The sequence below is a fragment of the Streptomyces sp. NPDC048291 genome (assembly GCF_043201715.1).
Lineage (GTDB): Bacteria > Actinomycetota > Actinomycetes > Streptomycetales > Streptomycetaceae > Streptomyces.
The window spans coordinates 346,467-404,137 of sequence record NZ_JBICZC010000005.1; the positions used below are offsets into that span (position 1 = coordinate 346,467).

A 57,671-nucleotide genomic window follows, 5' to 3' on the forward strand; every position below is an offset into this window, starting at 1 on the left:
CCGACACGGGCGTCGAGTTCGACGCGGTCGTCCGGATCGACACCCCCGGTGAGGCCGACTACTACCGCAACGGCGGCATCATGCAGTACGTGCTGCGCAGCCTGATCCGCAAGTAAGCGGTACGGAACGGCAGTCGAGGGCCGCGTCTCCGGTTCGCCGGGGGTGCGGCCCTTCGCCGTACCCGGACCGGGACGGCTACACCCAGCCCCGCTGGGCGGCCCGTATCCCCAGCTGGAACCGGCTCGCCGCCCCCAGCCGTTCCTGCAGCTCGCTCACCCGCCGCCGCAGCGTCCTGAGGCTCACGCCCAGATGGCGGGCGACCGCCTCGTCCTTCATCCCGGCCGACAGCAGACTGATCAACGCCTGTTCGCCCTCGGAGAGTCCACCGTGGCCCACCGGCTGGCCGAGCGGTGTCGCCTGCTGCCAGGCCAGTTCGAAGAGTTTCTGCAGAGCCTCCGTCACCGCCGACTGCCACACCACGACGGCGCAGTACCCGCCCGCCTCGGAGGCGGTCAGCGGGAGCATCGCCCGGCATCCGTCGACGACCAGCAGTTTGAGCGGTACGGACGGCAACACCCGTGCCTGTTCGCCGAGTTCCGCCATGGTCCAGGCGCGCGAGAGGACCTTCGGATCCTCCAGGGCGGTCGCCGCGTAGATCCCGCGAGAGACGATCCCGCGCCTGAGCAGATCGGCCTGGAGATCCACCTGGGGGGCGGGCGGAGCGAGGTACGGGGGAGTGTCGAAGAGGCACACCTCGTACTCGGCGCGCGCGTACAGCTCCTCCAGACGGGCCGCGATGGCGCCTTCGCCGGACGCGACCTCGACAAGCCGGGACGGCTCCTCGCGCAGCAGCCCCGCCTCGTACGCGGTCGCCATCTCCTCGGCGGTGGCGGCGAGCAGTTCGGACTCCGTCTCGCGCCGCCGGAGCAGCCCGCGGATCGCCACCCGCGGGTCGACCGCCCGTAACCCGCCCATCGAGTCGGGCTCCTGGAGCAGACCGAGCCCGAGCAGCCGGTTGCAGGACTCGCGCACCTGGGCCGGCGAGCCCCCGGTCAGCAGCGCCCAGCCGCCCGCGCCGATATCGGGCTGCTGAAGGATCGTCTGGTACACCCGCTCGTCGAAGGCGGAGACCCCCACCACGGCCCAGGGGCTCGTGGCAGGGGTCTGTCCTGTGTGGTCGTGTGCCGTGTTCACCATGGCCCGGTACGGTAGACGATCATTGTTAAGGCTCGTCGCGCCGCTGCGGACCGTCGCTCACTTCAAGCCGCGCCGCTCACTTCAGGCCGAACGCCCGCAGCACGGTCTGGTCGATCCGGTCGCCGTCCTTGTCGGTGGCCCGCACCCGCAGTGACACGGACTTCGCGCCCTTCGCGGGCTCGAACCGCGCCTTGCCGTGCTTGACCGGCACCTCCTTCCAGGACGTGCCGTCGTCGTACGAGACCCAGGCCTTCAGCTCGCGTGCCTTGACGTTGCCCGACTGGTCGGTGACCGAGAGGCCGACCACCGACTCCCGTCCGCCGTCGACACGGTTGAGGAGGTCGAGCCCCTTCGGGGTGATACCGAGGCTGAGCAGCGGCAGCGCCGTCGCGGTGTCGGTGTGCGCCGAGGCGAAGGACCACTCGGTGTGCGTGCTCGTGGAGTACACGGCCCAGTCGGCTTTGCGCTGCGCGTCCAGGACGAAGCGGTAGGAGGCCTTGTCCGCCGGTACGTCGAAGGTGCCGTACCCGCCGAGGGCCGAGTTGCCGACCGCCTCCCCGTTCGCGTACAGCGTGCCGGTCGCGGTGTTCTGGGTGCCGTCCACGGATCCGTAGTGGCCCGGTGTGGAGTCCGTCAACTCCGGTATCCGCAAGGTGAGTCTGTCGCCGGTGCGCTGGGAGGTGCCGTACTCCTTGCTGGACGCCGGGCGGACGACCTGGCGGAACCAGTCCTCCGAGGGCTCGGTGACCGCCTTGTCGTAGGTCTTCAGCGGGCTCCACTCGCCCAGGAGCGCCGTCGAGTCGGGGTAGACGGTGTGCCGGGTACGGGTGTCGGGGTCGGCGTAGTAGTACTCGGTGCGCTTGGTACCGAGTTGCAGGTACTTGGCGGTCTCGATGCTGAACTGCTGCCAGGGGCGGAACGTGTACAGACTGTCCATGCCCATCGCGCCGTCCGTCGCCCCGTAGTAACGGGCTGTCAGCTTCGCCGTGTCGGAGCTGTCCAGGTCGTACGTCTGGTCCGCCGAGACGGAACCGCTCTGCGCCGCGAGCAGGTTGTAGACGTACGGGCTGACCGGTGTGCCGGTCAGCTTCAGCTTGACCTTCTTGCCGGTCTGCAGCAGGCGGGTGAGCTCCGCGCCCTCCTCACCGGTGGCGATCATCGCCGGGACGGTGGTGGCCTTGTCCACGGCCTCGATCCAGAAACCGGGGGTCTTGCGGTACACGATGAGATAACCCGCGCCGGCCCTGGTCGCGTTGTCCAGGGCGCTCTGCGCGCGGTCCGTGGAGCCGACCCCGACCACCGCGACCTTGCCCCTGACGTCGAGCCCCGCGAAGTCGGCCTCGGTGCCGCCGCCCGCGTCCACCGCCTGCACCGTGTGCTTCCCGCTGATCTTCAGCGGGAAGCCGCTGTAGGTCTGTGCGTAGTAGAGCGACGACAACGCCGTCTTCTCCGGTCTGGTGACGCTCGCCGTCAGCTCCTTGGCGTACAGCCGGAACTTGGCGGAGAACTCCAGGGTTCCCTCGGTGACCTTCGGGGTCGGCGCCACGTAGACGTGGTCGGTCCACCAGCCCTGGCTGTACGTCAGCCCCCAGGCGCCGCCCGGCCCTTCGCGGTGCCAGGAGGTGGTGAAGCCCTGGAACTCGGAGTCCTCCCTGGTCTTCGGCTTGATCTCCACCGCCTTGCGGGCGTCGAGGACGACAGCGGTGTCCCCGTCGACCCTGATCTCCGGACTGCCGACGACCGACGTACCGACGGCCGTCCTGCTCCCGTCGAGGTCCGGGATCCAGGTCGCGATGGAGTAGGTGCCGGCCGGCACCTGCCAGGTCCAGCCCGAGCCGATGAAGCCGTACTCGTTGGGGTAGGCGCCGTTGATCTCCTGCAACGTGTAGATCGAGGCGCCGGTGGACGGGTTGCCCTGCCGGTTCACGAGGGACACCTTCAGGTCGTATGTCTTCGGCGCCTTCTCGAAGCCGACGCCCGTGGTGACCTGGACGCCGTCGGCGGTCGCGGTGACATAACCGGTGTAGCGGCCCTGGGCCTCACCCGCCGGGTCGACGCCGACCGGGACCGTGGCGGTGCCGTTCGCGGGCACCGTCACCGTACCTGCTCCCAGCGCGAGGTCCGCGAGGCTCGACGCGACCTTCAACTCCACCGCTTTGGCCGTGGTGTTGGTGTACGTGATGTCCTTGGTGACGACATCGCTGTCGCCGTCGTCGAACTTGCCGAAGCTCAACGTCGGGGTCGCGAAGACGCCCTGCTCCACGGCCCGTACGGCGTCGACCCGGCCGTCGCCCTGCTCGAAGGCGGTGGCGTCGGTCATGGTCTTCGCGGTGCTCGCCAGGTCCGCCTTGATCTGCCGGCCCGTCCAGTCCGGATGAGCCTCGGCGACCAGTGCCGCCGCGCCCGCGACGTGCGGGGTCGCCATCGACGTACCGCTGGCCGTCGTGTAGTAGTCGTCCACCGGGGTTCCCATGCTGGTCCCGGCCGCGCGGGCCGCGGTGATGTCCACGCCCGGCGCGGTGATCTCCGGCTTGACCGCGGAGTCGCCGATGCGCGGGCCGCGGCTGGAGAACGGGGCCAGGTTGTCGGACTTGTCGACCGCGCCGACCGTCAGCGCCGAGTCGGCGATGCCGGGGGTACCGACGGTCTCGTCGGCCGGGCCCGCGTTGCCCGCCGCGATCACGAAGAGGGTGCCCGTGTCGGCGGACAGTTCGTCGACGGTCTCGCTCAACGCGTCCGAGGAGCCCGAGGCGGTGCCGCCCAGGGACATGGAGACGATCTTCGCGCCCGAGTTCGCCGCCCACTCCATGCCGGAGATGATCCAGGACTCCTGGCCGGAGCCGGTGTTGTCCAGCACCTTGCCGACCAGCAGCTGGGCGCCCGGCGCCACGCCCTTGTACCTTCCGCCCGAGGCGGCGCCCGACCCGACGATCGTGTCGGCCACATGGGTACCGTGGCCGAAGCCGTCCTGCACCGTCTCGTCCGGTACGAAGCTCTCCGAACCGGCGATCTTCCCGGCCAGGTCCGGGTGGCCGGTGTCCACGCCCGTGTCCAGGACCGCGACCTTGACGCCCGTTCCGTCGTAGCCCGACTTCCACACCTCGGGCGCGCCGATCTGCGGCACGCTCTGGTCGAGCGACACCTTCACCTTGGCGTCGAGCCAGATCTTGTCGATGCCGTCGCCGAGTTGCCTGGCGGCCTTCGTGGTGGGCTCGGTGCCGACGGCCGGGGCGACGTCCGCCCAGAAGGCGGTCGACTTCTGCGCGGTCAGCGCGGCGGCGTCGATCCCGGGCAGGGCGGACATGCGGCGTGCGCCGTCGGGGGTCTCGCCGCCCTTCCTGTACCGCGCGATCACCGGGGTGGTGGCGGTCCTCGCGTCCGCGTACCCCTGCTTCACCAGCTGGGTGACATTGAACAGGGCCGGGTCGAGTCGGCCTGCCTGGAGCAACGGGATCGCGTCCGACGGTATGACGCTGATCTCGCCGTTCTTCTCACTGGACAGGAACGTGACGGCCGCACGGCCCTTCCCCTGCCGGACGTCGACGCCGTACTTGCCGTCTGCTCCGGGGGTGAGGGTGACGGTGTCGCCGGTGATGAGGGTGACGGTCTGTACGCGCGCGGCGCTCGCCGTGGTGACGGTCCGTGTGCTCGTGGCGGCCGGTCCGTCGACCGAGGACGCGGCACCGGCTGCGGCGGGCACGACGGCCCCCGCGAGCAGCCCGGCCGCTCCTGCCACGGCCCAGAGGGCGTGGAGTCTTCGCATGGGTGGACTTCCTCCCCTGAACGCTGAGACGCCTCCGGCCCGGTGGGCGGAAGCCAGTGATCAGAGTGGGCGCTGCCCGGAAAGCGACTCAAGGGATTCCTGTGGCCGGGGCGTGCCAATGCCCGCTTCGGCCACGGCGGCCGGCGGTGTACCCCGCTTCCCGGGGCGGGGCGAGGGCCGTTCCCACGGCTGCGACTTAGCGGGAGCACAGGATTCCCTCAGCGGACCGGGACAGTATCGAGACATGTCTGGCACCTCCGCGTCCCGAACCGGCCGCGTCCGCGTCCTGATCGTCGACGACGAGCCCGGTCTCACCGAGCTGCTCGCCGCCGCCGTCGCCGACGCGGGCTGGCGCCCCTACCCCGCGCTCGACGGGCAGACGGCACTTCGGCTGGCCCGCGGCTGCGCCCCGCACGCGGTGGTGCTCGACGGGATGCTGCCCGACCTCGACGGCCTCCAGGTGCTGCGCAGACTCCGCTACGAGATGCCACGGCTGCCCGTCCTGATGCTCACCGCCCGCGACGCCGTCGAACACCGTATCGACGGCCTGGAGGCGGGGGCCGACGACTACGTCACCAAGCCCTTCTCCCTGGAGGAGGTCGTGCTGCGGCTGCGCGGGCTGCTGCGCCGGGCCGGCAGCGAACAGCCCCCCGCCGACGACGCGGTACGCGTCCTCGGCGACCTGGTGCTGAGCGGCGAGTCCCGCGAGGTGCAGCGGGCCGGCACCCCGATCAGGCTCACCGCCAAGGAGTTCGACCTGCTCAGCCTGCTCCTCGACCATCCGCGCCAGGTGCTCAGCAAGGCCCAGATCCTCGACCACGTGTGGAGCACCTCCTTCGACGGCGGCGGCAACCTCGTCGAGGTCTACATCTCCAGCCTGCGCCGCAAGATCGACCGGGGCCGGGCCCCGATGATCCACACCGTGCGCGGCATGGGCTACGTCGTACGGCCCGTGGAGGACGGCAGATGACCGCCCGGCTGCGGAGCCGGTCGCTGCGCACGCGACTGCTCGTCTTCATCACCGCCGTCCTGGTCTGCGTGTGCGCCGCGATCGCCCTGACCACCGTGTTCGCCCAACGCGCCTATCTGATGGGCAGTCTGGACAACCAGGTCGGCGACGCGGCCGAGCGCGGCGTCGGCGGTGCCGCCCTGCACCCGGACCTCACCCGCGACCTGACCTTCCTCAACGAGAGCGGCCACCCGGCCGGCATGCTCGCCGCCCGCCTGGACGCCGAGGGCGACATCATCAACGCGGCCGTCGTCAGCCAGGACGCGCCCCCGCGCTCCCTCACCACGGCCCAGACCGGCGCCCTGAAGGGCCTCGCACAGGACGGTTCCACCCACACCCGCCAGGTCCCCGGCCTCGGCACCTACCGGGTCACCGCCCTGAACGCCGACGGTGTGCGGGTCCTGGCCGGCCTCCCCATGGACGACGTACTGGACACCATCAGCGGCCTGGTCGAGGTCGAGATCGCGGTCGCCGTCGTCGGCCTCACGGCCGCCGGCTGCGTCTGCGCGGTGGTGATACGACGCCAGCTGCGCCCCCTCGGCCGGGTCGCCGCCACCGCCGTCGAGGTCTCCCACGCGCCGCTCGGCCGGGGCCAGGTGACCGGCCTGACCCGGGTGCCCGAGCGGGACACCGACCCCGGCAGCGAGGCCGGCCAGGTCGGCGCAGCCCTCAACCGGATGATCGACCACGTCGAGGCGTCCCTGGCGGAACGCCAGCACAGCGAGGAACAGGTGCGCCGGAGCGAGGAGCGCATGCGCCGCTTCCTGGCCGACGCCAGCCACGAACTGCGCACCCCGCTCGCCTCGATCGCCGGGTACGCCGAGCTCATGAACCGCGGCACGGGCCGCATCGAGCCCGGCCTGGCCTGGCGCCGGGTCAACGCCGAGTCGGCCCGGATGCGCAGCCTGGTGGAGGACCTGCTGCTCCTGGCCCGCCTCGACGAGGGCCGCCCGCTCCAGTCCGCCGAGGTGGACATGGCCGCGCTGGTCGCGGAGGCGGTGTGGGACGCACGGGCGGCCGGTGCCGACCACGTCTGGCAGCTGGAACTCGACCTCGACCTCGACGACGGCTCGGCACTGGTGCTGGGCGACGAGGCCCGCCTGCACCAGGTGGTGGCCAACCTGATGGCCAACGCACGGGTGCACACCCCCGCCGGCACGACCGTGACCGCGTCCGTCGAAGCCACCCGCACCACCTGCGTGATCCGGGTCCGCGACGACGGCCCCGGCATTCCGCCCGCCCTCCTGCCGACCGTCTTCGAACGCTTCACCCGGGCCGACACCTCCCGTACCCGCGCCGGCGTCCTGGAAGGCGGCTCGGGCCTGGGCCTGGCGATCGTCGACGCGATCACGACGGCCCACGGCGGCCGTATCGACGTACAGAGCGCGCCGGGCCGTACAGAGTTCACCGTCGAGCTGCCGACAGCCGAACTCCTGCCCACGGACGCGGCGGTACGGACCCGCCCGGCGTCGGTCTAGGAAGCACCGTGCCGGAAGGGGGGATCAGAATCCGACGAGAGCGTCGAGGTCGATCTGGACAGGGAACGGTACTTCGGTGACGAGCTTGCCGCGGTGTACCGGATGCAGGGGAGCCGGGAAGTACGACCGCGTGTCGGCATTGAGCCAGTACTCGTGCACCGTCAGCTTGTGGTCCCGGTCGAGCTCGACGCGCCAGTAGCAGGGGACCTTGGCAACGGCGAACTGTGCAGGTTTGCTCACGCGGTCATCTCGGCGGGAGCCGGGGGAAACGACCTCGACGGCGAGGATGAGGTGTGACGTCGGGATGCACTCCACCTCGAAGTAGTCAAGGTTCCGAGGGTCGAAGACGATCACGTCGGGCTTGACGACGTTCTGCTCGTCCACCATCACACACTGCTCGCTCAGAACCCGATAGGGCTTTGGGCGAGCTGCCTTGAGGGCGTCGGCGACGCCGTCCCGTACGTCGTTGTGCCAGAACCTGGGCTGCCCTTTGACCACGATCCATCCGTCCACGAGTTCCCAGTCGAAAGGCAGCTCCAGGTTCTTCACCTGGTCGAACGTCCAGCCGTCAGCAGGCGGGAACATCCAGTTGTCCTCGTTGGCCGGTCCCTGCTGGCGTGTCGTCATCACTGCTCCCATGGGCGAGAGTGTGGACGCGGTGACGCGTCGTGATCCTCTGTACGAAGGTATCGCCACTCGAACCAGTGGAGCCATGCCGAGCCGTTTACACCCGCCCCCGTCCGCGCTAGCTTCACAGGAGAGTGGGGTGGGAGCGCTCCCATCAGGCGTCGCGGCGGACCGGAACCCGCCCGGCGTGCCGGGTCCGCTCCCGCCCCGCGCCCGTCCCTCCCCGACCCGCGCACGACCGTTCACCCCACACAGAGGCAGATCTGTCATGCATATGACAATCAGGCGGGCTCCGTCCCGTCTTCCCCGATTACCCCTCCCCACCCGAGGCCGAGCCCTCTTCCTCACCCTGCTCGCCCTCCTGACCACCGTCCCCGCCCTCGCCCTGATCCTGGCCGCGGGCGCCCCGGCCCAGGCGCACGGCACCCCCATGAAACCCGGCAGCCGTACCTTCCTGTGCTGGCAGGACGGGCTCACCGACACCGGTGAGATCAAGCCCGTCAACCCGGCCTGCAAGGCGGCTCAGCAGGTCAGCGGGACCACGCCGTTCTACAACTGGTTCTCGGTGCTGCGTTCGGACGGCGCCGGCCGCACCCGCGGCTTCGTGCCGGACGGCTCGCTGTGCAGCGGCGGCAACCCCAACTTCACCGGCTTCGACCTGCCCCGCGACGACTGGCCGGTCACCCACCTCACCTCCGGTGCGACCGTCGACTTCTCCTACAACGCCTGGGCGGCGCACCCGGGTTGGTTCTACGTCTACGTCACCAAGGACGGCTACGACCCGACGAAGCCGCTCACCTGGGACGAGATGGAGGACACCCCGTTCCTGACCGTCGACCACCCGCCGCTCAACGGCACCCCGGGCACGGTCGAGGCCAACTACTCCTGGACCGGGCAGCTTCCGGCGAACAAGACCGGGCGGCACATCATCTACATGGTGTGGCAGCGTTCGGACAGCACGGAGACCTTCTACTCCTGCTCGGACGTCGTCTTCGACGGCGGCAACGGCGAGGTCACCGGCATCCACGACCCGGGCAACCCCACCGAACCCCCGCCCGGCACCTGCACCGCCACCCGGACCACGACCAACAGCTGGCCCGGCGGCTACCAGTCCGAGGTCACCGTCACCAACAGCGGTGACGTCCCGATGCTCGGCTGGATGGTCGACTGGACACTCCCCGGCGGCCAGTCGGTGGCCAGCCTCTGGAACGGCAACGCCACCTACAGCGGGCAGGACGTGATGGTCCACAACGCCGACTGGAACGGCTCGCTCAGTCCCGGACAGAGCACGACGTTCGGATACGTCGTCCAGGGCGACGGCGGGGACAGCGCGACCGGCCTGCCGTGCCAGGTCGGTTGACGGGCGCGATCCGCTCTGGGCGGACCCGGTGCCGGTGCACACCGGGTCCGCGAGCCGGGCAGGCGAGGGGGGTGGGCGGCCTGTCCGGGGAGGAGTTGCTCGTGGTGCCTCTTGCGCGTCTGCTGTGCGGCTTGTGTCGACGCCGTGACGGGCGACAACGTTGTCTCATGGTCTGTACATGACTCTACCGTTCCAACCGACAACGATGTCAACCCACTTCAGGTCACCCGACCGGGTGAAACGGGGCCGCGCCGCCGCAGCATACGCGGTCTTCCGTGTTACCGGTGGCGCACGTTACTGTCCCTGCGGCTTGTGCGACCTGTGGTGCGCGACCCGTCCGAAGGAGGAAGGGCCGCGTCATGCGTTTCCGACCCCTGTCCCTGCTGCTGGCCGCGGTACTCGCCGCCGGCGGTGCCACCCCCGCCCTCGCGGCGACGACCACCAGCGCACCACCCGAACTGGTCAAGGACCCCACGGCGTACGTCGACCCGCTGATCGGCAGCAGGAACGGCGGCAACACCTTCCCGGGCGCCGTCATGCCCTTCGGCATGCTCTCCTGGAGCCCGGAGAACACCAGAGGCGACGCGACGAGAACGGCCGCGCCCGGCGGCTACCAGTACGACGCCACCCGCATCCGCGGCTTCAGCCTGACCCACATGTCCGGCACCGGCTGCGCGGGCGGCAGCGGCGACATCCCGTTCTTCCCGTACGCGGGCGAGGTCACCTCGTCCCCGGCGAGCGACACCAAGGACGCCGTCTACGCCTCGGACTTCAGCCACGCCGACGAGACCGCCGAGCCCGGCCACTACAAGGTCGGCCTCGCCTCCGGCGTCACCGCCGACCTCACCGCGACCACCCGCACCGGCTCGGCCCGCTTCACCTACCCGGCCGGCAAGCCCGCCTCGCTCCTGGTCCGCACCGCCAACTCCGAGGTCGGCTCGGCCGATTCGGCCGTCACCATCGACCCGGACACCCGCACCGTCTCCGGCTCGGTCACCTCCGGCGACTTCTGCGGCTACCTCGACCCCGAGGGCCAACGCTCCTACTACACGCTCTACTTCACCGCCCGCTTCGACCGCGCCTTCACCGCCACCGGCACCTGGCAGGACGACCGGCTGAGCCCGGGCTCGACCACCGCGTCCGGCGGCACCGGCGGCTTCTCGGCGAACGGCGGACGGCCGGTCGCCGGCAAGGGTGCCGGTGGATACGTCCGGTTCGCGCCCGGCTCGGGCCCGGTGAACGTCAAGGTCGGCATCTCCTACGTCAGTCAGGCCGCCGCCGCGGCGAACCTGCGGGCGGAGAACCCGCCGCGGCGCTCCTTCGACGCCGTCCGCGACGCGGCCCACCGCGCCTGGCGCGACCGCCTCGACGCGATCCGGGTCGGCGGCGGCACGGACGCCGACCGCACCACCTTCTACACGGCGCTCTACCACTCGCTCTTCCACCCGAACGTCATCAGCGACGCCGACGGCCGCTACCGGGGCAGCGACGGCAAGGTGCACCGCGTCGCCCGCGGCCACCGCGCGCAGTACGGCACCTTCTCCGGCTGGGACGTGTACCGCGACCAGGTCCAGCTGCTCACCCTCCTGGACCCGCGCACGGGCTCGGACATCGCCCAGTCGCTCTACGAACTCGCCCGGCAGAACGGCGGGGTCTGGGACCGCTGGCTGCACGGCGCGAGCGGCACCCACGTGATGAACGGCGACCCGGCACCGACCGCGCTCGCCGGCATCCGCGCCTTCGGCGGCACCGACTTCGACCTGAAGGGGGCGCTGGACTCGTTGGTGAAGGCGGCGACCGTCCCGACGGCCCAGGACCTGTCCGCGGCCGGCAAGCCGGTGCTGTCGGCCGGGCAGCGACCCTCGCTCGACAAGTACCTGTCCCACCACTACATGCCGTCCGTGTCCAACGCCTGGGGCGGCGCCGCCGAGACCCTGGAGATGTCCACGGCCGACTTCTCCCTCTCCCAGCTCGCCGCGGCGGCCGGGGAGAAGGAGACGGCGGCCGCCTTCGCCGACCGCTCCCAGTGGTGGCAGAACAACTTCGACATCGCCGCCGACGCGACCGGCGGCTACATCGCCAACCGCAAGGCCGACGGCAGCTGGGTCACCGGCTTCACCCCGGCCACCGGCAACGGGTTCGTGGAGGGCACCGCCGCCCAGTACACGTGGATGGTCCAGCACAACCCGGCGGGGCTCTTCGCCGCGATGGGCGGCACCGACAAGGCCCTCGCCCGCCTCGACGCCTTCTTCCACGACAGCGACGGCAGCTGGGCCTTCACCGGCAGCGGCGGCGACAAGTCCGAGCTGGACAACGAACCCTCGCTCAACGTGCCCTACCTGTACGACTACGCCGGCGCCCCCTACCGGACCCAGGAGACCGTCCGCGCGGCGATGACACAGCTCTGGTCGACGCAGCCCGGCGGCATCCCCGGCAACGACGACCTCGGCGCGATGTCCTCCTGGTACGTCTTCTCGGCGCTCGGCATGTACCCGCAGGTCCCGTCCCGCGCCGAACTCGTGCTGGCCTCACCCCTGTTCGCACGCGTGGAGATCGACCGCCCGGGCGGCAACGACATCTCGATCCACGCCCCGGGAGCGGCCGCCGACGCCCCGTACGTCCAGTCGCTGAAGGTCAACGGCCGTACCGGTGAACGCCCTTGGCTCGACAGCTCGTTCGTCCGCGACGGTGGCCGCCTGGACTACACCCTCTCGGCCACCCCGAACCGCACCTGGGGCACGGCCGCCGCGCCGCCGTCCTTCCGGACGGGCGAGCAGCCGTACCAGATCGGCGTCGGCCCGACGGCCGCGACGATCGCCCCCGGCGACAGCACGACGGTCACCGTCCGCGCCCTGTCCCTGTCCGGCGGCAGCGGCCCCGAGGTGCGCTTCCGCGTCGAGACACCGGACGGCGTATCGGCCACCCCCGCGGCGGGGGCGGTCACCGGCGGTTCCCAGCGGATCACTCTCGCCACCACCGCGGGCACCCCGCAGGGCTACTACGACGCGAAGGTCACCGTCACCTCGGCCGACTCCTCCTACGTCCAGCCGGTCGCCCTCACCGTCGCGGCCCCCGGCACCCTCCTCGCGGCCTACTCCAACACCGGCATCTCGGACGACTCCGGCGACCACGACGAGGCCGACTTCGACGGCGGCGGCTGGAGCTACTCCCGCCAGGCCCTCGCGGCGGCCGGCCTCACCCCGGGCACCCAGGGCACGGTCGACGGCCTCGCCTACACCTGGCCGAACGCCCCCGCAGGCCGCCCCGACAACGCGACGGCCACCGCCCAGACCATCGAACTCCCCACCCCCGCAGCCGCGTTGTCCTTCCTGGGCAGCGCCACCAACGGCAACCAGGCCGCCCAGGCGACCGTCACCTACACCGACGGCACCACCGCCACCGTCGACCTCTCCTTCACCGACTGGACCATCGGCGGCGGAGGCGGCACCGTCCAGTACGGCAACCAGATCGTGGCGAGGAGCGCGTACCGCAACGTCGCGGGCGCGGACAAGGACCCGGTGGCGACCTACATCTTCGCGACCAGGCCCTTCACGGCCCCGGACGGCAGGACCGTCAAGAGCGTCCGGCTGCCCGAGAACAGCGACCTGCACGTGTTCACCCTCGCGGTGGGCTGAGCGGCGTCCCGCGTGCCCCGGCCAGTTTCCGACTGGCCGGGGCACCACCTCGCCTGGGACCATCACCGGATGGGCGAGCGACCCGACCTGCCGAAGGAGTTCCGGTCGGAAGTGCGCACGGCCTTCGCCTACCTCACCGAGAGCGAGGGCTTCTCGGAGCCGGAGGACGACGGCCTCGGGCTGGTGTTCCGGCGCGGCGGCCTGGCGGTGCGGCTCTGGTACCACGACGGTCGTGAGCCCACGGTGAGCACCGGCCTGCTGTCGGTCGATCCGGACGGCACGCCGGGGAGGAAGCACGTCTGGCTCGACGACCTGTACACCGCCCTCGGCTGCGGTCCTCCGCAGGACGTCCTCTCCTCGGCGTTCACCAGACGGGCCATGCTGAAGCGGGTTCATGCCCACGCGGCGGCGCTGCGGCGCGTCCTGCCGCTGCTCGACGGGGAGATCCCGGAGGTCTGAACAACGGGAGGGGGCGGGCCCGAACGGGCCCGCCCCCTCTGTCGTGTCGCTGCCTCAGGCCAGCAACTCCACCTCTGCCAGCGTGGATTCGGTGTCCAGGACGAGCCGGTAGTGGGTGTACGTCCCGGGCTTCTGGACGGTGAACGCCCGGGTCTGGAGGTTCCAGGCGAAGGACTCACCGGAACGCTTGTCCACGGTCCGCCAGTTCGTGCCGTCCGTCGACGCCTGGAGGATCCAGCCCGTCGGGGCCTTGGTGTGGTCGGACGGTGAGGTGAGGGTGTACTGGATGCCCTTGGCCGACCTGGTCACCGGCAGGTCCACCGACGTCACCGTCTGCTCGGTGGCCGAGGTGTTGTCGAACAGGGAGCCGTCGGCCTTCAGGACGTCCGCGCGCGGGGCGGGGACCTTGTCGTCCTTGGTGATGGAGACCGGGGCGGCGTCCTTGCCGGTGCCCCAGTTCGACGGCTTCGGGCCCATCGCGAAGTCGATGACCCCGCCCTTGGAGAGAAGGGAGTGGGGGAGCGAGGTCGACGTCCAGTTCTGGCCGTTGACGCGGACGCCCTGGACGTAGACGTTCTTCGCGCTGTTCCGCGGGGCCTTGATCACCAGGTCGTGGCCGTTCTCCAGGTGGACCGTCGCCTTCTTGAACAGCGGGGAGCCGATCGTGTAGTCGCCGCTGCCCATCACCAGCGGGTAGAAGCCGAGGGCCGAGAAGAGGTACCAGGCCGACTGCTCGCCGTTGTCCTCGTCGCCGTGGTAGCCCTGGCCGATCTCGCTGCCCAGGTAGAGCCGGGAGAGCGCCTCACGGGCATAGGCCTGCGCCTTCCAGGGCTCGCCGGCCGCGTCGTACATGTAGATGACGTGGTGGGCGACCTGGTTGGAGTGGCCGTACATGCCCATCCGGACGTCCCGGGCCTCGGTCATCTCGTGGATGACCCCGCCGTAGGAGCCGACGAAGTCGGGGGAGGCCGTCTCGGGCGTCGCGAAGAACTCGTCGAGCTTGTCGGCGAGGCCGGACCGGCCGCCGTACAGGTTGGCGAGGCCCCGGCTGTCCTGCGGGGCGGTGAAGGCGTAGCCCCAGCCGTTGGTCTCGGTGTAGTCGTAGCCCCACACGCGCGGGTCGTACGTCGCCGAGTCCACCCGCCAGTCGCCCTGGGCGTCCTTGCCCTGGAAGAAACCGGCCTTGGAGTCGAAGAGGTCCACGTAGTCCTGGGCGCGGTTGAGGAAGTAGTCGGACTCCTCCTTGTAGCGCTTCTCGCCCGTCTTCCTGTAGAGCGCCTTGCCCATCTCGGCGATGCCGAAGTCGTTGACGTATCCCTCCATCGCCCAGGACAGGCCCTCGCGGGTGTCGTCGCTGGTGTAGCCGAGGAAGGGGGAGGTGGACATGCCCTTGCGGCCGACGCCCGAGGAGGGCGGCACGACGGTCGCGTTCTTCAGGGCCGCGTCGTAGGCCGCCTTCGCGTCGAACTTCACGCCCTTGACGTAGGCGTCCGCGAACGCCACGTCCGAGGAGGTGCCGGTCATCAGGTCGGCGTACCCGGGGGAGGACCAGCGCGAGGTCCAGCCGCCGTCCTTGTACTGCTGCACGAACCCATCGACCATCTCGCCCGCCTGACCGGGTGTCAGGAGCGAGTACGCCGGCCACGTCGTGCGGTACGTGTCCCAGAAGCCGTTGTTGACGTACACCTTGCCGTCCACGATCTTCGCGCCGGTGTGCGTCGGGGTGTCCTGGCTCGTCATCGGGGAGAAGGGCGAGGCGTACTGGTACGTCGAACCGACCTTCTCGAAGCCCGAGTTGGGGTACAGGTACAGCCGGTACATGCTGGAGTAGAGGGTGGTCAGCTGGTCGGCCGTGGCGCCCTCCACCTCCACCTTGCCGAACAGCCTGTCCCAGACCTTCTGCGCCCCCGCCTTGACCGTGTCGAAGGAGGTGCCGTCCGGGATCTCCTGGCGCAGGTTGTCCTTGGCCTGGTCGACGCTGATCAGGGAGGTGGCCAGGCGGAGCGTGACGGTGTGGTCGGCGCCCGCGTCGAAGCGCAGGTAGCCCTTGACCCCGGCGGAGTCGCCGCCGGTCACCGGCTTGTCGAAGACGCCGTAGACGAAGAGCCGGGTCGCGCCGGTCGACAGGCCCGACTTCACGTCGGAGTAGCCGGTGACGGTCCCGTGCTCCTTGTCGAGGGTCAGGCCCGCCTGCTCGGTCACGTTGTCGAAGATCACGCTCGCGTCCGCGCCCGGGTAGGTGAAGCGCAGCGCCGCCGCGTGGTCGGTCGGCGTTATCTCGGCCTTCAGTCCGTTCTCGAACGTGACCCCGTAGTAGTACGGCCGTGCGGTCTCGTTCTCGTGCCGGAAGGCCAGCTCGCGGGCCTCCCGGCCGGTGTCCGGGGTGCCCGGGGCGGCGGACGGCATCATCTGGAAGGTCTGCCGGTCGCCCATCCAGGGGCTCGGCTCGTGGCTCGCGCTGAACGCCTGGATCGTCGGCAGGTTGTCGTCGTCGTTCGCGCGGGCGTATTCGTACAGCCAGCTCTCCGAGGACGCGTTGGTCACCGGCGTCCAGAAGTTGAAGCCGTGCGGCAGGGCCGTCGCCGGGAAGTTGTTGCCGCGCGAGAAGCTGCCGCTGGAGTTGGTGCCGCGGGTGGTCAGCGCGTAGTCGGACAGATGCGCCTTCGGCTTCTCGGGGGCCACCGGCTTCAGCGACACGTCGTCGAGCCAGCCGCGGAACTTGGCCGGCCCCGCGGGGGAGTCGTAGCCCACCAGGATCCGGTCGACCGTCTTGCCGGCCGCGACCGAACCGATCACCGACGAGATGTCGTTCCACTGGTTGACGTACAGCGCCTTCGACGCGCCCTGTGCGCGCGGTGACAGCCCGAACCCGTGCTGGTCGACCGCTCCGAGGTCGCTCAGGTAGGTGCCGTCCGTGAAGGCCAGGTCCACCGCCACGTACGTGGCGTCGTAGTCGAGGTCGCCGTCGGCCATCGACGGGAAGATCCGGTACCCGAGCCGGGTGTCCCGGCCGACCTTCACGTTCACGTCGAAGACCTTGTTGTACGAGTACGCCCGGCCGGTCGCCGTGTGCCGTCCGGCGTAGCGCAGCGCGTGCGTGCCGGTGAACCCGGCCCGCGCCTTCGCGGTCGGCGAGCCGCTCGGGCCCCTGTCGACCAGCGAGAGCATGTCCTGCGGCACCGGACCGCCGCTGCCGCCCGTGGAGAACTGGACGTCGGCGATCTGGAGGATGTCCGGGGCGCCGTTGTTCTTCGTGACGTCGAGCCGGAAGTGCTGGTACTCGGCGGGTGCGGCGAGGTCGTACGACTTGGTCTGGAACCGCTCCGTGAAGGCCTCGCCGCCGCGGGTGTCGACGGTCTTCCAGTCCTTGCCGTCCGTCGAGCCCTGGAGGGTCCAGTCCTTCGGGTCGCGCTCGTCGTAGTCGTTGGCCGAGGTGAGGGCGTAGGTCACCAGCTTGATCGGCTTGTCGAAGTCGAACTCGACCCAGCCGGTGGGCTCGAAGGTGAGCCACTTGGTGCCCGACTCGCCGTCGACGAGGTTCTCCTTGACCTCGCCCGCGCCGGTGTTCTCGCCGCTCGCCCGCACGTCGGTCACGTGGTCGGTGACGTTGCCGGGGATGCCGGTGCTGTAGCCGCCGTCCACCCCGGCGGCGCGCGGGGCGCCGCTCGGGTCGGTGTCCACGGTGTCGGTCCAGTCCGGTGACGGATCGCCAGACTCGAACGAGGATGCGAACTGCGTCGCGGCGGCCGGTGCCTTCGCCGGCAGCGCCACCGCGGCTCCCTGGGAGCCCAGGGTCATGACTACGGCGGCCGCGATCACGACCGCCGTACCAGATCCGTGTCCTGTTCTTCGCTGCGTTCTCCGCTGCATCACAACGGGTACCCTCCCTGCCACATGAGACAACGTTGTCAGATGCGTGGCGCAGGAACCAGTAGGTGGTCAAGTGACCCGTGATGTCAAGGGTGTTGGCTGCGGCATTCAGGGGTGTATGTCGGCTCTTTTTCCGGCAAGGCGTACAGAGATCGCTCATATTTCCGACAGGTCTCAACTAGGAAAAGACCCGTGGCCAACCTTGCATTCGATCTTGCCCCGCTGGCGGGAAGTGGACTATACCTGTCGGCGTTTCCCGCACGACTTCCTGCACGACCCAGCACTACCCGACCGCGGTGCCGGGGAGGATCCGGTTCACCGCCTGAGTCCTGGAGAGGGCGAGGACTTGAGCATGGGATCCACCTCCGCAGCGAACCCCGGTTCCGAGGGTGTCGGCCGTCGCGATCTGATCAGGCGTTCGGCCGCACTCGGCCTGATTTCCGTCCCCACCGTCGGATTCCTCTCCGCCTGCGCCAGCAGCGGTGGCGGCGGCCAGTCCAAGGACAAGGCCGGCAAGAAGACGGCCAAGAACCCGCTGGGCGTCAACGACACCGCGCAGATGGAATTCGTCCTCTTCGACGGCGGTTTCGGCAAGGAGTACGCCGAGGACGCGGTCAAGATCTACGAGAAGAACTTCCCGAAGGCCAAGGTCAAGTTCTCCGCCACCCAGAAGATCCAGTCCACGCTCCAGCCCCGCTTCAACCAGGGCACCCCGCCGGACCTCATCGACAACTCCGGCGCCGAGCAGATGGACATGGGTGTGCTCGTCGGCAAGAACCAGCTGGCCGACCTCACCCCGCTGCTCGACGCCCCGTCGTACGACGACCCGAACAAGAAGGTCCGTGACACGCTGCGCCCCGGCATCGTCGAGATGGGCCAGTTCGACGGCGACCCGGTCTGGATCATGTACTACGCCTACACGGTCTACGGCGTCTGGTACTCGCAGAAGGCCCTGGACTCGCTCGACGCGGAGTACCCGCAGACCTGGGACCAGATGATCGCCGTCTGCGAGAAGGCGAAGAAGAAGGGCATGGCCGGCTGGACCTACGCCGGCAAGTACCCCTACTACATCCCCTTCTCGCTCTACCCGATGATCGGCAAGGTCGGCGGCGTCGAGGTCCTGAACGCGATCGACAACCTGGAGCCGAACGCCTGGAAGCACCCGGCCGTCAAGGCGTGTTTCGAGGCCTACTACGAGCTCTACAAGAAGGGCTACATCCTCAAGGGCACCCCCGGCCTCGACCACATCCAGTCGCAGACCGCCTGGGCGCAGGGCAAGGCCCTGTTCATCCCGAACGGCTCCTGGGTGGAGAACGAGTCGGCGAACGTCATCCCCTCCGACTTCAACCTCGCCGTCTCCGCGCCCACCGGCATCGACAAGAACGACAAGATGCCGTTCGGCACCATCTGGGCCTCCGGCGGCGAGCCCTTCATCGTCCCGGCCAAGGCCGCGAACGCCCAGGGCGGCATGGAGCAGCTGCGCATCATGCTCAGCGAGGCGTCGTCGAAGAACTTCACGGCGAAGGTGAAGTCGCTGACCGCGTACAACGGCGGCACCGAGGGCATCACCCTCACCCCGGGCCTCAGCTCCGGCGTGGCGGCGCTCAAGCTGGCCGGGTCGAACGTGGTCAATCCGCGGCTCCAGGACTGGTACGTGCAGCTCCAGAAGGAGAAGATCGGAGTCGCCGGTCTCGGCGAGATGATGGCCGGCCGGCTCACCCCGGCGGAGGCCGTCAAGAAGATCCAGGGCTTCGCCGACGAGGCCGCCAAGGACACCACGATCAAGCACTACAAGCACCAGTAACCAGAAAACCCTCTCGGCACCGGAGTGGCGATGCAGCACGGCAAGTACCGGTTCATCGTGGGGTTTCTGGCGTTGCCCCTCGGACTGTACGCGCTCTTCGTGGTGTGGCCGTTCATCCAGTCCATCTACTACTCGTTCACGGACTGGACCGGCCTGAGCCCCGAATTCAAGATGGTGGGCCTGGACAATTACCGGAGGATGCTGCACGACGACGTCTTCTGGAAGTCCTTGCAGCACAGCTTGATGTTCGCGGTCGTGCTGCCGCTGGTGACGATCAGCCTGGCGCTGTTCTTCGCCTTCATGATCAACGTGGGCGGCCGGAGGAGGAGGGGCGGCCCGGTCGTCTCCGGGGTCCGGGGCTCCTCCTTCTACAAGATCGTCTATTTCTTCCCGCAGGTGCTGTCGATCGCGATCGTCTCGCTGCTGTTCGCCTTCGCCTACAACCCCGACAGCGGCGCCATCAACTCACTGCTCCGCGGAATCGGTCTGGACAATATCCAGCCACTCTGGCTCGGCGACCCGAGCCTCGCCCTGTGGTGCGTGATGGCCGTCCTGGTCTGGTCCACGGTCGGCTTCTTCGTGGTCCTCTTCTCGGCGGGCATGGCGTCCATCCCCATGGACCTCTACGAGGCCGCCCTGCTCGACGGCGCCGGCCGCGCCACCACCTTCTTCCGCATCACCCTGCCGCTGCTGTGGGACACCGTGCAGTCCGGCTGGGTCTACATGGGCATCCTCGCGCTCGGCGCCGAGTCGTTCGCAGTCGTACAGATCATGACGACAGGACCGGGCGGCCCGGACTACTCGACGACCGTGATGGTCCTGTACGTGTACCAGAAGGCGTTCCGGGACGGTCAGGCCGCCTACGCCACCACCATCGGCGTCGCCCTGCTCGTCGTCACGCTCGCCTTCGCGGCGGTCGTGATGCGGCTGGGCCGTCGCGAGCGGCTGGAGTACTGAAGCGATGACGACGACCGAGACCGACACCACCGTCACGAAGATCGACGTCCCCGCGCCGAAGCCGCCCCGGCAGAAGCGCGAGGGCGGGGTCCTCAACGTCTTCTCCCACGGCATCCTGGTCCTCTGGGCGGTCATGGTGGTCACGCCGCTGCTGTGGGCGGTGATGACGTCCTTCAAGGACGACCGGTCCATCTTCACCTCGCCCTGGGCGCTCCCCGACCGGCTGCACTTCGAGAACTGGGCGCGGGCCTGGACCGACGCGAACATGAGCGACTACTTCCTGAACACCGTCCTGGTGGTCGGCGGTTCGCTCATCGGCACCCTGGTCCTCGGCTCGATGGCCGCCTACGTCCTGGCCCGCTTCGACTTCCCGGGCAACCGCTTCATCTACTACCTCTTCATCGGCGGCATGAGCTTCCCGATCATGCTCGCGCTGGTCCCGCTGTTCTACGTCGTCAACAACCTGGGCCTGCTGAACACGATCCACGGCCTGATCCTGGTCTACATCGCGTACTCGCTGCCGTTCACGGTCTTCTTCCTCACGGCGTTCTTCCGCACGCTGCCCACGTCCGTGGCCGAGGCGGCCTTCGTCGACGGTGCCTCGCACACCCGCACGTTCTTCCAGATCATGCTGCCGATGGCGAAGCCCGGCCTGATCAGCGTGGGGATCTTCAACTTCCTCGGCCAGTGGAACCAGTACATGCTCCCCACGGTCCTCAACACCGACCCCGACAAGCACGTCCTCACCCAGGGCCTCGTCCAGCTCGCCGTCAGCCAGGGCTACAAGGGCGACTGGTCCGGTCTCTTCGCCGGCCTGGTGATGGCGATGCTCCCGGTCCTGGCGGCCTACATCATCTTCCAGCGCCAGGTGGTGGCGGGCCTGACGGCCGGCGCTTTGAAGTAACGAAGCGTTTGCGTCCCCAAAGGGGCGCGGGGAACTGCGCGACCAGCCACGACGCACCCGCACCCGGCCGCGGCCCCCGTCGGCACCCCCCAGACCAGTGGCCTAGACATGTCCATCGCGTGTCCCTCAGGCGACCCCCGAACCGCCAACGATTTCTGTCAAGGACTTGACGGCGGTAACCCGTTCAGCAGAGCTTGGAGTTCATAACTTGTAAGTGGCCCGGTCTCAGTGAGGTGATCTGGGTCACGTTGGCGGCACCGTGGCCGCCTCCGATGGCGGGAGTGGATGGGTCGATGGAGACTCCGGGGTCGCAGTCGTCGCTGCACCGAGCCAATCTGGAACGTGTCGTACGGGCCGTACGCCTGGCCGGATCGCTCACGCAGGCGGAGATCGCGCGCACGACCGGCCTCTCGGCCGCAACGGTCTCCAACATCGTGCGCGAGCTCAAGGACGGCGGAACCGTCGAGGTCACGCCCACGTCGGCCGGCGGCCGCAGGGCCCGCAGCGTGAGTCTGAGCGGTGACGCAGGCATCGTGATCGGTGTCGACTTCGGCCACACCCACCTGCGCGTCGCGATCGGGAACCTCGCCCACCAGGTGCTGGCCGAGGAGTCCGAGCCCCTCGACGTGGACGCGTCGTCCAGCCAGGGCTTCGACCGGGCGGAAGAGCTGGTCAACCGCCTGATCGCGGCGACCGGCGTGGACCGCTCGAAGATCGCCGGCGTGGGCGTCGGCGTCCCCGGCCCGATCGACGTCGAGTCCGGCACCCTCGGCTCCAGCGCCATCCTGCCCGGCTGGATCGGGGCGAGACCCGCCGAGGAGCTCCGGCTCCGCCTCGGCGTCCCCGTGCACGTCGACAACGACGCCAACCTCGGCGCCCTCGGCGAACTGGTCTGGGGCAGCGGCAAGGGCGTCCGCGATCTCGCGTACATCAAGGTCGCGAGCGGTGTAGGCGCCGGTCTGGTGATCAACGGGAAGATCTACCGGGGCCCGGGCGGCACGGCCGGTGAAATAGGACATATTACACTCGACGAGTCCGGCCCGGTCTGCCGCTGCGGCAACCGCGGCTGCCTGGAGACCTTCGCGGCGGCCCGCTACGTGCTGCCGCTGCTCCAGCCCGGCCACGGCCCCGACCTGACCATGGAAGGCGTCGTACGGCTGGCCCGGGACGGCGACCCGGGCTGCCGTCGTGTGATCGGCGACGTCGGCCGTCACATCGGCAGTGGAGTGGCCAATCTCTGTAACCTGCTGAACCCGAGCCGGGTGGTCCTCGGCGGCGACCTGGCCGAGGCCGGAGAGCTGGTCCTGGGGCCCATCAGGGAGTCTGTGGGGCGCTACGCGATCCCCAGCGCCGCGCGCCAGCTCTCGGTGCTTCCAGGGGCCCTCGGCGGCCGCGCCGAGGTGCTCGGGGCGCTCGCTCTCGCGCTCAGCGAGATGGGCGATTCGACCCTTCTGGACGGCTCTGTTCCGGCTGTTGCACCTGTCTTCACTTAGAGAACGCATGGCGCCGTTGCCATCTCGTTAAGTATTTACTTCTTGACGTCGAACTTGCGGCCGAGTTGACTTCGAGCCACCTCGGCCGCAGCGTTGCGGCCCTGTCAGGGAGGCACCCCCAAATGAACGCAACGATGCGTAGAGTCGTGATCGGCACCGCCGCGGTTTCCATGGCGCTGTCCGTCGCCGCCTGTGGCAAGGCCGGCGACGACAAGAAGAGCGACTCGAGCAGCAGCAGCTCCTCCGGTGGCAAGACCATCGGCCTGCTGCTCCCCGACAGCGTGACCGCGCGCTACGAGAAGTTCGACCACCCGTACTTCGAGGCCCAGGTCAAGAAGCTGTGTGCCGACTGCACGGTCGACTACGCGAACGCTGCCGGTGACGCCGCCAAGCAGGCCCAGCAGGTCAGCACCATGGTCACCAAGGGCGTCAAGGTCATCGTGATCTCCGCCCAGGACTCCGCGGCCATCAAGTCCTCCATCGACGCCGCCGTGGCCAAGGGTGTCAAGGTCGTCGCGTACGACCGCCTGGCCCAGGGCAAGGTCTCGGCCTACGTCTCCTTCGACAACGTCAAGGTCGGCGAGCTCCAGGGCCAGGCCCTGCTCGACGCCCTCGGCTCCAAGGCGACCACCAAGTCGAAGGTCGTCATGATCAACGGTGACGACGCCGACCCGAACGCCGCGCAGTTCAAGTCGGGTGCCCACAAGGCCCTGGACGGCAAGGTCGACATCGCCTACGAGCAGTCCGGCCTGTGGAAGGACACCGTCGCCGCGCAGAAGGTGAAGGCGGCCATCACGCAGCTCGGCGCCAAGAACATCGCGGGCGTCTACTCCGCCAACGACGGCATGGCCGGTGGTATCGCCACCACCCTCAAGGGCGCCGGCATCAGCGGCATCCCGCTGACCGGTCAGGACGCGGAGCTCGCGGGCATCCAGCGCATCGTCGCCGGCACCCAGTCCTCCACCGTCTACAAGGCGTTCAAGCCGGAGGCCGACGCCGCCGCCACGATCGCCGTGGACCTGCTGCAGGGCAAGAGCATCGACTCGCTCGCCACCGGCACGCAGACCAGCGGCTCCGGCGACAAGGTGCCCTCGCAGCTGCTGACCCCGGTGTCGGTCACCAAGGCCAACATCAAGGACACGGTGATCAAGGACGGTCTGTACACCGTCTCCGACATCTGCACCAGCGAGTTCGCCAAGGCCTGCAAGGCCGCCGGCCTCCAGTAGCCCCGCCCCGGAGCCGCGAGGCTCCGGTCGCCAGCGCCCGGGTGGTCGCAGTACGACACCCGGGCCCCGGCCGCCCGACGCGCAGGCCCTTCCGCAAGGTGCCCCGGCCGTCCGGCGGTCTCGCGAGACCCCTCCGACGCCCGCTCCGGCCTTCATACCCCGCTGCCGGAGCGGGCGTCGGACGGACCCGTTGCCAAGCGCAGCGGATTCGCGCATGTTCATCTTGTAAACCGCGTGCGTACCCCGACAACAGTCCGAGGTACCGCACGACCCTCCGCGCCTGATCACCAAGCGCGGCATCCCCGCCGGTCAGGCGGCGAAGGAGATGGTTCACGTGTCCGCTACGCCCGTGCTGGCGTTGCGCGGAGTCTCCAAGCGATTCGGTGCGGTCCAGGCCCTCACCGATGTCGAACTGGAGGTTCACGCCGGAGAAGTGGTCGCCCTGGTGGGCGACAACGGCGCAGGAAAGTCGACCCTGGTCAAGACGATCGCGGGTGTGCACCCCATCGATGAGGGCGTCATCGAGTGGGAGGGCAACTCCGTCAGCATCAACAAGCCGCACGACGCCCAGGGACTGGGTGTCGCGACGGTCTACCAGGACCTCGCGCTCTGCGACAACCTCGACGTGGTGGGGAACCTCTTCCTCGGCCGTGAGCTGCTGCACCGCGGCGTCATCGACGAGGTGACGATGGAGAAGCAGGCCCGCGAGCTGCTGAGCACGCTCTCCATCCGGATCCCGAGCGTGCGCATCCCGATCGCCAGCCTCTCCGGCGGTCAGCGTCAGGTCGTGGCCATCGCCCGCGCCCTGATCGGCGACCCCAAGGTCGTCATCCTCGACGAGCCCACCGCCGCCCTCGGTGTCGAGCAGACCGCGCAGGTCCTCGACCTGGTCGAGCGGCTGCGCGAGCGCAACCTCGCCGTCATCCTCATCAGCCACAACATGGCGGACGTCAAGGCGGTCGCGGACACCGTCGCCGTGCTGCGTCTGGGCAAGAACAACGGTTTCTTCCCCGTGAAGAGCACCAGCCAGGAAGAGATCATCGCCGCGATCACGGGTGCCACGGACAACGCCGTGACCCGTCGTTCCGAGCGACGCACCACGGAGGCGGCAAAGTGAGCGAGACGTCGAACAAGACCGTGCAGGGCGACGAGTCGCCCCAGCTCGACAAGACCGAGGCGGCCGCCGAGGCCCCGACCACGGTCGCTCCGGCCGACGACCCCACGGCCGCGCCGGTCACCGTCGTCGACCCGCGGCTGCTGGTCCGTGAGGAGGGCTTCAAGGGCTACCTCACGGAGTTCAAGCGCCGGGTGAAGGGCGGCGAGCTGGGCTCGCTGCCGGTGGTGGTCGGCCTGATCATCATCTGGACGATCTTCCAGGTGAAGAACAGCCTGTTCCTCAGCGCGGACAACCTCTCCAACATCAGCTACTTCCTCGCGGCCACCGGCATGCTCGCCATCGGCCTGGTGTTCGTGCTGCTGCTCGGCGAGATCGACCTGTCCGTCGGCTCGGTGAGCGGTCTGGCCTCCACGGTGTTCGCCGTCCTGGCGGTCAACCACGGCATGAACCAGTGGCTGGCCCTGGTCCTCACGATCATCACGGGCATCGGCATCGGCGCCCTGCACGGCTGGTTCTTCGCCAAGATCGGCGTACCCGCGTTCGTGGTCACCCTGGCCGGCTTCCTCGGCTGGAACGGTCTGATGCTGTGGCTGCTGGGCTCCAGCGGCACGATCAACATCCCGGCCGACAGCGGCCCGGTGAAGCTCCTCGGCCAGTCCTCCTTCTTCATGGACCAGGCCATCATCGGCGCCTACCTGCTGGCCGGCCTCGGTGTCGTCCTCTCGGCCCTGGGCCAGTTCAACGAGCAGCGCCGGCGCCGTGCGGCGGGCGTGCCGTTCCGGCCCACCAGCGAGATCCTGATCCGCGTCGCCCTGCTCGCCATCGCGTCCTTCGTCGCGGCGGCCGTGCTGAACAACGCGTCCGGTGTCTCCAACGCGCTGGTGATCTTCCTCGCGTCGCTGGTCGTCGTCGACTTCGTGCTGCGCCGCACGACGTACGGCCGCAAGGTCTTCGCGGTCGGCGGCGGCATCGAGGCGGCCCGCCGTGCGGGTATCAGCGTGCCGATGGTCCGGATCACCGTGTTCGCGATCTCCGGCGGCTTCGCGGCCATCGGCGGCATGTTCTTCGCCGGCCAGACCGCGAGCGCCACGCTCAACGCCGGTGGCGGCAACACGCTGATGCTCGCCATCGCGGCGGCCGTCATCGGTGGTACGTCGCTGTTCGGTGGCCGGGGTACCGTCTGGTCCGCGCTGCTGGGCATGCTGGTCATCCAGTCCATCCAGACCGGTCTCGACCTGCTGAACATGAACACCTCGATCCAGTACATGATCACCGGTGGTGTTCTGCTGGGTGCGGTCGTCATCGACTCGGTCTCCCGCAAGAGCCAGAAGGCCGCGGGGCGCGGCTGACGCCGAGCGCCGTAGTGGGTGCGGTGCGTCGGCCGCTGACCCGCCGTCGTGGCTGGTCGCGCAGTTCCCCGCGCCCCTGAGTTTCCGACTGTGCCCGGCACTGGACAGTGCCGGGCACAGTCGTGTCATAGGTGGGGCTCATGATGGGTACAGCCGATCGCGTGACCCATGACCCAAGGGCCGGAGTCGTTCCGCCCGAGCGGAACATTAGACTCGACGAGCCCGGCAACAGCTCGATCAGCTCTACTGCAAGGAGGCACGGGTGCCGCTGCTGACCCGTATCAGGGGACCGCGCGATCTGGACCGGCTCAGCCCCGAGGAGCTGGTCCAGCTGGCAGAGGAGATCCGGAGCTTCCTCGTCGAGGCGGTCTCCAAGACCGGCGGACACCTCGGTCCCAACCTGGGCGTGGTCGAGCTCACCATCGCCCTGCACCGCGTCTTCGACTCCCCGAAGGACAAGGTGCTCTGGGACACCGGCCACCAGTCCTACGTGCACAAGCTGCTCACCGGCCGCCAGGACTTCTCGAAGCTGAAGCAGAAGGGCGGCCTGTCCGGCTACCCCTCGCAGGCCGAGTCCGAGCACGACGTCATCGAGAACAGCCACGCCTCCACCGTGCTCGGCTGGGCCGACGGCATCGCCAAGGGCAACCAGCTGCTCGAACGCGACGCCCACGTCGTCGCCGTGATCGGTGACGGCGCCCTCACCGGCGGCATGGCCTGGGAGGCGCTGAACAACATCGCCGACGCCAAGGACCGCCCGCTCGTCATCGTCGTCAACGACAACGAGCGCTCCTACGCCCCGACCATCGGCGGCCTCGCCAACCACCTGGCGACCCTGCGCACCACCGACGGGTACGAGCGGTTCCTGGCCCGCGGCAAGGATCTCCTTGAGCGCACGCCGGTCGTCGGCAGGCCGCTCTACGACACCCTGCACGGCGCCAAGAAGGGGCTGAAGGACTTCATCGCCCCGCAGGGCATGTTCGAGGACCTGGGCCTGAAGTACGTCGGCCCGATCGACGGCCACGACATGGAGGCCCTGGAGTCGGCCCTGGCCCGGGCCAAACGGTTCGGCGGCCCGGTCATCGTGCACTGCCTCACCGAGAAGGGCCGCGGCTACCAGCCCGCCCTCCAGGACGAGGCCGACCGCTTCCACGGCATCGGCCCCATCCACCCCGACACCGGCCTGCCGGTCAAGGCCTCCGGCGCCGACTGGACCTCCGTCTTCGGCGACGAGATGGTCGAGCTCGGCAGGGAGCGCGAGGACATCGTCGCCATCACCGCGGCCATGCTCCAGCCGGTCGGCCTGAAGAAGTTCGCGGACACCTTCCCGGACCGCATCTACGACGTCGGCATCGCCGAGCAGCACGGCGCCGTCTCCGCGGCGGGTCTCGCCACCGCCGGCCTGCACCCCGTCTTCGCCGTGTACGCCACCTTCCTCAACCGCGCCTTCGACCAGGTGCTGATGGACGTGGCCCTGCACAGGTGCGGGGTCACCTTCGTCCTGGACCGGGCCGGCGTCACCGGCACCGACGGCGCCTCCCACAACGGCATGTGGGACATGTCGATCCTCCAGGTCGTCCCCGGCCTCAGGCTCGCCGCCCCGCGCGACGCCGACCAGGTCCGCGCCCAGCTCCGCGAGGCCGTCCAGGTCGACGACGCCCCGACGGTCGTCCGCTTCTCCAAGGGCGCGGTCGGCCCCGCCGTGGCCGCCGTCGGCCGGGTCGGCGGCATGGACGTCCTGCGCGAGCCGGGCACCGACACCCCCGACGTGCTCCTCGTGTCGGTGGGCGCGCTGGCCCCGATGTGCCTGGAGATCGCCGGCCTGCTCGACAAGCAGGGCATCTCCACCACCGTGGTCGACCCGCGCTGGGTCAAGCCGGTCGACGAGGCGATGGCCCCGCTGGCCGAACGCCACCGCGTGGTCGTCACCGTCGAGGACAACAGCCGCGTCGGCGGCGTCGGCTCCACCGTCGCCCAGTCCCTGCGCGACGCGGGCGTCGACGTCCCCCTCCGCGACTTCGGCATCCCACCCCGCTTCCTCGACCACGCGTCGAGGGCCGAGGTCATGGCGGAGATCGGCCTGACCGCCCCCGACATCGCCCGCCAGGTCACCGGCCTGGTGGCGAAGCTGGACGGTCAGCCCGCGGATGTCAGCTCGGTCGAGCCTGCAAGAGACTGAGCTGAAGCGCCCCTGAAAGGGGCGCGGGGAACTGCGCGACCAGCCCCCGCCGGTCGGCAGTCCCCGACGAAACACAAACCACCCCAATGGGTCGGTCTCTCCCACCCCTCCGGTGGCGAGACCGACCCATCTGCGTGAACCTGCCCTTGCCGGGGCATACGCACCCCCGGCCCTCTCGATCATGTCGAGGACGACAAACGTGGGAGGTAGGCACGTGAGCAGCACCCTCTTCAGGACCAAGAACGTCGAGCAGTCCATCAAGGACACCGAGGAACCGGAGCACGCGCTCAAGAAGTCGCTGTCGGCCCTGGACCTCACGGTCTTCGGCGTGGGTGTCATCATCGGCACCGGCATCTTCGTCCTGACCGGCACCGCCGCCAAGAACACGGCCGGCCCCGCCGTCGCGCTCTCCTTCGTCGTCGCCGGCATCGTCTGCGGCCTCGCCGCACTCTGCTACGCCGAGTTCGCCTCCACCGTCCCGGTCGCCGGTTCGGCGTACACCTTCTCGTACGCCTCGCTCGGCGAGTTCCCCGCGTGGATCATCGGCTGGGACCTGGTGCTGGAGCTGGCGCTGGGCACGGCGGTGGTCGCCGTCGGCTGGTCGGGGTACATCCACTCGCTGCTCGACAACGCCGGCTGGCACCTGCCCGCGTACCTCAGCAGCCGGGACGGCGCCCACGGCTTCGGCTTCGACATCCTCGCCGCCGCCCTGGTCCTCGTCCTCACCGCGATCCTCGTCGTCGGCATGAAGCTCTCCGCGCGGGTCACCTCGGTCGTCGTCGCCATCAAGGTGGCCGTCGTCCTGGTCGTCATCATCGCGGGCGCCTTCTTCATCCACAGCGGCAACTACAGCCCCTTCGTCCCGCCGAAGGAGGCCGTGCCGGCCGGCGGCAACCTCAAGGCGCCGCTGATCCAGCTGATGTTCGGCTGGGCCCCCTCCAACTTCGGCGTGATGGGCATCTTCACCGCCGCCTCCGTCGTCTTCTTCGCCTTCATCGGCTTCGACGTCGTCGCCACCGCCGCCGAGGAGACCCGCAACCCCCAGCGGGACGTACCGCGCGGCATCATGGGCTCCCTGATCATCTGCACCCTGCTGTACGTCGCCGTGGCCATCGTGGTGACCGGCATGCAGAAGTACAGCGAGCTGTCCGTGGACGCTCCGCTCGCGGACGCCTTCAAGGCCACCGGACACCCCTGGTTCGCCGGCCTGATCAGCTTCGGCGCCGCCGTCGGCCTGACCACCGTGTGCATGATCCTGCTGCTCGGCCAGTCCCGGGTGTTCTTCGCGATGAGCCGGGACGGCCTGCTGCCCCGCTTCTTCTCGCACACCCACCCGAGGTTCCGCACCCCGTACCGGCCGACCATCCTGCTCGGCGTCGTCATCGCGATCGTCGCCGGCTTCACCAGTCTCAGCGAACTCGCCGAACTCGTGAACATCGGCACGCTCTTCGCCTTCATCGTCGTCGCGATCAGCGTCGTCATCCTGCGCAACACCCGGCCGGACCTGGAGCGGTCCTTCCGCACCCCCTGGGTGCCGGTACTGCCGGTCGTGTCCGTGCTGGCCTCGCTGTGGCTGATGCTCAACCTGCCTGCCGAGACCTGGCTGCGGTTCGCCATCTGGATGGTCATCGGCTTCGTCGTCTACTTCCTCTACGGCCGCACCCACAGCCGCCTCGCCCAGGCCGAACGGGCCCCCGCCGACGCTCCGTGACCGGCAGGCTCGCCGCTCCGGCCCCGTATGTCCCGTCCGGGTGGGACTGCGGGGCCGGATAGCGTGCCTCCATGCTTCTCGCGCCCCTCGCCCCACCACGGTCCGTAGTCGCAGGGAAGGGGTACTGGACGCGGCTGCTGCCGCTGCTCGCCGTGCTGGCCTGCGTGACCAGGGTGCCCTCCTTCCTCCGGCCGCTGTGGAACCCGGACGAGGGCTATCTCGCCGTACAGGCCCGCATACTGGCGGGCGGCGGGCAGCTGTACGAGACGGTCGTGGACCGCAAGCCGCCGCTGCTGCCGTGGCTGTACGAGGGGACGTTCGCGGTCTTCGGGTCCGGGTCGCTCACCCCGGTCCGGATCCTCGCCGTACTGGCCCAGCTGGCCACCGCCGCGCTGCTCGCGTCGATCGCCCGGCGGCGCTGGGGCGACCGCGCGGGCCGTACCGCCGGGGCGCTGTACCTGCTGGTCTCGGTCGGGCTCAACCCCGAGGACGCGCAGGCGGCCACCTTCGAGGTGTTCATGCTGCCCTGCACGGCCGCCGCGATGTGGTGTGCCGACCGCCGCCGCTGGGGAGCGGCCGGCGCCGCCGTCGCCTGCGCCTTCCTCACCAAGCAGACCGGCGGGGCGGTCCTGCTGCCGGTGCTCTACCTCCTCAACCGGTACGGCGGCCCGCGCGCCGGCCTGCTCCGGCTGGCGGTCGGCGCCGCCCTGCCGGTGCTGGGCGCGGCCCTGGCCACCGACCCGGCCGGCTTCGCCTTCTGGACGGTCACCGGGTCCGGCGCCTACGCCTCCTTCACCGGTTCCGAACTCCACGTCCTGGTAAGGGCGTTGACCAACACCGCGATCCTCGGCGCGGCCTCGGCCGGCCTGCTCCCGCCCATCGTGCGAGCCCTGCGCATCGCCCGCACCGGCGCCCCCGACCTGTGGCTGTGGCTGGCCGCGTCGGCGGCGGCGGTCACCCTCGGCTTCCACTTCTTCGGCCACTACTTCCTGCAACTCACCCCGCCCCTCGCGCTGTTGGCCACGGCCGCGCTGCAGATCCTGCCGTGGGAACGGACCTCGGCCGCAGTCCTCGCCTCGGCCTGCGCCTGCACCCTCTTCCTGGCCTGGGGCGTGCTGGCCCCCCGCCCCGAACTCGCGCACGCGCAGCGGCTGGCGCTCACCCTCGACCGCCGTACCGCGCCCGGCGACCGGGTCCTGGTCTGGGGCATACACCCGGAGACGTACTGGCTCGCCGACCGCGCCCCCGCCACCCGCTACCTCACCGCCGGTCTCCTCACCAACTTCAGCGGTGGCCGGGACGGCCCGCAGGTCGGCGAGAAGTACGCCGTCGCGGGCACCTGGCCGGTCTTCCGCGCCGAACTCGCCGACCGGGCCCCGGCCCTGGTGATCGACGACTCCCGCGGCAAGCCGTACGGCCCCGACCGCGTCCCGAGCCTGCGCAGACTCCTCGCGGCCGACTACGAGCAGGTGGGCGAGGTGGACGGGGCGGTGCTGTACATAAGGGCGCCGAGCGCCCCGTAAGGGGCGCGGGGCCGTATTGCATGTGCGGCTACCGCCGCGCGGGCGCGACCAGCCCCCACCGGCCCGCGGTGAACGAACCGCGCAACCCGCGGCTCAATGCAGCAGAGCGCTCGGCCCGATCACCTCGGCGCCCAACTCCGTGACCCGGCCCCGCAGTTCACGGTCGGCCGTGACGACGAGCCGGGGCCGGCCGCGGTCCTCGGCGGCCAGCTCCACGATCCGGTCGTCGCCGCTGCCGGGCGCCGACTCCACCCGTACCCCCGGCACCGACGCCACCCCGCGGGCCGCGCCCTCGACGACGAGCACCAGCTCCACCGGCGTCGGCCGGCCGGGCAGCCCCCGCTCGGCCAGCCGGTCGCGCAGCCGCTCCGCGGCTCCCTTGCGGTCCCGCCACCAGCCGTCCGGCCGCGACCCGACGACGTTCGCGCCGTCGACGATCACCAGCAGGGGAGCTTCGTCTTCCATGCCCCAAGCCTCGCACGCCAGGGGCCGCCCCACTGCCCCGAACGGCCCCGCTTAGAGTGATGCGGTGAACGGCGACTGGCTCCTCCGCGGCCGTGACGGCCGGCTCAGTGTCTATCTGCCGTCGGGCGAGGCCGTGCTGTGCCGGGCGGAACGCGGACCCGGCGCACCCTGGGGCACGCCCCGGAAGGTGGGCGGCGAGCAGCGGCTGCACCCCGGCTTCGCGGTGGGCGCCGGCGTCGACGGGTACGCCCATCTGGTCGCCTGGCGGCCCACCGTGAAGGGCGAGGCGGGGCTCGTCCACTCCACCCACTACCGGCCGCATCTGGCCGCCATGGACTGGCAGTCGATCGGCCACCCGAGCAAGAAGGGCGACGTCACCGGCGCCCCGGCGGTGGCGGTGGACGCGCGGGGCCGCGCCCATGTCTTCGTGCGCAACCGGGGGCGCGGGGTGAGCATGGTCGCCCAGAAGGAGAAGGGCGGCTGGGAGCCCTGGCGGGACCTGAAGGGGCGGCTGGTGGAGGACGGACTCGCGGCGGTGACCGGCGAGTCGGGGCGCGTCGAGGTGTACGCCGCCGTGCCGGGCGGGATCGTGTACTGGCGTCAGGAGGAGTCCGGCAAGCCGCCCGTGCAGCTGGAGGAGTTGGAGGCCCCGGTCCGGCCGGGCACCCTCACCGCCCTCGCCACCTCGGCCGAGAGCACGACCCTCTTCTACACCGACGAGTCCGGCGACCTGTGCGCCTGGCGCCCGGGCGGCGCGCCGTACGCCCTGCTGCCGTCCGCGGGGCCCGGCCAGGTCGCCGCGGTCCGCTGTGAACTCGACGGGTACGACTGCACCCTGCTCGCCCAGCGTTCGGCGAGCGGCCGGGTGGCCTTCGCCGCCTATCCGACCCAGGACGAGCGGGCCGGCGCCTGGTGGACCGAGTCGGGACCGCAGCTCCCGGCCGACGCCCAGGTCGCCCTGACCACGGACGCGGAGGGCCTGGTGACCGCGGCGAGCCAGTCCCCGTCCACCGGCCAGCTCCTGCTGACCCGCCGCAAGGACGAGCCGGGGCTGGCACTGCGGGCCTGGCAGGAGGTCTGAGGCGGGCTCCGGACCGTCACGAACGGGGCGCGTGCGCCATGATGGCCACCGTGGAAAACCAGACACTCATCGACGCCTGGCGGCGTCTGCTCACCGGCTCCGGCAAGTCGTGGGTGGTATTCGAGCACGGCACCTGCGTGGTGGTCGAACACCCCGTCGGAGACCTCGCCGAGCAGGCCGTCGGTATTCTCCGCGAGTTCGGCCCCATGCACGTCGCCACCACGGCGGGTGATTTCCGGGTGCTCGAACTCCAGCAGGGCGACGGCTGGCTGGTGACGAGCCACCATCCGGACGTCGTCACCTTCGTGCCGCGCGACGACCCCGAGGAACCCTCCCACCTGGCCGTCGGCATCCTGGGCCGCTCCCGCCGCGACCGCGACGGCACCGAACTGAGAGTCGTCCACGCGGAGCCGGCCCCGCCCGCCTGAAGCGGGCACGGCCAGGCACGCCGATGCCCGGCGCACCAGTCGGTGTGCCGGGCATCGGTTCCGTGCGGAGGAGGCTACGCCGGGACGCTCGCCACGCCCGGGGCCAGGAACTTCTTGCCGTTGACGCGCTCCGAGACGCCCTCGCGGTCCAGGTACGGCGTGATGCCGCCCAGGTGGAAGGGCCAGCCGGCGCCCGTGATCAGGCAGAGGTCGACGTCCTGCGCCTCGGCGACGACACCCTCGTCGAGCATGAGCCCGATCTCCTGGGCGACGGCGTCCAGGACGCGGTCACGGACCTGCTCCTCGGAGAGGACCGAGTCGCCCTGCTTGAGCAGCGCGGCGACCTCGGGGTCCAGCTCCGGCTTCCCGCTGTCGTACACGTAGAAGCCGCGCTTGCCCGCCTTGACGACGGCCGCGAGGTTCGGGGAGACCGTGAAGCGGTCCGGGAAGGCCCGGTTGAGGGTCTCCGAGACGTGCAGACCGATGGCGGGACCGACCAGCTCAAGGAGGACCAGCGGGGACATCGGCAGGCCCAGGGGCTCCACCGCCTTCTCCGCGACCTCGACCGGGGTGCCCTCGTCGATGACGTTCTGGATCTCGCCCATGAAGCGGGTGAGGATGCGGTTCACGACGAACGCCGGGGCGTCCTTCACCAGAACCGCGGTCTTCTTCAGCTTCTTGGCGACGGCGAAGGCGGTGGCCAGCGACGCGTCGTCGGTCTGCTCGCCGCGCACGATCTCCAGGAGCGGGAGGATCGCGACCGGGTTGAAGAAGTGGAAGCCCACGACCCGCTCGGGGTTCTTGAGCTTCGACGCCATCTCCGTCACCGACAGCGAGGAGGTGTTGGTGGCGAGGATCGCGTGCGCCGGGGCGACCGCCTCGACCTCCGCGAACACCTGCTGCTTGACGCCGATCTCCTCGAACACGGCCTCGATGACGAAGTCCGCGTCGGAGAAGCCCTCCGCCTTGTCCAGCACACCGGTGACCAGGGCCTTGAGGCGGTTGGCCTTGTCCTGGTTGATCCGGCCCTTGCCGAGCAGCTTCTCGATCTCGGCGTGGACGTAGCCCACACCCTTGTCGACGCGCTCCTGGTCGATGTCGGTCAGCACGACCGGCACCTCCAGACGGCGCAGGAAGAGCAGCGCGAGCTGGGAGGCCATCAGACCGGCGCCGACGACACCGACCTTGGTGACCGGGCGCGCCAGGTTCTTGTCCGGGGCGCCCGCGGGGCGCTTGCCGCGCTTCTGCACCAGGTTGAACGCGTAGATGCCGGCGCGCAGTTCGCCGCCCATGATCAGGTCGGCGAGCGCCAGGTCCTCGGCGTCGTAGCCCTGCTGGAGGTCGCCGTTCTTGGCGGCGGCGATGATGTCCAGGGCGCGGTAGGCGGCCGGGGCCGCGCCGTGCACCTTGGAGTCGGCGACGAACCGGCCGCGCGCGACGGCCTGGTCCCAGGCCTCGCCGCGGTCGATCACCGGGCGCTCGACCTCGATGTCGCCCTTCAGTACCTGGGCGGTCCAGATCAGCGACTGCTCCAGGAAGTCGGCGCCCTCGAAGAGGGCGTCGGCGATGCCCAGGTCGAAGACCTGCTGACCCTTGAGCTGCTTGTTCTGGTTGAGGCTGTTCTCGATGATCACCGAGACGGCCTTGTCGGCGCCGATCAGGTTCGGCAGCAGCGCGCAGCCGCCCCAGCCCGGGACCAGACCGAGGAAGACCTCGGGCAGCGAGAACGCCGGGATGGCCTTCGAGACGGTGCGGTACTTGCAGTGCAGACCGACCTCGACGCCACCGCCCATGGCGGCACCGTTGTAGTACGCGAAGGTCGGCACCGCGATACCCGCGAGGCGCTTGAAGACCTCGTGGCCGCCCTTGCCGATGGCCAGCGCGTCCTCGTGGTTCTTCAGCAGCTCGACGCCCTTGAGGTCGGCGCCGACGGCGAAGATGAACGGCTTGCCGGTGATGCCGACACCGACGATCGTGCCCTCGGCCGCCTCCTTCTCCACCTGGTCGATGGCGGTGTTGAGGTTCGCCAGCGAGGCCGGGCCGAAGGTGGTCGGCTTGGTGTGGTCCAGGCCGTTGTCCAGGGTGATCAGCGCGAAGCGCCCGGCCGCGGACGGCAGGTCGAAGTGGCGTACGTGGGCGCTGGTGACGACCTCGTCGGGGAACAGGTCCGAAGCCTGCTTCAGAAGCTCGGCGGTGGTGCTCACTTGTCCCCCTCGAAGTGCGGGTTCTCCCAGATGACCGTCGCGCCCATGCCGAAGCCGACGCACATGGTGTTCAGGCCGTAGCGGACGTGCGGCTGCTCCTCGAACTGGCGGGCCAGCTGCGTCATCAGACGCACACCCGAGGAGGCCAGCGGGTGACCGAAGGCGATGGCGCCGCCGTACTGGTTGACGCGCTCGTCGTCGTCCGCGATGCCGTAGTGGTCGAGGAAGGCCAGCACCTGCACGGCGAAGGCCTCGTTGATCTCGAACAGACCGATGTCGGAGATCGACAGACCCGCCTGGGCGAGCGCCTTCTCCGTGGCCGGGATCGGGCCGTAACCCATGACCTCCGGCTCGACACCCGCGAAGGAGTACGACACGAGGCGCATCTTCACCGGGAGGTTGTTCGCGCGGGCGAACTCCTCGGAGGCGATGATCGAGGCGGTGGCACCGTCGTTCAGACCGGCCGCGTTGCCGGCGGTGACCCGCCCGTGCACGCGGAACGGGGTCTTCAGACCGGAGAGGTTCTCCAGCGTGGTGCCCGGTCGCATCGGCTCGTCGGCGGTGACGAGACCCCAACCGGTCTCGCCGCCCTCCGGGTTGGTCCGGCGCACCGAGATCGGCACCAGGTCGGCCTGGATCTTGCCGTCGGCGTACGCCTTGGCGGCCTTCTCCTGCGAGCGCACCGCGTACTCGTCCGCGCGCTCCTTGGTGATCTGCGGGTAGCGGTCGTGCAGGTTCTCGGCGGTCATGCCCATGAACAGCGCCGACTCGTCGACCAGCTTCTCGCTGACGAACCGCGGGTTCGGGTCGACGCCCTCGCCCATCGGGTGGCGGCCCATGTGCTCGACGCCGCCGGCGATGGCGACGTCGTACGCGCCGAAGGCGACGGAACCGGCGACCGTGGTGACGGCGGTCAGGGCGCCGGCGCACATGCGGTCGATGGAGTAGCCGGGCACGGAGGTCGGCAGGCCCGCGAGAATGCCCGCGGTACGGCCGATGGTCAGACCCTGGTCACCGATCTGCGTGGTCGCGGCGACGGCGACCTCGTCGATCTTCGTGGTGTCGAGACCGGGGTTGCGGCGCAGCAGCTCCCGGATCGCCTTCACGACGAGGTCGTCGGCACGGGTCTCGTGGTAGATGCCCTTCGGGCCCGCCTTGCCGAACGGGGTACGGACGCCGTCGACGAAGACGACATCCCTGACGGTACGAGGCACGATTGGCTCTCCTCCAGGGTGCGGGATGGCACTGCTGCGATGCGCTGAGCGCGCGCTCAGGCCCCATGCTACTTATGAGTAACGTGACTGCCCAGTCCTGGAGGATGGAGCGGCGAACGTCACATGGAAAGGCGCCTGCACCGCAGCGCCCCGTCGGGGGCGCTGGGGGTCCCCCCGGCCGAAGGCTGGGGGAGGAACTGCGCGACCAGCCGCATCGGACCCGCGGACCCGTACGGCGCGCATCGCCGGGGCGGCGGGGGGATGCCGCGGAGGCCGCGCGGTCCGGGGCGTGGCCAGCTCGAAGATACGGGCGTTGCCCGCCAGCAGCAGGCGGGACCGGGGCGCGGAGGACATGAGCACGGAGGCTCCTCTCGGGTGATGGTGCAGGCATCCGGCCGGCGGCCGGGTCATGGACGGCCCCGGAAGAAGGGGACGGCGGGCGGGGACCAGAGGTCCGGCACGCCGCCGGACCGGTGGTGGCGGCCGGCCGCCGGACGCGGTGCCTCGTCGGCCCGTGTCATGACGGGCGCCGCGAGCGCGCAGACCAGCACCGGCCCCCGCCCTGCCGTGTCGTCGTACGCGAGACGGACGGTGGCCGGACCGCACACCACGCCGAGCGCGTCGAGCACCCGGACCGTGTAGCGCGTGAGGACCCGCACCGGCGGGCCGCCCGGCGCGCACGGTCCGGCGGGGGCGTCCGCCCGCAGACCGGTGACGACGTGCTCGGGCCGTCCGTCCGGGCCGGGGCGGGTGACGGTGTCGACCGTGTACCGGCGGCGGCCGGGCAGCTCGCTCAGTACCAGGTGCGGGCTGCCGGAGTACCGGGCGGCCGCGTGCCACAGGGCGGGCCAGGCCGTGTTGATCCGGGCCTCGTCCGCGCATTCCACCGCGTCGACCGGAGTTCCGGCGGCTGCCGGTGCGAGCAGGTAGCCGGCCGCCGGGTACGACCGTGCCCAGGCCACGGCGTCGGCCGGACGCGCGGTACGGATGCCCCGCGGCGCCGGGATCCCCAGCCGGGCCAGCCGGGCCGCCTGGGCGCCCCGGTCGTACCTCAGCGGCGAGGACGCCGGATGGGCTCCGGGAAGACCGAGCTGCCAGGCGATCCGCTCGGCCAGCTCGATCCCTCCGGCCCCGCCCGCGACCACGGCCGACACCCCCAGCCCCCGCAGCGACTTGACCGTCTGCCGCAGCCCCCGGTGCACGACCGTGTCGCCGTACCCGGCGGGCGGCGTCGCGTTCCGGTACGCCGGCGGGCGCAGCCGGTGCTCCGGAACGACGGCCACGGTCCGCCAGCCGTGCCGCGCGAAGGCCTGCGGATACGTTCCTCCACCTTCCTCGTACGGGGCGACCACCGCCGCGGTGCCGACGGCCGCAGCGGCGGAGGAGCAGGGGGCGGTGGTCATGGCGGCGGACTCCCGAGCGGTGTGGGCAGGGGCGGTGGCGGGGCCGCGGTTCGGCTCGCCGTTCGGCCGGTGAAAGTGTCTGAAAGGGCACTGCCGTACCGGGTCCGGCCGGCGGCCTCGGGCCCTGTGCCGCCGAGCCTGTTTGGACCATGTGGTCTCTTCTGCGTCGCTCCCCCTCGTCCCCGGCAGAACAGTGCGTCGGCCCCTCGCGCCACCGGGCAACTTCGCGGATCCGGCGGACTTTTGTCCGGACCCGGTACCCGGCCGAGCGCTCACGGCAGCCAGGGAATCCCACCCGAAGAGGAGCGATGCCCAGCTGTCCGTGACGGTTGCGCGGCTAGAAGGGACCACTCGGTCTGTTCTGGCCTTCCCAGTCTGGAACCCGGGCGCGATCACGTCAAGCGATCAGCGGAAGCAGGCGGTGTCCACCGCTCCGGGACGGGGCGAGGAGCGGTCTCTTCTCGGTCCCCTGGGCCGGTACTATCGGCACGCTGATCAGCACGTGCGTGCGCGGCTGTCCCGGACAAAGCCCGACCGGTCATCAACCCGTTGACGGGCCTCGAAGGCGAGATCGAATGAGCAACCCGCGCAGGCCGCGACGTCAGCAGCAGCGCGCCATCGACACGAGGCAGCGCATCATCGACACCGCCGGCTCGCTCTTCGTGACGGACGGCTACGACGGGACGTCGGTCGGCGACCTCATCACCGCCGCACGGACCAGCAAGGGGGCCTTCTACCGGCATTTCCCGGGCGGGAAGATGGACGTGGCGACGGCCATCATGCACGACACGCTGACCATGGACGGCCTGCTGGAACAGCGGATCATGCTCCAGGAAGTGGTCGACATCGGCATGATCCTCGCCCACCGGATCGCCCACGAGAACGCGCTCCAGGCCGCTCTGAAACTGTCGTTCCACAGCAACGCGCCGGATACCTACGGAACGCCCTGGCCGGACTGGATCGCTTTCAACACGGGGCAGCTCGCCGAGGCGCGGCGACGCGGCGAGCTGAGGAAATTCGTCGATGCCGAGGAGCAGGCCCACCAGATCGCGGGCAACTGGGCCGGAGTGGTGCTCCTGTCGAACACGCTCGACCGGCACATGCGGAATGTCGAGGCGCGGATCTCCCGCATGTACCGCAACCTGGTGACCGCGATCGCGGTGCCGGACCTCCTGCCCGAGCTGGACTTCTCCGTGGACCGGGGCCGGAACCTCTACACCGCGTTCCTGGAAGCCCCGGCCGACCCGAGCGATCCGGAGCCGTCGCCGACCGGACCGGTCGAAGGCGGCCCGGAGTGAGTGGGCGGGGCGGAACGGCGGCCGGCGCCGTGTGCCGGCCGTCCGCCTAGACGGACGCGGACAGCGCCGCCACCAGCACCGGTGTCACCTGCTCCACCTGCCAGGGCCGGGCGCCGTAGCCCACCAGCGCGGCCCCCACGGTCTCCGCGTCGACGACCTGCGGCGGCTCCCAGCAGATCCTGCGCACGCTGTCCGGCGAGACGAGGTTCTCCTGCGGCATGGTGAGCTGCTCGGCCAGCGCCGAGACCGCGGCCCGGGCGGCCGACAGGCGCGCAGCCGCGGCGGGGTCCTTGTCGGCCCACGCCCGGGGCGGCGGCGGCCCCGTCACGGGCTGTCCAGGCTGCGGCAGCGCGAGGTCCGGCAGCGCCTTGGCGCGGTCCACCGCGGCCTGCCACTGCTCCAGCTGGCGCCGCCCCATCCGGTGGCCGTAGCCGTTCAGTCCCGCGAGGGCGTGCACGTTGGCCGGCAGCCCCAGCGCGGCCTCCACGATCGCCGCGTCACTGAGCACCTTGCCCGGAGACACGTCCCGCTTCTGCGCGATCCGGTCCCGGGTCTCCCACAGCTCGCGCACCACTGCGAGCTGCCGGCGCCGGCGCACCTTGTGCATCCCCGACGTGCGGCGCCAGGGGTCCTTGCGCGGCTCGGCCGGCGGCGCCGCGGCGATCGCGTCGAACTCCTGCCGCGCCCACTCCAGCTTCCCCTGCCGGTCCAGCTCCTTCTCCAGGGCGTCCCGCAGGTCGACGAGCAGCTCGACGTCCAGCGCCGCGTACCGCAGCCAGGGCTCGGGCAGCGGCCGGGTCGACCAGTCGACGGCGGAGTGGCCCTTCTCGAGCACGAACCCGAGGACGCCCTCGACCATCGCGCCCAGTCCGACCCGGGGGAACCCGGCGAGCCGGCCGGCCAGCTCGGTGTCGAAGAGGCTGCCGGGCGTCATGCCTATCTCGCGCAGGCAGGGCAGGTCCTGGGTGGCCGCGTGCAGCACCCACTCGACGCCGGCCAGCGCCTCGCCGAGGCCGGACAGGTCGGGGCAGGCGACGGGATCGATCAGCGCGGTCCCGGCGCCCTCGCGGCGCAGCTGGACGAGGTAGGCGCGCTGGCCGTAGCGGTAACCGGAGGCGCGCTCGGCGTCGACGGCGACGGGCCCGGAGCCGGCGGCGAAGGCGGCGGTCACCGCGGCCAGCGCGGCCTCGTCCACGACCACCGGCGGAATGCCCTCACGGGGCTCGAGCAAGGGGATCGGCGCCTCCGTCACAGAAGATCCGGCGTCGTCCGGGGGAGTGCCCCCGGTGGTGCGCAGTGAACTGTCTGCTGCGGTGTCTTGGGCGTCGGTCACATGTCAAGGGTATCTGTGTGTGGACGGCGTCCGTCGACGGAACGTTCCGTCGACGGACGCCGGAGGGTCGTAAACCAGTCAGGCCGGTGAAAGATCAGGTCCACGAACGGGGGACAGCGGGTTACGACGTGACGCCGGACCAGCGGCCGTCCGGTCATGTCGGTGAACGTACGACCGGTCGGTGACGGGCGATCGGTGGGACCGTTCGGTGATCCCCGAGATCCGGGATCGGTGATCGGCCATCAGTGACGGGCCGTCGGTGTTCGGTCGGTCGGTGTTCGGTCGGTCGTCGAGCGGTCGTTCGTCGAGCGGTCGGTCGGTGTCGGTCGGTGTCGGCCGGTCAGTGGATGATGCCGGTGCGCAGGGCCACGGCGACCATCCCGGCGCGGTCGCCCGTGCCGAGCTTGCGGGCGATGCGGGCGAGGTGGCTCTTGACGGTGAGGGCGGACAGTCCCATCGAGACGCCGATCGCCTTGTTCGACTGGCCCTCCGCGACCAGCCGGAGCACCTCGACCTCACGGCCGGAGAGCTCGCGGTAGCCGCCCGGGTGGCTCGGGGCACCCGGGGGGCGGCGGTGCATGCGGGCGGCGGCGCCGATGGGGGCGGCACCGGGTCGGGTGGGGAGCCCGATGTTGGTGCGGGTGCCGGTGACGACGTAGCCCTTGACACCGCCGGCCAGGGCGTTGCGCACGGCGCCGATGTCGTCGGCGGCCGACAGGGCCAGGCCGTTGGGCCAGCCCGCCGCGCGGGTCTCGGACAGGAGGGTCAGGCCGGAGCCGTCGGGGAGGTGGACGTCGGCGACGCAGATGTCGCGGGGGTTGCCGATGCGGGGACGAGCCTCCGCGATGGACGAGGCCTCGATGACATCGCGCACGCCGAGCGCCCACAGGTGGCGGGTGACGGTGGAGCGGACGCGCGGGTCGGCCACGACCACCATGGCGGTGGGCTTGTTCGGGCGGTAGGCGACCAGGCTTGCGGGCTGCTCTAGGAGAACGGACACCAGGCCTCCTGGGTGGGGGACGGGGCCGGCTTGTGGGGAAGAAGCCGGGACGAACCGTGCTTTCAAGGTCACAGTCGTCTTCGGCACCAAACCCGTCCGCCTTTAGAGAATGATCACGATCTGGTGAGTAACAATACGTGCAATTCGGACACGCGATCGATCATCCGAAGATCGAATCGGTTCGGGCCGTTGCCGTACGGGACAGAAAGTGGCCGTATCGACAAAGAGATGGTCAATGAAGGGTGAGCCGACGGGACTCGGGTGGACAGGGTGAGCCGACGGGACCCGGGTGGACGGGTCCCCGATCCGCGACGGTGCGGGTTCAGCGCGCCTGCGGGTCGCGGCGCTGCGGCAGGGTGACCACCGAGGCGTCGCCGGGAGAAGCCGGCGGCAGCCCCGCCACCTGCGCCAGCAGGTCGCACCACGAGGCGAGATGGGCGGCGGTGTCCGGCACGCCGGCACGGCCCTCCCGGGGTGTCCAGGAGGCCCGGATCTCGATCTGCGAGGCGGCGGGGCGCGCGGACAGCCCGCCGAAGTAGTGCGAACTGGCGCGCGTCACGGTCCCGCTCGGCTCGCCGTACGACAGGCCGCGCGCCTGGAGGGCCCCGGTCAGCCACGCCCAGCAGACGTCCGGCAGCAGCGGATCGGCCGCCATCTCCGGCTCCAGCTCCGCGCGTACCAGGGTGACCAGCCGGAACGTGCCGTGCCAGGCCTCGTGCCCGGCCGGGTCGTGCAGCAGCACGAGACGCCCGTCGGCGAGATCCTGCTCGCCGTCGACCACCGCGGCCTCCACGGCGTACGCGAACGGGGCGAGACGCTGCGGGGCGGGCGTCGGCTCCACCTCGACCTGGGGCCGCAGCCGGGCACCGCGCAGCGCGTCGACCGCGGCCCGGAAGGCCGGCGGTACCGGTGGCGCCGTACTCCCGGTATGTCCTTCGTCCTCCTCGGTGTCCTTCCCCTCGCCCATCCCGCCAGCGCCGTCCGACAGTCGTCCCTGAGCCGCAGCCATGCGGGGAAGAGTAAGGGGAACGACGCCTTCGCGCAGGGAGAGACACCACCTAAGGGCCATGTAAGGGCGCCGCGATGCCGGCTTCCGGGGCGTGCGAGACTTGCCGTCGTGAGTGCGAACGGAAGCCCCGCGGGCCAGCAGCCGACAGCGACGTACGACAGTGCCTTCCTCAAGGCGTGCAGGCGTGAACCCGTGCCGCACACCCCCGTGTGGTTCATGCGCCAGGCCGGCCGTTCGCTGCCCGAGTACCACAAGGTGCGCGAGGGCATCCCGATGCTGGAGTCGTGCACGCGGCCCGAGCTGGTCGCCGAGATCACCCTCCAGCCCGTGCGCCGGCACGGCGTGGACGCGGCGGTCTACTACAGCGACATCGTCGTCCCGCTCAAGGCCATCGGCATCGACCTGGACATCAAGCCCGGCGTCGGCCCGGTCGTCGCGCACCCGATCCGCACCCGCGCCGACCTCGCCCAGCTCCGCGACCTCACCCCCGAGGACGTCTCCTACGTCACCGAGGCAGTCGGCCTGCTCACCGCCGAGCTCGGCCCGACCCCGCTGATCGGCTTCGCCGGCGCCCCCTTCACCCTCGCGAGCTACCTCGTCGAGGGCGGCCCCTCGCGCACGTACGAGAACGCCAAGGCGATCATGTACGGCGACCCGGAGCTCTGGGCCGACCTGCTCGACCGCCTCGCCGACATCACGGCCGCCTTCCTCAAGGTGCAGATCGAGGCCGGCGCCTCCGCCGTCCAGCTCTTCGACTCCTGGGCCGGCGCGCTCGCCCCCGCCGACTACCGGCGCTCGGTGCTGCCCGCCTCCGCGAAGGTCTTCGACGCCGTCGCCGGATACGGCGTCCCGCGCATCCACTTCGGCGTCGGCACCGGCGAACTGCTGAAGCTCATGGGCGAGGCCGGCGCGGACGTCGTCGGCGTCGACTACCGGGTCCCGCTCGACGAGGCCGCCCGCCGCGTCGGCCCCGGCAAGGCGCTCCAGGGCAACCTCGACCCGGCCGTCCTGTTCGCCGGCAAGGATGCGGTGGAGACCAAGGCGCGCGAGGTGCTCGACGCGGCGGCCGGTCTCGAAGGGCATGTCTTCAACCTGGGGCACGGCGTCATGCCGTCCACCGACCCGGACGCGCTGACCCGCCTCACCGAGTTCGTCCACACCGAGAGCGCGCGCTGACCCGGTCCGCTACCAGCCGTGCCGGGGCCGGGCCCGCCTGCCGAACAGCAGGCCGCGCGGTTCCGGCGGCGGGGGCGTGCCCGGCTTGAGCGGCCAGGCGAGCACCATGCCCACCAGGAAGCCGACGATGTGCGCCGCGTACGCCACGGTCCCGGCGTCCGAGACGCCCTCGCCGGACGAGTACACGGCCTGGAGCACGAACCAGAAGCCCAGCACCAGCCAGGCCGGCAGCCGCAGCGGCAGGAAGACCAGGAACGGGACCAGCACCCAGACCCTGGCCGTCGGGTAGAGGACGAGATACGCGCCGAGGACGCCGGCGATCGCGCCGGACGCGCCGATCAGCGGGTCGCCCGACGAGGCGTTGACGAGCGCGAAGCCGTAGCCGGCCGCATAGCCGCAGAAGACGTAGAAGAGAATGAAACGGATGTGGCCCATCCGGTCCTCGACGTTGTTGCCGAAGATCAGCAGGAAGAGCATGTTGCCCAGCAGGTGCAGCCAGCTGCCGTGCAGGAACATCGCCGTGAAGACCGACAGCGCCGGCGACTTGTCGTAACCGGGCGGGCCGACGACACAGCCGGCGCCGTTCCGGCCGATGCCCACCTGGCCGGTCGGGACCAGCTGCGGCATCTGATGGTGGATCAGCTCCTTGGGGACCGCCGCGTAGTGGTCCATGAACGCCTGCAGATGACACAGCTGCGACAGGTCGCTGCCGCCGGCCACGGAACCGGCTATGCCGGGCGTGAAGAGGAAGACGAGCACGTTCGCGGCGATCAGCGCGTACGTCACGTACGGCGTGCGACGCACCGGGTTCACGTCATGAACGGGGATGACCACAGCTGACTAGTGCCCAGGGAGGGGGCGCTCGATGCGCGGGGTGCCCCGCTGAACGTCGTCACGCGCGCGTGCGTATGTCCTTGCGACCGACGTGAGGCTCAGGCGACGTGAGGAACAGGCGATGAACGAGCGGGTTACTTCTCCGGGATTCCCTCCCATGCAGGCCCTGCCCGACGGTGAGGCCGAGATCTCCCTGGTCGTGCGGCTGCCCTGGGAGGACGTGGCGCGGCTCGGCCAGGAGGCGGGGCGGCTGGCCGCGCAGATGCAGCGGCCGGTGACGCTGGACGAGGCGGTGAGCAACCGGCTGCGGTCGACGCGGCCGGGTGCGGCGCATGCGCGGCCGGGGACCGAGCAGCCTGCTGCCGCGGCTGCGCCCGGTGGGGCGGGGGTCACTTCGCTGCCGCGGATCAGTGGGACGGCTTGATCGCCGTTGTGGGGCGCGGGTGCGTGGGGGCTGGTCGCGCAGTTCCCCGCGCCCCTTGGCGGGCGACCTGGGCGCTGCTCAGAAAGTCCCGCTGCGCACCTTGGCCGTTGCCTTGCGCGCGGCCACGAGTACCGGGTCCCACACCGGGGAGAACGGTGGGGCGTAGCCCAGGTCCAGGGCTGTCATCTGTTCCACCGTCATGTTGGCCGTGAGGGCGACCGCCGCGATGTCGACCCGCTTGCCCGCGCCCTCCCGGCCGACGATCTGGACGCCGAGCAGGCGGCCCGTGCGGCGTTCCGCGAGCATCTTGACCGTCATGGGGGTGGCGCCGGGGTAGTAGCCGGCCCGGCTCGTGGACTCGATGGTGACCGTCTCGAACCGCAGGCCCACCCGGAGCGCGTCCTTCTCGCGCAGGCCGGTGCGGGCGATCTCCAGGTCGCACACCTTGCTGACCGCGGTGCCGACGACACCCGGGAACGTGGCGTAGCCGCCGCCCACGTTGGTGCCGATGACCTGGCCGTGCTTGTTGGCGTGGGTGCCCAGCGGGATGTACTGCTCCTGGCCCGAGACCAGGTTCAGGACCTCCACGCAGTCGCCGCCCGCCCAGATGTCCTCGTGCCCGCGCACCCGCATCGCGAGGTCGGTGAGGAGGCCGCCGTGCGCGCCGACGGGCAGGCCCGCGGCCTCGGCCAGGCCGGTCTCCGGGCGGACGCCGATGCCCAGGATCACCACGTCCGCCGGGTACTCGGCGTCCTCCGTGGCCACCGCGCGCACCCTGCCGTCCTGGCCGGTGAGCACCTTGGTGACCTCGGTGTCGTCGACCATGGTGATGCCGAGGCCCTCCATGGCCTCGTGCACCAGGCGGCCCATGTCCGGGTCGAGCGTGGACATCGGCTCGCTGCCGCGGTTGACGACCGTCACCTCGTAGCCCCGGTTGATCATCGCCTCGGCCATCTCGACGCCGATGTAGCCGGCGCCGACCACCACGGCCCGGCGGCCACGCGTGCGTGCCAGCGTGTCCAGGAGGGCCTGGCCGTCGTCCAGGGTCTGCACGCCGTGCACGCCCGGCGCGTCCGCGCCCGGCATGTCGGGGCGGATCGGGCGGGCGCCGGTGCCGATGACGAGCTTGTCGTACGGCGTCCAGGACTCGGCGCCGGAATCGACGTCACGCGCGCGTACCCGCTTCCCGGCCACGTCGATCTCCGTGACCTCGGTGCGCATCCGCAGGTCGATCGCACGCGCGCGGTGCTCCTCGGGGGAGCGGGCGATCAGATGGTCCCGCTCCTCGACGTCGCCGCCGACCCAGTACGGGATCCCGCACGCCGAGTAGGAGGTGAAGTGGCCGCGTTCGAAGGCCACGATCTCCAACTCGTCCGGTCCCCGCAGCCGACGCGCCTGGGACGCCGCGGACATGCCCGCGGCGTCACCGCCGATCACGACCAGTCGTTCCCGTCCACCGTTCATGCTCATGCGAACACGCTACGGGGCGCGGGCATTTCGGGCTCGCTCAGGTCTCGCTGCCGGGCTGCGTGGGGGTACGGCGCCGGCGGGCGAGCCGCCACCACAGCAGTGCCAGTACGGCCGCCAGGGCGGCGAACGGCAGGGCCGCGCCCAGCGCCAGGGCGATCCAGCGCAGCATGGTGACGAAGACGTGCCAGCCGCCGGACAGGGCGTCCACGAACCCCGGGGAGTCGTCCTTCGCGGCTGCCTTCGTCACCGGTGTCGGGGTGAGCGACAGCGTGATCGTGGCCATGCTCGTACGGTCCTTCAGGGATGCCTGCCGGGCCAGCAGCGACTCCAGGTCGGCCTCCCGGCTGCTCAACTCCCCTTCCAGGGTGACCACGTCACCGAGCTTGGCCGCCCGGTCCATCAGCTCGCGGATCCGGGCCACGCTGGCCCGCTGCGACCTGACCCGGCTGTCCACGTCGACCACCTGCTCGGTGACGTCCTGCGCCTTCGCCGTGCGGTCGATCAGCTTGCCCGAGCCCTGGAGGCCGGCGAGCACCTCGTCGTACTTCTCGGCGGGGACCCGGAGCACCACGCGGGTGCGTTCGCGGCCCCCGGAGTCCCGGGTGGTGGTCTCGTCGCCGACGTAGCCGCCGGCGTCCTCGGCCGTGGTGCGGGCCGCGTCGAGGGCCTTGGGCACGTCCTTGACCTGCACGGTCAGCGAGGCGGTGCGGATGATCCGGTTGACGGTGAGGTCGGGCGTGGTCCTGCCGGTCCCGCTGCCGCCGTCCTTGGCGCCCGCCGAGCCCGCCGCCTCCGAGGCAGCGCTGTTGACGTCGGCCTTGGCATCGCTCGCGGAGCTGCCGTCGGAACCGCCGTCCGCGCTGCATCCGGTGAGGACGAGCGCGGCGGCGAGCAGCAGGCCGGCGAGGGCGGGGCGTACGGGTCGTGCGGGATGGCGCATGGTTCCCCCCGGGGACGGTGACAACTGACGCGACTTCGACGCCGGGGCGGGGCGGGACGTTCGGGGCCGACGGTTCCGGTGCGGTCACGGTCCGGACGCGTACGGGTCACCGGGCCGGGGCGGGAGTGTCGGTGCGGTCTGAGAGAGTGAGGTCATGAGCGCAACGGGTACGGGCACGGGCCGGGTCGTCGTCGTCGGAGCCGGGATCGCGGGGCTGGCCGCGGCGCACCGGCTGCTGGACCGGGGCGCGCGCGTGACCGTGCTGGAGGCCTCGGAGCGAGTCGGCGGCAAGCTGCTGCCCGGCGAGATCGCGGGCGTCCGGGTCGACCTGGGCGCCGAGTCCATGCTGGCCCGCAGGCCCGAGGCGGTCGCCCTCGCCCGCGAGGCCGGGCTCGGCGAGCGGCTTCAGGCCCCCGCCACCGCCACCGCCTCCGTCTGGACCCGGGACACGCTGCGCCCCATGCCCAAGGGCCATGTCATGGGCGTCCCCGGCACCGCCGCCGCGCTGTCCGGCGTGCTGTCCGAGGAGGGCCTCGCCCGCATCGAGCGCGACGCCGACCTGCCCCGCACCGAGGTCGGCGACGACGTCGCGGTGGGCGGGTACGTGGCCGCCCGGCTCGGCCGCGAGGTCGTCGACCGGCTGGTCGAGCCCCTGCTCGGCGGGGTCTACGCGGGCGACGCGTACCGCATCTCGATGCGCTCCGCGGTCCCGCAGCTCTACCAGGCCGCGAAGACCCACGACTCGCTGACGGAGGCCGTCCGCGAGATCCAGGCCAGGGCGGCCGCGGCCCAGCAGACCGGGCCGGTCTTCATGGGCATCGAGGGCGGCGTCGGCACCCTGCCGCTCGCGGTCGCCGAGTCGGTCCGGGCCCGCGGCGGCGAGATCCTCACCGGCACGCCCGTGACCGAACTGCGCAGGGAACCCCGGGGCTGGCGGATCGCCACGCCCGGCCGGGTGCTGTACGCCGACGCCGTGGTCGTCGCCGTACCGGCGCCCGTCGCCGCCGGCCTGCTGCGCGCCGAGGCGCCCGCCGCCGCGGCCGAACTGGCCGCCGTCGAGTACGCCTCGATGGCACTGATCACCCTCGCCTACCGCCGCGCCGGGCTCGGCCTCCCGGCCGGCAGCGGCTTCCTCGTCCCGCCCGTCGACGGCCGCACCATCAAGGCGTCCACCTTCGCCTCCCAGAAGTGGGGCTGGATCGCCGACGAGGACCCCGACGTCGTCGTCCTGCGCACCTCGGTCGGCCGGTACGGCGAGACCGCGGTCCTCGGCCGCGAGGACGCCGAGCTCGTGGAGCTCTCCCGGCACGACCTGCGCGCGGCCACCGGCCTGGACGCCACGCCACTGGAGACCCGCGTCACCCGCTGGACCGACGGCCTGCCCCAGTACCCGGTCGGCCACCACGCGCGCGTGGCCCGCGTCCGCGAGCACGTCGGCAGGCTCCCGGGCCTCGCGGTGTGCGGCGCGCAGTACGACGGCGTCGGCATCCCCGCCTGCGTCGCGAGCGCGTACGCGGCGGTGGACCAGCTGGCGGGCGACCTCGCCGGGGCCGAGGAGCTGACGGCCAACCCGGTGCAGAGCCTGCACGGCGGAGCGGGAGAATAGGGACCATGAGTGACGACGCCCCCACCACCGAGTCCGGCAGGGTCCCGAACAAGGGCAAGCTGGCCAAGGACCTCAACGAGGTCATCCGCTACACCCTGTGGTCGGTCTTCCAGCTGAAGGACGTGCTGCCCGAGGACCGCGCGGGCTACGCCGACGAGGTCCAGGAGCTGTTCGACCAGCTCGCCGCCAAGGACGTGACCGTCCGCGGCACCTACGACGTCTCCGGGCTGCGCGCCGACGCCGACCTGATGATCTGGTGGCACGCCGAGACCAGCGACCAGCTCCAGGAGGCCTACAACCTCTTCCGCCGCACGAAGCTGGGCCGCGCGCTCACGCCGGTGTGGTCGAACATGGCGCTGCACCGCCCCGCCGAGTTCAACCGCTCGCACATCCCGGCGTTCCTCGCCGACGAGACCCCGCGCGACTACGTCAGCGTGTACCCGTTCGTGCGGTCGTACGAGTGGTACCTGCTGGCCGACGAGGACCGCCGCCGGATGCTCGCCGACCACGGCAAGATGGCCCGCGGCTTCCCGGACGTGCGGGCCAACACGGTCGCCTCGTTCTCGCTCGGCGACTACGAGTGGGTGCTGGCCTTCGAGGCCGACGAGCTGTACCGCATCGTCGACCTCATGCGCCACCTGCGCGGTTCCGAGGCCCGCCGGCACGTCCGCGAGGAGGTCCCGTTCTACACGGGCCGCCGCAAGGACATCGCGGAGCTGGTCGCGGGCCTCGCCTGACCGTCGTCAGTGCCGGCCGGCCTTGCCCTTCAGGGAGTCCCGCGGGTTCTTCCCCCGGGCATGGTCGGCCGGTGCCGTCGCCTTCGGCTCCGCGTGCCCTTCGCACGAGGCGCGCCGCTGCGGGAGCCGGCCCTCCAGCAGGTAGGCCTCCAGGTAGCCGTTCACGCACTTGTTGGGGCCGCCGCCGATGCCGTGCGTGCCCGCGTCCCGCTCGGTCACCAGCACCGAGTCGGACAGCCGCCGGTTCATCTCCAGCGCGCCCGCGTACGGCGTGGCCGCGTCCCGCTCGGCCTGCAGGATGAGCGTCGGCGGCAGCTCACCGGGGCCCGTCCGCACGTCGAGCGCCTGCTGCCGGGGCACCGGCCAGTAGGCGCACGGCAGGTTCATGAAGGCGTTGTCCCAGGTCTCGAAGGGCGCCACGCGCGCGAGCCGGGTGTTGTCCCGGTTCCAGGTCTGCCACTTCGTCGGCCAGGACGTGTCGTTGCACTCGACGGCCGTGTAGACCGCGTTGCCGTTCTCCGCCTCGGCGGCCGTCTCCGCCGCCGGTGCCGCCAGCCGGACCAGGGGCTTGGCGTCCCCCTTCAGGAACTTGGACAGCGCCTCCGCCCGGCTCGGCCAGAAGTCGTCGTAGTACCCGGCCGACAGGAACGCGCCCTGCAACTGCCCCGGCCCGACCTTCCCGCCGGCCGCCTTCTTCGCCAGGCGCTTGGCGGCCTTGTCGTAACTCGCCTGCACCTTCGCGGCGGTGTTGCCGAGCTTGTACACGGCGTCGTTTCTGGCGATCCACTCCCGGAAGTCCGCCCAGCGGCTCTCGAACGCCGCCGACTGCTCCAGGTTGTTCCGGTACCAGACCTGCGCCGGGTCCGGGTTCACCGCCGAGTCCAGCACCATCCGCCGTACGTGCGAGGGGAAGAGGGTCGCGTACAGCGCGCCGAAGTAGGTGCCGTACGAGGCGCCCATGAAGGTCAGCCGGTTCTCGCCGAGGGCCGCGCGCAGCACGTCCAGGTCACGGGCGTTGTTGAGCGAGGTGTAGTGGCGCAGCTTGCTCCCGGAGCGCTTCAGGCAGCCTTGCGCGTACGCCTTCGCCTCCTTGATCCGGGCCTTCTTGTACTCCTCGGAGGGGTGCGTCGGCGACTGCGACGGCGCCTTGTAGAAGTGCCTGGGGTCGACGCAGGACAGCGGGGCGGAGCGGTCGACGCCGCGCGGGGCGTACCCGACCAGGTCGTAGGCGGCGGCGATGCGCTTCCACTCGGGCAGTGCGCCGACCATCGGGAAGAGCATGCCGGAGGCGCCGGGCCCGCCCGGGTTGTAGACCAGGACGCCCTGCCGGGGCACCCTGCGCTTGCTGTTGTGCGGGTCCTTGTGGGTGGCCGCCACCCGGCTGACGGTCAGTCTGATCTGCTTGCCGTCCGGGTGCGCGTAGTCCAGCGGGACGCTCACCGTGCCGCACCGGAAGGTGTCCGGCGCCTCCAGGCCGGCGGCGCACCTGCCGAAGTCGATGCCCGCGGCGCGCGCCCGCGCGGCGGCGACGGCGGTGCCGTGCAGTTCGGCCGCCGCCGTGTCCGGGACGCGGGGGGCGCTCCCGGCCGGGGCGGCGGCCAGGGTGGTCAGGATCAGTGACCCGGCGGCCGAGTACAGGGCGGGGGCTCTCATGGCGTATCCCTTCGGAGCAACGGCTGCGGTGGCGTGGCGGCAAGGGCACCGCAGCGACTGCACGGCAGCAATAAAAGGGATATTTCGACCGGTTGAGGGGGAAGGCAAGCACCATCGGGCCGGTGTCGGCGCATTGCCCCCTATGCGCCCCCGCTCACTCCCGTGGCAGCTGGTCCCGGTGTGCGAAGGCCGCACGCAGCTCCGGCTCACCGATCGCGCGGATGCCCCGGACGGCGACCGAGGCCAGCAGCGACTGGTCGTCGGCCGCGCGGTTCGCCCGCCGGTTCAGCGAGCCGAGGAGCCGCTGGCCGGCCGGGGAGGCCCAGCGCGAGTACGGGTGCGCCTCGACCCGGGCGATGGCCAGGCAGCTCAGCGTCAGGGTGAGGGGCAGCGCGAACCAGACGGCGACCAGGTCGCGCGGCATCTCGGTCGGCGCGGGCAGCGTGAGCGCGGCGACTCCGAGCCCGAGGATGGCCAGCGCGGCGGCCCGGACCTGCCGGACACCGGAGGCCACGGTCGTCCGCGCCGCCGCGTCGGGCACCGCGAGCCCGGCCCGCACCAGCCCCTCGCCGAGACTGCGCACGGCGTCCGTGTCGGCCGCCGCCGAGCGCACCGGCGCTATCCGTGACTGCCCCTCGGGCCCGATGGCCCCGATCACCGACCGCTCCATGTCGTCCCGCGCCCGCGGGTCCACGACGGTCGCCCAGCCGGTGTGGGCGAGCAGCAGCCGCTGCTCCCGGGCCATGGACACCAGCGTCAGGTCGGCGACCCGCGCGGGCCCGCCGGACAGGAACGCGGCCTCGTACAGCGTCAGATCGTGCCCGTGGCCCGCGTCCGCGCCGACGGCCGCCGTCCGTACGGCGGCCAGGCACAACCGGGTGCAGGCGGTGCCGGCGACGGCCCAGGCCAGGAGCAGGAGAAGGACCCAGAACATGACACGTTTCTATGCCAGGGTCCTGGCCACCGCCATGCCCTGTTCACATTCCGGACCGAGTGTTGTGGGTATGTGACGTTCCGTTTCCCACGCAGGTCAGGGATTGGCGGAGACCGGGTCCGGGCCGGCGGTGGCGGGCGGCAGCGTGTACGTCGGGGACGGCGAGGGGGCCGGTGCCGGCCCCGACGCGACCGGGGTCGCGTCCGCCGGGGCGACGACGGGCGGTGCGGCGACGGGGGAGGGCGTGGTGGCCAACTGCTGCGCCAGCGTGCCGAAGTCGACGTAGCCGGTCGCCTCCAGGACCTTGATGTGGTCCAGGACGGTGGTGTTGGCGTCGTCGGCGAGATCGCGGACCAGGGTGTTCTGGGTGGCGGCGCGGACCTGGGCGACCACGGAGAAGACCCGGCCGTGCGCCAGCCGCACGATGTTCGCGAACTCGCGGTCGAAGTCCTGGCCCTGCGCGGCGTTCAGCGTGGCGAGCCACTGCTGCTGCTGGGTGTTCGGGCTGTTCGGGATCGGCACGCCGAGCTGGGTGGCGACGGTGCGGACGTGGGCGTCGAGGGAGGTGTGCCCGTCGACGAGGTGCTGTCCTGCCGTCCGTACGGCGGCTGTGGTGCCCTTCTGCTCCGCCAGCTCCCCGGCGGGCAGCTCCCAGAGCCCGGCGAGGCGGACCTTGACGATGAAGTCCCGGTCCTGCGCGGACAGCGGGCCGTACGCCGTGGACACGGTCTGGGCGCTGAGCACGTTCACCGAGCCGGTGGGGTCCGACCGGTCGGCGTACGACCAGATCGGGAACACCAGGGCGGCGAGGGTCGCCGCCAGACAGACGATGATCAGCCCGGTACCGCTGAATATGCCTCGTCCCTGGACGGGGGGTCTGGATCGCGCGCGCATGATGCCTCCTGCACCGCACGGTGGGGCTTCGCCGTGCGGGGTTGGCATATTACCGAGGGGCCGAGGAAGGTCCTTCGGCCGCGGGACGGTGGGGGCCGGTCGCGCGGTTCCCCGCGCCCCTTGCGGGGCCGCCCAGCCGCGGGCAGCCGGTTCACCGCGGGCCGGTGGGGGCTGGTCGCGCGGTTCCCCGCGCCCCTGAAAGCGAAAACCCAGCTGCGGGCAGTCGTGCCGCTGGGGCGGCACGGGTGGGCGCGGCGGCACTCGGCTGGCGCCGGTGAGCGTCCCCCGGCGCTAGCCCCGCCGCAGTACCCTCCGTGCCAGGGACCGCCGCGGGGCCGATCCCGCCCGCTCCTGCCACCACTGGTCCAGCCGCCGACGAGAGGCCCAGTCCTCCGGCCGTCCCTTCCGCAGCAGGTCCCCCGCGAACTCCAGGGCGTCCCGCCGATAGCCGTCCGTCATCGGCCGCTCCGACGCGTACGCCAGGAACGCCGCCCGATACCCCGCCCCCAGAATCTCCGGCAGCTCCGGTGCGAGCTTCGCCACCACGTCCGCCCGCTTCGCCGCCAGCGCCCGCGCCTGCACCCCCATCCGCACCCGGTCGAACCCCTCCGGCACCGGCGTCCCCGCGACCAGCGACGACAGCACCGCGGTCTGCGCGAGACCGACCCGCTGCCGGGTGGCGTCGGGGACCTCGGGTGCGGGAGCCGCCGGCGAGGGCTCCCAGGGGCCGCCGGCCACCGCACCGCCGGCCGCGACCGCCGTCCGGATCGCGGCCAGCTCACGCTCCAGCTCGGCCGGTTCCGGGAAGTTCTCGTCGCGTTCCAGCAGCACACCCGGCGGCGCGGTGCGGGACGCGAGGCCGGTGAGGATGTCCAGGACCGCCGGGGGCACGGGGTGGGCGTGGCTGTCGTGCCAGACGCCGTCCCGCTCGAAGCCGCCCGCGACGTGGACGTACGCGATCGCCTCCACGGGCAGCCCGGCGAGCGCCTCGGCCGGGTCCTCGCCCCGGTTGACGTGGTTGGTGTGCAGGTTCGCCACGTCGATCAGCAGCCGTACCCCGGTACGGTCCACGAGGTCGTACAGGAACTGCCCCTCGGTCATCTCCTCGCCCGGCCAGGAGACGAGCGCGGCGATGTTCTCGACCGCGAGCGGTACCGGCAGCGCGGCCTGGGCGATGCGGACGTTCTCGCAGAGCACGTCGAGGGCGTCCCGGGTGCGGGGGACGGGGAGCAGGTGGCCGGCCTCCAGGACCGGCGAGGCGGTGCGCGGCCCGCCCGCGCGGACGAACGCGATGTGCTCGGTGACCAGCGGCGCCCCCAGCGCCGCCACCCGCTCGGCGAGCGCGGCGAGCCGGTCCTCGTCCGGGCGGTCCGCGCCGCCGAGACCCAGCGAGACGCCGTGCGGTACGACCGTCACCCCGCGCTCGCGCAGCCGCAGCAGCGAGTCGGGGAGGTGGCCCGGACAGGTGTTCTCGGCCACGACCTCGACCCAGTCGATGCCCGGCATGCGCTCCACGGCGTCCGCGATCTCCGGCCGCCAGCCGATGCCCGTCCCCAGTCGCTCCGAGGTCATGGCCGTCCCCCCTCCTGTTCCGACTGCCTGTTCCGACTGCCTGTTCCGACTGCCTGTTCCGGCTGTCTGTTCCGGCTGTCTGTTCCGAATGACGGGGGTATGGCCCCGGAGCGCGTCCGCGAACCGTGCTGCCTGCCGCTTCAGAGCAACATTTGAGGTTCGGGGTCGCGCTCCGGGGAGCTGCCGGGCTAGCGGCTGAGGACGCCGCCCTGCGAGGCCTCCGGGTCGGGGCGCGCGGTGTTCACCGTGCCCGGTTCGCCGGGGGAGGGGCTGGACGTGGTGCGCACGTCGCCGCTGGCCTGCGCGGCCGGCGCGGAGGGCACCACGATCCCGGGCGCCGGCACCGCGGGACCGGTCGGGCTGGCCGTGGTCGCGTTGGCGATCTCGTTGGCGATGGCCTCGAAGTCGACCTTGCCGGTCTTCTCCAGGATCGTGATGTGGTCGAGGACGGTCTGGTTGGCGTCCGAGGCCAGCTGCCGCACCAGGCTGTTGCGGGTGGTGTTCCGTACCGTCCCGATCGCCGGGAAGATCTTGCCGTGCGCCGCCCGCAGCAGGTTCACGAACTTGTACTCGTACTCCGCGCCGGTCGCCGCCGACATCTCCTGGAGCCAGCCCTGCTGCTGCTCGTTCGGCACGTTGGGCAGCTCGACGCCCAGCTGCCCGGCGACGATCCGGACCCGCCGGTCCAGGTCGGTGTGGCCGACGATCAGATGGTCGCCCGCCGCCTTGATCTCCGTGCTGGGCGCCCGCTCGATGGCCTGCTGCCCGGCCGGCAGCTCCCACAGCCCGGCCAGCCGGACCCGCACGATCAGATCGCGGTCGGAGGCCGTCAACGGGCCCCACTCGGTCATCACGGTCCCCGCCGCAACGTTGGCCTGCCCGGTGCCCGAGCGGTCGGCGTACGACCACACGGGGTACACGAGCGCGCCGACGGTAGCGGCGAGGGTCGCCAGAATGAGGGCCGTTGGGTTCAAACGCCGCAAGGGATGCCTCCCCGTGTCGCTGGTTCAGTGCCAGGACGTACGGGTGCGGCGGCAGCGGTGTTCAAACAAACGGCAAAGTTTGCCAGGGGAGTTAAAAAACCGCAGCTCAGCGAAGTGAGGGATGGTCCGCGACCACCGTGCAACTGCCCGGCGCGATCTCGGTGAACCCGGCGTCCCGCACCAACGGCAGCCCGCTCTCGGTCAGTTCACGCCACTCGGCCGGGTCCGCGCTGCGCACGGCGAGCGGGAACCCGGCGTCGCGCCATGCCTCCCGCTCCTCCTCCGGCAGCGCCCACCAGGCCAGTTGGGCCCCGTGCCCGGCCTGCGCCATCGTCTTGCCTGCCGACATCTCCAGCTCCGGGTTCAGCCACAGCACGGGCGCGGACCGGTCGGCGTCCGTGGGCGGTTCGGGGTCGTCCAGCTCGGTCCCGGACACCTGCAGCTTGGCCAGCTCCCTGGGCCACCCGTCCAGGGGAACCGGCGGAAACACCCGTACCTCGGCCGACTTCCCCGTGAGGGTGATCCCGGGCAGCTCCCCGGCCCGCCGCCACTCGGCCCCCCGCGCCCGCCGCACGACCTTCCGGATCCGCGCGTCCTCCCAGTCCCGAACGGCCTGCGCCCACTCACCGTCCCCCAGGGCGCGCTCATCACTGAGCATCACGAGAACGGCCCGAGCCGCGGTTTCAAGAGCATCGGTGCGGGCCGGCGGTGCCGACTTCTCGATCCGCACGACAAGAGGCAGCACGAACTGGGGTGCTTCGTCCCGACTGTTCGCCGAGACCTGGAAAGGAGCGCTCACCGCACCAACCTATAAGGGGCGCGGGGAACTGCGCGAACAGCCCCCACGCACCCGCGGTCCGCACACCACCGCAACCAACCACTCCGGTCCCGCCCCACAATGTTCCCATGCACCGTGATCTTGAACTGGCCCGCGTAGGCCGCCGCTACGGCATACGCGGCCCCTGGGTGTTAAGAGGCGTCGACCTCACCCTCACCCCCGGCTCCCTCACCCGCGTGGAAGGGGCCAACGGCACCGGCAAGTCCACCCTGCTCCGCATCGTCGCCGGCATAGACACCCCCACCGAGGGCCGCGTCACCGGCCGCCCCCGCAGCGCGTACGTCCCCGAGCGCTTCCCCTCGGCCCTCCCCTTCACCCCCGCCGGCTACCTCACCCATCTCGGCACCGTCCACGGTCTATCCCGCAGGTCGGCCGCCGCCCGCGCGGCGGACTGGCTGGAGCGGTTCGGCGCCGCGGCCTACGCGGGCACGCCCATGGCCCAGCTCTCCAAGGGCACCAGCCAGAAGGTCGCCGTCGCCCAGGCGCTGCTCGCCGACCCCGAACTCCTCGTCCT

Annotated in this window: 44 protein-coding genes (2 of these 44 cut by a window edge); 24 read left to right on the forward strand and 20 right to left on the reverse strand. The window is 71.1% G+C overall.

Annotated features, from left to right (window positions below; translation table 11 throughout):
• Positions 1 to 116 carry the 3' end of an aconitate hydratase AcnA gene (gene acnA / locus ACGF5O_RS15505; RefSeq protein WP_393810389.1) on the forward strand. 2,599 nt of this gene lie to the left of the window's left edge, so only the last 116 of its 2,715 coding nucleotides appear in the window; the start codon falls outside the window, past its left edge; the stop codon is at positions 114 to 116.
• 79 nt (positions 117 to 195) lie between these two features.
• On the opposite strand, the gene ACGF5O_RS15510 is transcribed toward acnA, so the two are convergent.
• Together ACGF5O_RS15510 and ACGF5O_RS15515 are read right to left on the reverse strand one after the other, a co-directional pair.
• Positions 196 to 1,197, reverse strand: a complete 1,002-nt coding sequence (locus ACGF5O_RS15510; protein ID WP_393810390.1) for a helix-turn-helix transcriptional regulator — start codon at positions 1,195 to 1,197, stop codon at positions 196 to 198.
• Positions 1,198 to 1,273: 76 nt separating this feature from the next.
• Positions 1,274 to 4,960, reverse strand: a complete 3,687-nt coding sequence (locus ACGF5O_RS15515) for a S8 family serine peptidase (protein WP_393810391.1) — start codon at positions 4,958 to 4,960, stop codon at positions 1,274 to 1,276.
• A 244-nt stretch (positions 4,961 to 5,204) separates the two neighbouring features.
• Between ACGF5O_RS15515 and ACGF5O_RS15520 the strand changes: the two genes are divergently transcribed.
• Complete coding sequence (locus ACGF5O_RS15520) at positions 5,205 to 5,930, forward strand: response regulator transcription factor (RefSeq protein ID WP_393810392.1); 726 nt, start codon at positions 5,205 to 5,207, stop codon at positions 5,928 to 5,930.
• Entirely contained in the window at positions 5,927 to 7,447 is a 1,521-nt protein-coding gene (locus tag ACGF5O_RS15525) for an ATP-binding protein (protein WP_393810393.1), read from the forward strand. Before ACGF5O_RS15520 ends, ACGF5O_RS15525 begins: the two co-directional genes overlap by 4 nt.
• A gap of 24 nt (positions 7,448 to 7,471) precedes the next feature.
• Here ACGF5O_RS15525 and ACGF5O_RS15530 read toward each other — a convergent pair whose 3' ends face one another.
• Entirely contained in the window at positions 7,472 to 8,086 is a 615-nt protein-coding gene (locus ACGF5O_RS15530; protein WP_393810394.1) for a Uma2 family endonuclease, read from the reverse strand.
• Positions 8,087 to 8,342: 256 nt separating this feature from the next.
• Here ACGF5O_RS15530 and ACGF5O_RS15535 point away from each other — a divergent pair, with 256 nt between their 5' ends.
• From ACGF5O_RS15535 to ACGF5O_RS15545, 3 genes are all read left to right on the forward strand, one after another.
• A complete protein-coding gene (locus tag ACGF5O_RS15535) occupies positions 8,343 to 9,434 on the forward strand; it encodes a lytic polysaccharide monooxygenase (RefSeq protein WP_393810395.1) in 1,092 nt (363 codons plus the stop codon).
• A 359-nt stretch (positions 9,435 to 9,793) separates the two neighbouring features.
• A complete protein-coding gene (locus tag ACGF5O_RS15540) occupies positions 9,794 to 13,069 on the forward strand; it encodes a GH92 family glycosyl hydrolase (protein WP_393810396.1) in 3,276 nt (1,091 codons plus the stop codon).
• Positions 13,070 to 13,138: 69 nt separating this feature from the next.
• Positions 13,139 to 13,528 carry a hypothetical protein gene (locus ACGF5O_RS15545; protein WP_393810397.1) on the forward strand — a complete coding sequence of 130 codons (390 nt, stop codon included), beginning with the start codon at positions 13,139 to 13,141 and terminating at the stop codon, positions 13,526 to 13,528.
• 54 nt (positions 13,529 to 13,582) lie between these two features.
• Here the strand turns inward: ACGF5O_RS15545 and ACGF5O_RS15550 are convergent, their stop codons facing one another.
• Positions 13,583 to 17,326 (reverse strand): GH92 family glycosyl hydrolase, encoded by a 3,744-nt coding sequence (locus ACGF5O_RS15550; RefSeq protein ID WP_393810625.1) that lies wholly within the window; start codon positions 17,324 to 17,326, stop codon positions 13,583 to 13,585.
• A gap of 424 nt (positions 17,327 to 17,750) precedes the next feature.
• Here ACGF5O_RS15550 and ngcE point away from each other — a divergent pair, with 424 nt between their 5' ends.
• The 10 genes from ngcE (at position 17,751) to ACGF5O_RS15600 (ending at position 31,661) form a co-directional block, all read left to right on the forward strand.
• Entirely contained in the window at positions 17,751 to 19,202 is a 1,452-nt protein-coding gene (gene ngcE, locus ACGF5O_RS15555) for an N-acetylglucosamine/diacetylchitobiose ABC transporter substrate-binding protein (protein ID WP_393810398.1), read from the forward strand.
• A gap of 30 nt (positions 19,203 to 19,232) precedes the next feature.
• A complete protein-coding gene (locus tag ACGF5O_RS15560; RefSeq protein WP_393810399.1) occupies positions 19,233 to 20,159 on the forward strand; it encodes a carbohydrate ABC transporter permease in 927 nt (308 codons plus the stop codon).
• Between the two features lie 4 nt (positions 20,160 to 20,163).
• Positions 20,164 to 21,063, forward strand: a complete 900-nt coding sequence (locus tag ACGF5O_RS15565; RefSeq protein WP_393810400.1) for a carbohydrate ABC transporter permease — start codon at positions 20,164 to 20,166, stop codon at positions 21,061 to 21,063.
• A gap of 293 nt (positions 21,064 to 21,356) precedes the next feature.
• Positions 21,357 to 22,556 (forward strand): ROK family transcriptional regulator, encoded by a 1,200-nt coding sequence (locus ACGF5O_RS15570; protein WP_293993554.1) that lies wholly within the window; start codon positions 21,357 to 21,359, stop codon positions 22,554 to 22,556.
• 134 nt (positions 22,557 to 22,690) lie between these two features.
• A complete protein-coding gene (locus ACGF5O_RS15575) occupies positions 22,691 to 23,782 on the forward strand; it encodes a sugar ABC transporter substrate-binding protein (RefSeq protein ID WP_393810401.1) in 1,092 nt (363 codons plus the stop codon).
• 325 nt (positions 23,783 to 24,107) lie between these two features.
• Positions 24,108 to 24,899: an ATP-binding cassette domain-containing protein gene (locus ACGF5O_RS15580; RefSeq protein WP_393810402.1), complete on the forward strand. Its 792-nt coding sequence runs from the start codon at positions 24,108 to 24,110 to the stop codon at positions 24,897 to 24,899.
• A complete protein-coding gene (locus tag ACGF5O_RS15585; protein WP_393810403.1) occupies positions 24,896 to 26,248 on the forward strand; it encodes a sugar ABC transporter permease in 1,353 nt (450 codons plus the stop codon). The genes ACGF5O_RS15580 and ACGF5O_RS15585 overlap by 4 nt, the downstream gene beginning before the upstream one ends.
• A 262-nt stretch (positions 26,249 to 26,510) precedes the next feature.
• Positions 26,511 to 28,427 (forward strand): 1-deoxy-D-xylulose-5-phosphate synthase, encoded by a 1,917-nt coding sequence (gene dxs / locus ACGF5O_RS15590; protein WP_393810404.1) that lies wholly within the window; start codon positions 26,511 to 26,513, stop codon positions 28,425 to 28,427.
• A 214-nt stretch (positions 28,428 to 28,641) separates the two neighbouring features.
• The gene (locus ACGF5O_RS15595) at positions 28,642 to 30,138 is read left to right on the forward strand and encodes an amino acid permease (protein ID WP_393810405.1); all 1,497 of its coding nucleotides are present in this window, start codon (positions 28,642 to 28,644) and stop codon (positions 30,136 to 30,138) included.
• Positions 30,139 to 30,209: 71 nt separating this feature from the next.
• The gene (locus ACGF5O_RS15600; RefSeq protein ID WP_393810406.1) at positions 30,210 to 31,661 is read left to right on the forward strand and encodes an ArnT family glycosyltransferase; all 1,452 of its coding nucleotides are present in this window, start codon (positions 30,210 to 30,212) and stop codon (positions 31,659 to 31,661) included.
• A 93-nt stretch (positions 31,662 to 31,754) separates the two neighbouring features.
• On the opposite strand, the gene ACGF5O_RS15605 is transcribed toward ACGF5O_RS15600, so the two are convergent.
• Complete coding sequence (locus ACGF5O_RS15605; protein ID WP_393810407.1) at positions 31,755 to 32,126, reverse strand: NTP pyrophosphohydrolase; 372 nt, start codon at positions 32,124 to 32,126, stop codon at positions 31,755 to 31,757.
• Between the two features lie 64 nt (positions 32,127 to 32,190).
• Here ACGF5O_RS15605 and ACGF5O_RS15610 point away from each other — a divergent pair, with 64 nt between their 5' ends.
• Together ACGF5O_RS15610 and ACGF5O_RS15615 are read left to right on the forward strand one after the other, a co-directional pair.
• Positions 32,191 to 33,207, forward strand: a complete 1,017-nt coding sequence (locus tag ACGF5O_RS15610) for a hypothetical protein (protein WP_393810408.1) — start codon at positions 32,191 to 32,193, stop codon at positions 33,205 to 33,207.
• A 41-nt stretch (positions 33,208 to 33,248) separates the two neighbouring features.
• Positions 33,249 to 33,635 (forward strand): hypothetical protein, encoded by a 387-nt coding sequence (locus tag ACGF5O_RS15615; RefSeq protein WP_393810626.1) that lies wholly within the window; start codon positions 33,249 to 33,251, stop codon positions 33,633 to 33,635.
• Between the two features lie 74 nt (positions 33,636 to 33,709).
• On the opposite strand, the gene ACGF5O_RS15620 is transcribed toward ACGF5O_RS15615, so the two are convergent.
• The 3 genes from ACGF5O_RS15620 to ACGF5O_RS15630 all read right to left on the reverse strand — a co-directional run bounded on the left by ACGF5O_RS15620 (position 33,710) and on the right by ACGF5O_RS15630 (position 38,456).
• Entirely contained in the window at positions 33,710 to 35,839 is a 2,130-nt protein-coding gene (locus ACGF5O_RS15620) for a 3-hydroxyacyl-CoA dehydrogenase NAD-binding domain-containing protein (protein ID WP_393810409.1), read from the reverse strand.
• Entirely contained in the window at positions 35,836 to 37,053 is a 1,218-nt protein-coding gene (locus tag ACGF5O_RS15625) for a thiolase family protein (RefSeq protein WP_393810410.1), read from the reverse strand. The genes ACGF5O_RS15620 and ACGF5O_RS15625 overlap by 4 nt, the downstream gene beginning before the upstream one ends.
• A 407-nt stretch (positions 37,054 to 37,460) precedes the next feature.
• The gene (locus ACGF5O_RS15630) at positions 37,461 to 38,456 is read right to left on the reverse strand and encodes a hypothetical protein (protein WP_393810411.1); all 996 of its coding nucleotides are present in this window, start codon (positions 38,454 to 38,456) and stop codon (positions 37,461 to 37,463) included.
• 575 nt (positions 38,457 to 39,031) lie between these two features.
• Here ACGF5O_RS15630 and ACGF5O_RS15635 point away from each other — a divergent pair.
• Entirely contained in the window at positions 39,032 to 39,754 is a 723-nt protein-coding gene (locus ACGF5O_RS15635; protein ID WP_393810412.1) for a TetR family transcriptional regulator, read from the forward strand.
• Between the two features lie 46 nt (positions 39,755 to 39,800).
• Here ACGF5O_RS15635 and ACGF5O_RS15640 read toward each other — a convergent pair whose 3' ends face one another.
• From ACGF5O_RS15640 to ACGF5O_RS15650, 3 genes are all read right to left on the reverse strand, one after another.
• Entirely contained in the window at positions 39,801 to 41,087 is a 1,287-nt protein-coding gene (locus tag ACGF5O_RS15640; protein ID WP_393810413.1) for an HRDC domain-containing protein, read from the reverse strand.
• Between the two features lie 340 nt (positions 41,088 to 41,427).
• Positions 41,428 to 42,087, reverse strand: a complete 660-nt coding sequence (locus ACGF5O_RS15645; RefSeq protein ID WP_181808392.1) for a response regulator transcription factor — start codon at positions 42,085 to 42,087, stop codon at positions 41,428 to 41,430.
• Positions 42,088 to 42,409: 322 nt separating this feature from the next.
• On the reverse strand, positions 42,410 to 43,096 hold the full coding sequence (locus ACGF5O_RS15650; protein ID WP_362601631.1) for a DUF3000 domain-containing protein: 687 nt from the start codon (positions 43,094 to 43,096) through the stop codon (positions 42,410 to 42,412).
• A gap of 108 nt (positions 43,097 to 43,204) precedes the next feature.
• Between ACGF5O_RS15650 and hemE the strand changes: the two genes are divergently transcribed.
• On the forward strand, positions 43,205 to 44,272 hold the full coding sequence (hemE, locus tag ACGF5O_RS15655) for a uroporphyrinogen decarboxylase (RefSeq protein ID WP_393810414.1): 1,068 nt from the start codon (positions 43,205 to 43,207) through the stop codon (positions 44,270 to 44,272).
• 9 nt (positions 44,273 to 44,281) lie between these two features.
• Here the strand turns inward: hemE and ACGF5O_RS15660 are convergent, their stop codons facing one another.
• A complete protein-coding gene (locus ACGF5O_RS15660) occupies positions 44,282 to 45,106 on the reverse strand; it encodes a rhomboid family intramembrane serine protease (protein WP_393810415.1) in 825 nt (274 codons plus the stop codon).
• A 121-nt stretch (positions 45,107 to 45,227) separates the two neighbouring features.
• On the opposite strand from ACGF5O_RS15660, the gene ACGF5O_RS15665 reads away from it, so the two are divergent.
• Positions 45,228 to 45,530: a hypothetical protein gene (locus ACGF5O_RS15665; RefSeq protein ID WP_393810416.1), complete on the forward strand. Its 303-nt coding sequence runs from the start codon at positions 45,228 to 45,230 to the stop codon at positions 45,528 to 45,530.
• 78 nt (positions 45,531 to 45,608) lie between these two features.
• Here ACGF5O_RS15665 and ACGF5O_RS15670 read toward each other — a convergent pair whose 3' ends face one another.
• Positions 45,609 to 47,000, reverse strand: coding sequence for an FAD-dependent oxidoreductase (locus ACGF5O_RS15670; protein WP_393810417.1), 1,392 nt, complete (start codon positions 46,998 to 47,000; stop codon positions 45,609 to 45,611).
• A 37-nt stretch (positions 47,001 to 47,037) separates the two neighbouring features.
• Positions 47,038 to 47,940 (reverse strand): DUF4349 domain-containing protein, encoded by a 903-nt coding sequence (locus ACGF5O_RS15675; RefSeq protein WP_393810418.1) that lies wholly within the window; start codon positions 47,938 to 47,940, stop codon positions 47,038 to 47,040.
• Positions 47,941 to 48,094: 154 nt separating this feature from the next.
• Here ACGF5O_RS15675 and hemG point away from each other — a divergent pair, with 154 nt between their 5' ends.
• Positions 48,095 to 49,546: a protoporphyrinogen oxidase gene (hemG, locus tag ACGF5O_RS15680; RefSeq protein WP_393810419.1), complete on the forward strand. Its 1,452-nt coding sequence runs from the start codon at positions 48,095 to 48,097 to the stop codon at positions 49,544 to 49,546.
• Between the two features lie 5 nt (positions 49,547 to 49,551).
• Positions 49,552 to 50,283 carry a hydrogen peroxide-dependent heme synthase gene (gene hemQ / locus ACGF5O_RS15685; RefSeq protein WP_393810420.1) on the forward strand — a complete coding sequence of 244 codons (732 nt, stop codon included), beginning with the start codon at positions 49,552 to 49,554 and terminating at the stop codon, positions 50,281 to 50,283.
• 6 nt (positions 50,284 to 50,289) lie between these two features.
• On the opposite strand, the gene ACGF5O_RS15690 is transcribed toward hemQ, so the two are convergent.
• The 6 genes from ACGF5O_RS15690 to ACGF5O_RS15715 all read right to left on the reverse strand — a co-directional run bounded on the left by ACGF5O_RS15690 (position 50,290) and on the right by ACGF5O_RS15715 (position 57,118).
• Positions 50,290 to 51,936, reverse strand: coding sequence for an alpha/beta hydrolase (locus ACGF5O_RS15690; protein ID WP_393810421.1), 1,647 nt, complete (start codon positions 51,934 to 51,936; stop codon positions 50,290 to 50,292).
• Positions 51,937 to 52,090: 154 nt separating this feature from the next.
• Positions 52,091 to 52,870 (reverse strand): TIGR04222 domain-containing membrane protein, encoded by a 780-nt coding sequence (locus ACGF5O_RS15695; protein ID WP_393810422.1) that lies wholly within the window; start codon positions 52,868 to 52,870, stop codon positions 52,091 to 52,093.
• Positions 52,871 to 52,966: 96 nt separating this feature from the next.
• Complete coding sequence (locus tag ACGF5O_RS15700) at positions 52,967 to 53,764, reverse strand: DUF4142 domain-containing protein (protein ID WP_393810423.1); 798 nt, start codon at positions 53,762 to 53,764, stop codon at positions 52,967 to 52,969.
• Between the two features lie 291 nt (positions 53,765 to 54,055).
• Complete coding sequence (locus ACGF5O_RS15705; RefSeq protein ID WP_393810424.1) at positions 54,056 to 55,336, reverse strand: DUF692 domain-containing protein; 1,281 nt, start codon at positions 55,334 to 55,336, stop codon at positions 54,056 to 54,058.
• A 188-nt stretch (positions 55,337 to 55,524) separates the two neighbouring features.
• A complete protein-coding gene (locus tag ACGF5O_RS15710; RefSeq protein WP_393810425.1) occupies positions 55,525 to 56,319 on the reverse strand; it encodes a DUF4142 domain-containing protein in 795 nt (264 codons plus the stop codon).
• Positions 56,320 to 56,425: 106 nt separating this feature from the next.
• Positions 56,426 to 57,118 (reverse strand): aminoacyl-tRNA hydrolase, encoded by a 693-nt coding sequence (locus ACGF5O_RS15715; protein WP_393810426.1) that lies wholly within the window; start codon positions 57,116 to 57,118, stop codon positions 56,426 to 56,428.
• A 107-nt stretch (positions 57,119 to 57,225) separates the two neighbouring features.
• Between ACGF5O_RS15715 and ACGF5O_RS15720 the strand changes: the two genes are divergently transcribed.
• On the forward strand, positions 57,226 to 57,671 hold the 5' portion of the coding sequence (locus tag ACGF5O_RS15720) for an ATP-binding cassette domain-containing protein (protein ID WP_393810427.1). 427 nt of this gene lie beyond the right edge of the window; the window shows 446 of its 873 coding nt (coding positions 1-446); the start codon lies at positions 57,226 to 57,228; the stop codon falls past the right edge of the window.

Excerpts from the sequence above, each read along its gene's own strand:
- ACGF5O_RS15510 (WP_393810390.1), bottom strand. The coding sequence starts at position 1,197 with ATGGTGAACACGGCACACGACCACACAGGACAGACCCCTGCCACGAGC.
- ACGF5O_RS15515 (WP_393810391.1), bottom strand. The coding sequence starts at position 4,960 with ATGCGAAGACTCCACGCCCTCTGGGCCGTGGCAGGAGCGGCCGGGCTG.
- ACGF5O_RS15520 (WP_393810392.1), top strand. The coding sequence starts at position 5,205 with ATGTCTGGCACCTCCGCGTCCCGAACCGGCCGCGTCCGCGTCCTGATC.
- ACGF5O_RS15525 (WP_393810393.1), top strand. The coding sequence starts at position 5,927 with ATGACCGCCCGGCTGCGGAGCCGGTCGCTGCGCACGCGACTGCTCGTC.
- ACGF5O_RS15530 (WP_393810394.1), bottom strand. The coding sequence starts at position 8,086 with ATGGGAGCAGTGATGACGACACGCCAGCAGGGACCGGCCAACGAGGAC.
- ACGF5O_RS15535 (WP_393810395.1), top strand. The coding sequence starts at position 8,343 with ATGCATATGACAATCAGGCGGGCTCCGTCCCGTCTTCCCCGATTACCC.
- ACGF5O_RS15540 (WP_393810396.1), top strand. The coding sequence starts at position 9,794 with ATGCGTTTCCGACCCCTGTCCCTGCTGCTGGCCGCGGTACTCGCCGCC.
- ACGF5O_RS15545 (WP_393810397.1), top strand. The coding sequence starts at position 13,139 with ATGGGCGAGCGACCCGACCTGCCGAAGGAGTTCCGGTCGGAAGTGCGC.
- ACGF5O_RS15550 (WP_393810625.1), bottom strand. The coding sequence starts at position 17,326 with ATGACCCTGGGCTCCCAGGGAGCCGCGGTGGCGCTGCCGGCGAAGGCA.
- ngcE (WP_393810398.1), top strand. The coding sequence starts at position 17,751 with ATGGGATCCACCTCCGCAGCGAACCCCGGTTCCGAGGGTGTCGGCCGT.
- ACGF5O_RS15560 (WP_393810399.1), top strand. The coding sequence starts at position 19,233 with ATGCAGCACGGCAAGTACCGGTTCATCGTGGGGTTTCTGGCGTTGCCC.
- ACGF5O_RS15565 (WP_393810400.1), top strand. The coding sequence starts at position 20,164 with ATGACGACGACCGAGACCGACACCACCGTCACGAAGATCGACGTCCCC.
- ACGF5O_RS15570 (WP_293993554.1), top strand. The coding sequence starts at position 21,357 with ATGGAGACTCCGGGGTCGCAGTCGTCGCTGCACCGAGCCAATCTGGAA.
- ACGF5O_RS15575 (WP_393810401.1), top strand. The coding sequence starts at position 22,691 with ATGCGTAGAGTCGTGATCGGCACCGCCGCGGTTTCCATGGCGCTGTCC.
- ACGF5O_RS15580 (WP_393810402.1), top strand. The coding sequence starts at position 24,108 with ATGGTTCACGTGTCCGCTACGCCCGTGCTGGCGTTGCGCGGAGTCTCC.
- ACGF5O_RS15600 (WP_393810406.1), top strand. The coding sequence starts at position 30,210 with ATGCTTCTCGCGCCCCTCGCCCCACCACGGTCCGTAGTCGCAGGGAAG.
- ACGF5O_RS15605 (WP_393810407.1), bottom strand. The coding sequence starts at position 32,126 with ATGGAAGACGAAGCTCCCCTGCTGGTGATCGTCGACGGCGCGAACGTC.
- ACGF5O_RS15615 (WP_393810626.1), top strand. The coding sequence starts at position 33,249 with ATGGCCACCGTGGAAAACCAGACACTCATCGACGCCTGGCGGCGTCTG.
- ACGF5O_RS15630 (WP_393810411.1), bottom strand. The coding sequence starts at position 38,456 with ATGACCACCGCCCCCTGCTCCTCCGCCGCTGCGGCCGTCGGCACCGCG.
- ACGF5O_RS15635 (WP_393810412.1), top strand. The coding sequence starts at position 39,032 with ATGAGCAACCCGCGCAGGCCGCGACGTCAGCAGCAGCGCGCCATCGAC.
- ACGF5O_RS15650 (WP_362601631.1), bottom strand. The coding sequence starts at position 43,096 with ATGGCTGCGGCTCAGGGACGACTGTCGGACGGCGCTGGCGGGATGGGC.
- ACGF5O_RS15665 (WP_393810416.1), top strand. The coding sequence starts at position 45,228 with ATGAACGAGCGGGTTACTTCTCCGGGATTCCCTCCCATGCAGGCCCTG.
- ACGF5O_RS15670 (WP_393810417.1), bottom strand. The coding sequence starts at position 47,000 with ATGAGCATGAACGGTGGACGGGAACGACTGGTCGTGATCGGCGGTGAC.
- ACGF5O_RS15675 (WP_393810418.1), bottom strand. The coding sequence starts at position 47,940 with ATGCGCCATCCCGCACGACCCGTACGCCCCGCCCTCGCCGGCCTGCTG.
- hemG (WP_393810419.1), top strand. The coding sequence starts at position 48,095 with ATGAGCGCAACGGGTACGGGCACGGGCCGGGTCGTCGTCGTCGGAGCC.
- hemQ (WP_393810420.1), top strand. The coding sequence starts at position 49,552 with ATGAGTGACGACGCCCCCACCACCGAGTCCGGCAGGGTCCCGAACAAG.
- ACGF5O_RS15690 (WP_393810421.1), bottom strand. The coding sequence starts at position 51,936 with ATGAGAGCCCCCGCCCTGTACTCGGCCGCCGGGTCACTGATCCTGACC.
- ACGF5O_RS15695 (WP_393810422.1), bottom strand. The coding sequence starts at position 52,870 with ATGTTCTGGGTCCTTCTCCTGCTCCTGGCCTGGGCCGTCGCCGGCACC.
- ACGF5O_RS15700 (WP_393810423.1), bottom strand. The coding sequence starts at position 53,764 with ATGCGCGCGCGATCCAGACCCCCCGTCCAGGGACGAGGCATATTCAGC.
- ACGF5O_RS15705 (WP_393810424.1), bottom strand. The coding sequence starts at position 55,336 with ATGACCTCGGAGCGACTGGGGACGGGCATCGGCTGGCGGCCGGAGATC.